We start from the raw sequence: 57,671 nt of genomic DNA, 5'->3' as shown, positions 1-57,671 counted from the left end.
TCCATTGCAGCAATGGCGCATTCTTGGCAATGGCTTGAGAACGAATGGTTTGGCTGTTGGAATACCAAAGGTTCAGTGCGAAGAAGATATTCCAAGTACCCAGTGTTGCGATGAATGGAGGCAGCTTAAAGCGCGAGACCAGTAAACCATTAATCATGCCCGCCAACGTACCCACCAGCATGCCAATACCAAACGCGAAAACGGGGGGTAAACCAAAATCCATCGCCATGCGCCCCATAACTACGGAACACAAGACCATAATAGCGCCCACCGACAAATCGATTCCGGCGGTTAAAATGATGAGCGTTTGTGCAATACCAAGTACGCCAATAATCGTCACTTGCTGCAGGATCAGTGACATGTTGAACGGGTGTAAAAACCGGTCACCAATCAAAAAACTAAAAATGGCTACCGCCAAGACAAGGACTAAAAATGGTGCTGCGGTTGGCTGATTGTGCAAAAACCGCTGCACGTTTAGGCCAATCGAACTCGGCTCTTTAAATTCAGCAAAGCTTTTGTCCGTGTTTTGCTCCGCTGCTTTTTCAAAATTGGGCTCTGATGACGAAGGGTGTGTCATAGCGTTTTCCTTAACTTTATACATCTGACCTGATAGCACTCGACGCTGTGCTCAGGTTTGTTCCTCATTCACCTTAATTGAATTCAGGTGAATGAGGATTACGCTTTCATTAGTGCACTCTGAACATTACCCCCAACACTTGCCTAACCCTTGTGCTGATGTTGAAGATGCAACGCCATCAACGGGTTCATCTGTAATCAGCTCCACACCTGTATCAAAGAAGCCCTTACCAGGCGTCGCTCCGGGTTTAACACCTGACTTCGCGTATTCCGCAATCGCCTCTACGCCCAAAGAAGCCATTTTCAATGGGAACTGCATCGAGGTTGCGCCGATCACTTTGTCTTTAATGTTTTCTACACCCGGACAACCACCATCAACCGATACAAGGAGCACGTCTTTCTCTTTTCCAACCGCTTTTAGTGCCTCATATGCGCCCGCTGCTGCTGGCTCATTGATGGTGTACACCACATTGATGCTCGGATCTTTTTGAAGAAGGTTTTCCATCGCACGGCGACCACCCTCTTCAGAACCTTGGGTCACGTCATTGCCGACAATTCGAGAATCATCTTCATCACGCATTTTATTCGCGTCTTTTACGTCAACACCAAAACCTTTCAAAAAGCCTTGGTTACGAGCGACATCGACAGTAATACCAGCAGTGCTTAAGTCTAATAGCGCAATTTTGGCGTCTTTCGCTTTTGCACCCAGTTTAGCTTTCGCCCATTGACCAATCAGTTCACCTGCAAGGAAGTTGTCGGTCGCAAACGTTGCATCGGCAACATTGGCTGGAGAAAATGGCGTGTCCAGAGCAATCACAACTATGCCGGCTTTACGAGCACGCTCGATAGAAGGTGTTAATGCGACAGGGTCACTTGCGACAATCAAAATGCCCTTCGCGCCCGATGAAATAAGATTTTCTACCGCTTGAATCTGTGAATCGTTATCTCCATCGTATCGCCCAGCGAAAGAACGCAATTCCATTCCCAATTCATTCGCTTTGGCTTCCGCCCCCTCTTTCATCTTGACGAAAAAAGGATTGGTGTTGGTTTTGGTGATTAAACCCACAATGGTTTTGTCCGCAGAAAATGCATGAGGTGCGCTGAACATGGCAGCCGTTAATGCGGCAATAGTGACTAGCTTTTTCATGGTTTACTCCCTTACAAGTTATAGATCCAAGGTCAGTTCCTTCCTTGGTTTTACAAAAGTGACAGGGAAAAACTAATGAATGATTTCAAAGCGAGAAAAACTCGTTAACAATTGAAATAAAGCTTCTAGTATTTTGATTTAATAGAATTATTTACGTACAACAATTACGCTATATTTATCATTGCTTTTAATTGTTCATACTGAAAAGGTTTGGCAATAAAGCGCCATTCAGGATTCAAATGATGGTGTTCGATTAGAGATTCGATCGGTAGCCCCGAAGTGAGTATAACGGGCAAGTTAGGACTTTCAGAAGCCAAAATCTGGCGTAGCTGCACACCGTCTTCAGTTGAGCCCAAATTCACATCGGAGATAACAAGGTCGCACGTATTTACCGCCAAATGCTCCAGTGCATGTTGCACTGAATGAACCACACTCACTTCAAAATCCATTAGTGCAAGCTGCTCTCGAATAACACCGGAAACTTCGGCGTCATCTTCGACCAATAAAACTGATGCATTAGGCTTAACAGTGATAGCGTGGTTACTGAATTTTTGTTGTCCATGTTCTAATTTAGGCTGCTGACCAATTGGAAGAATGAGCTTAACGCTTGTACCTTGTGATAAAGTCGATTGCATGTCGAGTTCTCCTCCACTTTGTGTCACAAACCCATAAACCATACTGAGCCCTAAACCGCTCCCCTCGCCAGTTGGCTTGGTCGTAAAAAACGGCTCTAAAGCGCGCTGCATGGTTTCTTCACTCATTCCATCACCGGTATCGATGACTTCTAGAATAATGTGTTCACTTTGAGGTGATTTGTACGTCGATAAAGTGAGCTCTCCACCTTTGGGCATAGCCGAAGAACTGTTTAAAATTAAGTTTAAGAGCGCATTCTCCAACTGAGAAGGGTCAACATAGATACACTGTTCCCCCAGCGCCAAATCCGTATTGACTGTGATATTCGGTGTTACGCAATAGGCCGATATATCAAGAACACTCGCAATCAAATCATCCACTAACACCCATTCTGGATACAGTTGCTGCTTGCGGCTAAATGCCAATAGCCGCTCCACCAACTGGCTGCCTTTTTCGGTCACTAATAGCGCTCTGGAAAGATATTTTTCTTGGCTTTCACTGAGGTTTGGCAACATTTCGAGCAGCTGTAGATTCCCCATGAGTGAGGCCAGTAAGTTGTTAAAGTCGTGCGCGACTCCGCCCGTAAGTTGCCCCAACATTTCCATTTTTTGGGCTTGTTGCAGTTGCTGCTCTATCGCCTTTCTTTCTGAGAGATCACTGTAAAGTGTTACAAAGCCACCCTCTGGCATAGGCTGACTCCGAAATTCAATGATCCTGCCATCATCGAAATAGCGCTCAAATACTGCCGAACGCCCTTTCCTTTCTTCATTTAACTCTTGTAGCTCTAACGTTTCTTGCATTAAGTTTCGCGTGCGAAAAGGCGTTCTTGCCATGAGTGTTTGTAAATCATTTAACGGCATGCCAACCGTCACTTCATTTGGTTGGAGCTTGAATAACGTCAGGTAACGTCTATTCCACGCAACTAAGTTATCTTGATCATCAAACACACTGAGCCCATCTTGAATATTGTTGAAGATGGCTTCGAGCAAATTCTTTTGAACTCGCAAATCTTCTGTCACTCGGACTTTTTCGATGGCTTCTGTTTGGAATGCTTCGAAGGTTCGAGCCAGTTCCCCTATTTCATCATTACGCTGAATATTCGCCACGGCGATATTGGTCTTACCTTGCGCTAAGCTCGACATTTCTTCGGTCACCGTTTTGAGATCTCTTGTCAACACTGAGTTGAACCGGTGGAGATAAATACCACTCAGCAGCAACAGTAATATGATGATAGAAATGAATACAGTTGCCCGATCTATCGCCCTTTCCGATTGCTTTTGTTGAAACCTCAAATGTTGCTGCAAGGCAATCACAAACTCATGTACAGATGCGGTCATTTGATCCGATTGCGCCCGAATGGAAGAAAGAACATACGCATTGTTACGGCGAACCTCAGACACATTTTTCTGCTGGGCTTTGAGCTCCGATAAAATATTTGAGATTCCAGAAAGTGCTTGTTGATTCGCATATATCTCCATTTGTTCAATAAGAACATGAGGCACGGCCATTGGATTTCGAGTAAAGGCGTTAATGAATACCTCTCCTTGACTGTGAGCCATTAGAGGATGCAAGTCGAATTGAAGTGAAAGAAGATCTTCACGAGTGAAAAGTTCTTTCGTTACGTTGGCTAGCAAGGCTTGAATGGATGTATCCAGCGTTTCTACTTTTTTCAATAAGGTATCTTTTGCTTCTGGATTGTTTAGGTGGTCCGCTACGGACTTAAGATCCTTGATTTTTTCTTGCAGCCTTTGGCTCTCATTTTGAACATGAAATGGTCGAGCAAAATCCGCAGCATAAGGCGCCATTGCCGCGACTTGAGCAACGCTTTCTGAAAGGCTTAGCGCGGTATTGATATCTTCGAGGGTTTCGGAGGCAATATCCTCAATAAGAGCTTGGTTCTGCTGAGTGGTATAGACAAAAACACTGGCAAGAGAAAGGGTAAGCAGCAAAGTACCCACAACTGAAAATAGGAGCTTAGTGCGGATACTTTGCAACCGGATCATAGGTTAACCAACCCGATTTACGTTGCTGATAAACACGTAACCTACACCTCGTTCCGTTTGAATGAACTCGGGTAATCGTGGGTTGTTTTCAATCTTCCTTCGTAATCGGAGAATGAGAACATCGACTGTTCTGTCACTCGAATCTGAGGCGAGACCATGGGTTTTATCCATCAACTGATCCCGTGATAAAACGCAGTTTGGTGAGGTGATTAACGCTTGAAGCAATGCAAATTCTCCATACGTTAAACTGACCTCTCTACCCGATTCGTGAAGAAGCTGTCTTGTCGACATATTCAGGCTCCAAGGTCCAAAGCAATATTGTACGTGTTCTAGTTGAATTGGCTTTGTTTGCGTTATGTCTGAGCGGCGAAGCAATGCATTGACACGAGCAATCAGTTCCCGAAGGTTAAACGGCTTCATCATGTAATCATCGGCGGCGATTTCTAACCCGATGATGCGGTCGGTTTCATCACCTTTACCTGTAAGCATCATGATTGGAACGGTGCTTTGTTCTCGAATTGCCTTTGCTAGCTGCAAGCCATCTTCTTGTTTCAATCGCAAATCCAACAATATGACATCCGGATTGTCCTGTTTGAACGCAGACATAAGCTGATCGCCATTCTCAGCCAAAATGACGTTATGCCCTTGCTGTGATAAAGCGTCTCCAAGTACATCTCGAATGTCTTGATCGTCATCCACGACAACAACTGTGCGAATGCTCTTTTCCTTGAGTTGCAAACTTCAGCTCCAAATTGCGGGAAATTTTATTGTGATAACACTCATTTAGTCAGTTTGGCGAACAAATGCTCGAAAATTGTGACTTGAGTAAAGTCTATACCTTATAAACGCCTTTTGCTCCGAGCATGTGATACGACCAATAGAACCCAAGAAAATAGAAACAAAAAACCCAGCGCTTGGCTGGGTTCTTGAATTTAAATTGCTATGAATATTTATGCGTATTCGATTTCGAACTGCTTCATAAACTCAACTAAAGCTTGTACGCCTTCAAGCGGCATTGCGTTGTAAATAGAAGCACGCATACCACCTACAGCTCGGTGTCCTTTTAGCGCCTGCAAACCAGCTTCTTGAGCTAACTCCAGAAACTTCCCATCTAATTCAGGTTTCGCTAACTGGAAAGGTACGTTCATGCGCGAGCGGTTGTTTGGGTGGACCTGATTACGATAAAAATCAGAAGCATCAATGTAATTGTACAGTAGATCCGCTTTTTCTTTGTTGACTTGCTCGATTGCTTCTACACCACCTTGCTCTTTCAACCATTCAAACACTAACCCAGATAAATACCATGCATAAGTAGGTGGTGTGTTGAACATGGAATCTTTTTCAGCCAATACCTTATAGTTAAGAATGCTTGGAAGCGCGTCTGATGCCAATTCAAGTAAATCTTCACGAACGATTACGATACAAATACCCGCTGCACCGATGTTTTTCTGAGCACCTGCGTAAATTACACCATATTGAGAGACATCGATTTTACGAGATAGGATAGTGGATGAAAGATCCGCAACAATGGGCTTATCTGTAACAGGCAGTTCTGTAATCTCTACGCCATCGATAGTTTCATTCGGGCAAAAGTGTACATAAGCAGCGTTTTCATCAATTTCCCACTCAAAAGGTGGAATAACCGCAACTTTGCCATCAACTTCTGTTTTCGCGTCGATAACACGAGGTTGGCAATATTTCTTTGCTTCCGTTACTGCACTTTGCGCCCAGTAACCTGCATCAACATAGTCTGCTTTTGTTTTGTCGCCAAGCAGATTCATTGGTACTGCCGCGAACTGAGCGCGAGCACCACCATGGCAAAACAACACTTTATAGTTGTTAGGGATGGACAGGAGATCTCTTAGATCTTGTTCTGCTTTTTCAGCAACAGCAATGAATTCTTTACTGCGATGGCTGATTTCCATTACCGATGTGCCAATACCATTCCAGTTGATGAATTCAGCTTGCGCTTTTTCCATTACCGCTTTAGGTAAACCTGCTGGACCAGCACTGAAATTATAAATCGGTTCCATGATGAAGAATGCTCCTGCGTTAAAATACAAATCGAGATTTACATCAGTAATACCACTTTTTGAGATCGGGAAAAAGAAAAAAACGGAGAAAACACAAAAAAAGAAGTCTTATGACTTCTTTTTATATTCAATTCGCTATTTTCGGTAAAGAACTCTACTTACCACCAGCCATCAAAGGCATGAATAGTGCAAGAAGTGGTATTTGCTTCCCGCTAGAGAAGGTTACCTGACCGTTAATCAGCTTTGCATTCAAACCAACACCATTGTTATCTTCGTTAGCAAACTCCATAATCAATAGCTCATCTATATTTTCTCGCACAAATGGATAGGATTGAAGTAGCTCGTTGGAAATGAAAGCATCCAGATTTCCTTCAACAACATTCAACAATACTGATGCATTTTGAGAAACATTTTTTTGCCCAGAAGGAACAGTTAGCTGCCACGCTGACTGGAAATCCCCTCCATCTAAATTGAGGGCAAACTTGTTAAGCTGAACGCCAAAGCCTGTTTCGATCAATTGATCCAGCAACGGCATACTTTCGTTCATTCCCTCTTCCGTCAGGTTTCCACCCGCACGATAAATTGAAATAAGTTGCTCCAATGCTTGGCTGTTAATGCCGTTAAAGGCAAAATCTAGCTCCAAATCTCTGGCATGATTCTCGCCAGTCGATGCACTTTTAATGGAGAGTGTTTGCACGCTATCAAATTTTTCACCTGATTCGTCTTTGTTGGTTTTCAGCACATACAGCAAATCTTCAAGTTGAAAATCGCTTTCCCCAGAAGCAGATGAAAGTTGAAAACCTTTGACGCCAATGTTTTGCTCGCCAACCCACAGACCACCTTCACGTTGCCCTGCCCCTTCACCAGTAAAGTTGTCCAAAACCAAATTGTCGCCATTAGCAAAGTTAACCGACGCTTGTGGTACCGCAACCGTCGCTTCTAGCGCACCAGCGACAGAGGCAACGCCTTGTGCTGTATATTGACCGATAATGAGTTCGGCACCTTTGGAATCGGTAAAATTGAATTTTCGTCCCACCAATTCAAAGTGTGTGTCTCCGTTCAATTTTGTCTGAGTCGCCAACTCAAATTGAATAAGCAATGAGTCTTTTACATAAGAATGCGCATCGATCCCAACCAAGCCGTGACTAATGTCGTGAACGACTTCGATTGAAGCAGGTAGACCGTCAGCTTCAAGGCTTTTGACTAGCTGTGGGTCGGTGATTGTGTAGCGGGTAATTGCAGTTGCAGAAAAGTAACCTCTGTCGTATTCGGCTATCTCTGCCTTAACAGAACTGCTATTTAAATTTTGTACACCATCTTCGATAACTTTTTGCGCTATCTGACCGACTGCAAGTGGCCAACATGCCACCAGAAGAATAGCACCGCCGATAGCGCCCATTTTTTTAAGAGAATGCATGCTGTCTTTAATATAAAGTTAAAAAACGCAGTCTACATCAATTTACGCAAGAAGTGGAAAGCGCAATACATATCTAAATACGCGCAATTTAAAGAGTGCGCTACTCTAGCTAACAGTGCATAAACACATCGAAGATGATGATGAAGGAGCGATTTCAACCAATATGGTTAGAAAACCTCCACAAAAATGGAATTTCTTTTAAATTTTTGATGAATCCTCGGTTGGATGCATTATCATATTCCCTAGTAATTCAAAGAACTTAAAGGCTTTGCTTTTCAAGCATTGCCCGTACCAACTACATAAGGTTTGTCTAAATTATGCGTAAGACACTGTTAGCCATTGGTTTGATGGCAGTATCTGCTTCTTCATTTGCTGCTGACAAAGACGAAGTTACGTCTATGAGCAACTTTAACTACGACTATGCTGAAGCTCGAATTGGCGCAAGCCCAATGACGTTTGGTGGTGGTTTTAGCAAATCAGTTCACCCAAATGCACATATGGTTGCCACCATTGATTCTAAATTTAAAGGTGACTTTAACCTAGCTGCAGGTTTTGGTTTTCATGCTCCAGTAAACAACTGGGCTGACCTTACAGGTGAAATGCTATTCCGCGCGGTTGATAACGATAACCAAGATATCGATACCGGGATGCAAATCAACCTTGGCGTACGCCAGTGGCTTGGTCCACAATTTGAGGTGGGCGGTAAAGTGGGTTATGTATCCATTAAACAAAAAGACGAATGGACAGGTTCTGTATACGGCCGCTTCCATTCAACCGAACTATTCTCAATTGGTCTAGAAGGTCTACTAAATGACTTCTACGGCGACCAATTTATGATGACAGCAAGATTTAAGTTTTAATCTTATTTCCTAGTTAAATTTGGAAAGCCAGAGATTTTAGTCTCTGGCTTTTTTATGTTTGGTATTCGCTAGTTGTCAGCTCAATTTAATGTTGATGTAAAAAAACCCCAACTTAGTGTTGGGGCTTTGAAGTTATAAACTATAAGCTATTATTCCTCGGTTTAAATTCCGCTCTTAACTTTTCAAGCCTATGGTAGTTATGGCCATCAGAGGTCATCCATTGCATTCTATTAAAGTCTACAAAATCAATATAATCGGGCTTATGCTTAACATGAATATCGAAAAAATCTCCTAGAATATAGTCAGAATTTAGTTTGGTTAAGTCATAACTAATTCTGCATTTCCCATTAGAATCGAAGGCATTTACTGGTGGAATCACGTCACCTGTAGATGAATATGCATATGACATACTAAGTTTTGGAGAATTACCACCAATATAGTTGTTTGTGATATCAAGAAGCTCACAGTTTTTTCCATACTCAAGATATAAAGCAGGTTCTGAAGAACTAGTTCCTTCTTCATACACTGCTCTTATAGATACACTGGAAGGGATTTGGAGCGGACTGAGATTTTTTTTCACAGTAAATAATTTCCTTCCTTCATTATATGTCAAATATAAAGGATTGGATTCTGCATTTTTCTGATGCTCTGTGATATCCAGAAATACTAAGTCTTGAAAGATCTTTTCTTCAATAACATGTGAATAATCTTGAGTTGACTCATTTACGTCTTCAGTCAGAGGATCATCCGAGACCGGGGTATTAAAATAGCCAACCGATTTAGAACGTACACCATGGATATCAGTAAGTTCAATCTGAATTTGCCCCAAAGCTTCTACTTCTGTATTCACGACTGAAAAGTTCAACAGTGAAGCAGCTTGATCACGGGTTACTTCAATTCCATATTCACCTACTGCGTAATTCCCAACCTTTATGTATGCCTCAGCGCTATTGCATCTCGGCAATACATTATTAGGAAGAGCAGTAATCAGTAATTCACCGTTTTCAAACTTTAGCTTGCGACAGTACGTCAAATTTGAATCACTGACATCTATAGGATTGGATTTAAAATAGTATTCTTGACTCTCCAATAAACTTAACTGATCTACATAAGTTTGCTGAATCACATTGATATCGGTAATTTTCTCAAGGCTTGTAGAAACAACAGCTATAGCACTGCCATCATCACCTATTACTTCGTGTTGGAATCTGATGCTTATAGGATATTGACCATTTGCATTATCAGATATGTTACCTAACAGAACCCATGCTGATGGGTTATCAAGTAACTCTAACTGTTCCTGACTCAACTCAAAACTAGTGTGTAGTTGAGTCAGAAATTCGCTAGGAATGTCTTTTACTTCTATTAATAGGAAGCTACCCAAGTCGCTAGAAGCCTCTATTTGATATCCCTTTTCGCCTATAGCTCGTTCTTGCTCCATCACTTGGAACATTCTTTCTGGTTCTATTCCAACCAAAATTAATGATCCAGGAATAAACTGAGCGTCAAGCCTTTCCGACAAACTATCAATTGCATTAGCCCCAAATTCGGTTAGGACTGGTAGAGCGTACTTTGGCTTTACCGGGACTTCAAAATCTAGATATGCGACTCTACCTTTTCCAGAAGAAACGCTCTCAGTAACTTTTAAAACAAACTTTGTTTCTAGTGGTTCATTAGGGAACCCATGGATAGTCAATTTAGCAGGTTCGTACGCTTGTTGTACAGCGTCACCTTCCCCTAAAACTTCATCAACTGCAGCAATAGTTGTAATGCTTATTCCATTAATTACATCTACAGTATTTCCCGAAGTGTTAACGATTTCAAAAGTTACTTCATCCGAAAACAAATTATCCAACTCAAAAGTTTGCTCAGGAATTACATCACCAACTGTAACTCCTGCCTTTGAGATATTTTCGTATAAGCGACTAAATTCCTCTTTAATTGGAGTAAGTCTTACAACTGTATCAACATTTTCTACATAACCAAGCCCGTCACCTAAATCAATATAATCAGCGGTGAAGAACAGCTTTTCATTACCCAACTGCGACGGTGTTAAAGCACTAGCTTCATCAACGAAATATGGTAGTAGTTCTATAAGAAACTGATTGTTACCATTCTTTTCCGCCTCAACAAGAGACTGAGCTACTTTATGCAGCTTTTGAGCGACATCAGAATTTTTACCATTCTTTTCCGCTATAAAATCAAAATGTCTTAGATCTATGTCCTTTCCATTTAGTATGGGAGACAGCTCGTTTAGTACACTTTGTGTAGCTTGCTCGACATATGCTTCTATGCTTTCAGTACTGCCAGCCTTTAGCTTTAGAGCCTCTTCATAAATTAATTCAGAAAGTGGAGATACTATAGTTGTTCCTTTTAAAGCAAACAATTTAAAGCCAGTCATATCGATATGCGCTGGATTATCAAGATCTTTTGTTTGGCCAGGGACTGATGTTGCTACAATAGGACCTGTAATATCAGAGCTTTTTAGCTTAAACTCACCTTTTTCATTGGTATTACCAACGAACTCATCTGAATTAATCGCACCATCATTATTCTTATCAAGATATATATTTGCGTTAGCTAAGTAGCCATCAACGACTTTAATATTCGTAAAGCTAGAAGCAGCACTGTTAGGTTTATTATTTTCAGAAGTTTCTGTGTTATCTGACTCGCTAGATTTATTACAAGCAGTCAAAAGTAAGGCAGGTAGAATACTAGCTAGTATTGTACGTTTCATATTTCACTCCATGAATAAGGCTGGGTATTACTACCCAGCCCATTTTAATTAGAACTGAGTAACGTCTTCGTTCTCTTCAATAATATTTAAGCTTCTCAAACCAACTGAATCAATTAGATCAATGAACTCTGATGTAGATGCAGGCTCATTGATTGCAGACTCAATAGCTGCTGTAGTAGCTGAATAAAGAGGGCTCAATGTTTCCAAACCAGTGTAATAAACTCTTAAGTACGCAAGGGCTGATGTGTAGCTTTGTTCATTTATTACTTTAGCTATTTGAGAAGCACTATTAACTGAAGTATTGAATAGACCACCTTCAATTCGTTGATCAGTTCCGAACATACAACCAACTCGACCTAATACCCAACAACCACGGTCTTCGTTCCAAACCAGCTCCTTAGAATTGATTAAAGTCTCACGCGCATCCCAAATAACTTCGTAACTTAAGAAAGTAGAGCCTCGCTTATCAAACTCTGCATTTACACTAGCAACCCAAGGTAATATTTCTTGACCATATGTAGCCAATGCGCTGACATCCGCTGAACCAATAAGGTAATCTTTAACGCTTACATCACTGGTTACAGCATTTGCCGAAGATTCTTTTAGCTGACCCAATATGTTGTCGCGAGTCAGTAAATGAGAAGCGATCTCACTCCGGCCGTATTGAGTAGAAATAAACTCTTTCGAGTTTTGCACTTGAGTAATAAGCTCTGAAGCTATCGAGTTATCTTTACCTGCAACATATTCACTACCCAAAATATCGATGTATTTTGGCTCATGAGAAACATAACCGCCAACTTCACGAATACTTGTTTTTTCTAGTAGATCGAACGCTTCCGGTTTGAAGAGATCCGTTCTAGAGCTATCGTTTTTGGATATCGTGTATAGCATCGCTTTAGCAATAGGTGTAGACCCACTTCTATTCGTACCATACCAGTAGTTTAATCTCCAAGATAAGCTATTTGGAGTTGAGCGGATAGATGTTCCAACCCAATTCGGAACGTACGCGACAGTATCTATTTCTCGCCCTTGCGAATCAACAAACGCATACGGATCGTGTAGGCTCGAGAAACTTTTTGCAATAGGTGAAGCTTCTGGCAGCTTAGCATTTTTAGTCCAGTGCTCTACCAAATTGTTGAGTTCTTCTCTTACCCCTGGTAAATCCACTAAAGCAAAATCAACACCTTTTAGACCTGATGGCTCTAATAAGTACCCCATTGCTAGTAGTTTATCCATCCAAGTACCTAGATGCTCAACTTCATAACCAATATATGAAGCCCACTCAGAACTTGCACGATTATTGAAGGTAACTTTGTTTAAGTAACTTCCATGCTTTGTCTCGCCAATAACAGTATATTGAAGAGCATAGCTAACTCCGTTGGACACAATTTCCCTAGGGTTAGAATCTATCCGCGTTTTCATATCACTATCAAAGCAAGACACTGGCATTTTATTACGCCAGTCGTATGAGTCAGATACAAGACCTGCTAGATAATTTGCATTAGCTAAAGACCAAACATGACGTTGCTTTAATGTGCCATCTGGAAGTGCTGGATCGAAATCAACTTCTAGCAAGCATTGCTTTTCAGGCGTTTTTAAAAGATCCAAATAGAAATATGCTTGTTTATAAGCTGCTTTTGTGATGTCACAACGCTCTTCAAGGCTACCTGTGGAAACGTCACTACACGCTTGTTCTGGTGTTTTATAGTCACCTCTCCAATACGTTCTGTAATAGTCGTCAACAATCATATTTGAGCGTTGAAAATCACGATGTAGTGAGAAGTATTTACTTCTTGCGCGATCATTTTCATTGAATTCGACACGATCTTTTCTTGAATTACGTGATTCAAACGTTCTATGGTATCGGGCGATTAAACTGTCGGTGATTTCTTCAAAACTCGACCCTTCATCAAAGACCAAACAACCAGACTCACTCGTTGCTCGACCTCTACCATCTGTACAAAATTTATACTCTTTTAATTCCTTGCCGCTTTGGGTTAGATCTGAGTTATAGATAAGCTCGGATAATGCAGAACGTTCACTCAGGTCTTTACGTTTTTGGTCATCGTATGATGCTAAATCTAGCAGTTCGTACTTCGCTGTACTTTTTGCATAGTTAACTTCAGAGCGGGTTAGAATATTCTCATCTATTTCCGGGTGCACCTCTACTTTCCGTTGGTATGCGAATCGAAGAGCTGCTCGGTCATAAAGACCAAATGCAGGGTGTACGTTAATCTCAGAAGGGGTGTAGTCCATGATTGAAGACGTAGCTGAGATTCCTTTCAAATTAAGAGCACTAGCTTGATTCTTCGTGTAGAAATTATGGTGGTCAAACGAACCAGAGAAGTTATGCCTTAAACCAATATTGTGACCAATCTCGTGTACAAGAGTAGTCAAGTATTGATGAACCGTGAAGGAGTGAGTAACAGCATCGCGTTGAACTGGGGATAAATCAGACCACGACTTCAAAGTTCTAAACTGTGCATCCGCTTGAGGATTCGTAAAAAATCCATCTTCAAAGAAATCAAGTTCAGTTATATCAGTCTTATTTGCCACGATCTTAGAAGAAATGGATGAAAGCTCAGCCGGATACATGTTGTTTTCCATCATATATTGGAGGCGCTTGTTTTCTTTTTCCAGCTCAGCATCTAGATCTACTTGCTCATACTCAGGAAGATCTTCACTAGGCAGAACATCAACTGGAGCAGGAGATTGTCTAGCCAAAGATCTTACCGCTGTAACATCTTCACTCTCTACAGTAGCCAAATGAGAACCAATATAGCTTGCATTGGATGCAACAGCACCAGCACTCATACCTTCACTTTCGTAAGGTTGTGCTAGCTGATTTTTGTTATATAGTCTTGCTAATTCATCCCAACCACTGCTAACTCCCATCTTAGATACGCCCGGATACATGATCGTATAAGCACTTACAATCTCTCCAGTTAGTGGGTTAGCTGTACTTGGTCCAAACCCAAGCAGCCCAGCTTGACTTGCTTCGGGTACAATATGAATTACGTTGGTTCGGATATCGCCTACTTTAGCTCCAACAGCTTCATTTTGGTTTGTAATAACAAGTTCAGGAACTAATCTACCGTTAGCAGAAAAATTATCTTTTAGACTGTTATTTATATAATCAAAACCTTTGATCGTAGCGTCTAGCCATGCTTTATTTACAAGGTTTCCATTGGCATCTTTGCGGAAGAATTCATCACTTAATTGATACTCGATACGATCTTTTCGAGGATCAAAGCGATTTATAAAGTACCCCTCATGACCATTTTGGTTTGGAATGTAATTACCATCTAGCTTTTCATATGAAGTTTTGAATAGACCAAACTTACTGTGCTCTTCCAAGTCATAATGAACAGCTTGATATCCCGGAGTGGCTAACTTATCCAGGCGAACTAATGAATAAAAAACATCTGCTTTTTCTGGGTTGCCAGCTTTAGAGACGATATTGTGTTCATGCTCAATGTTGATTACACCTGCGTTCTTGGGATCGAACTCAAGGTGAGTCAAAGATTTACTTTGTTTATCACCTAGCCACTTCTCGAAGAAATATTGCTCATCGTGCATGTCCAGACTAACAAAATCAGGTGTGAAGTGAGTTTTTTGCCACCACCTTACATTAGGGTCAGATATTTTCTCTTCTGCATTGGTACAGTCACCATATGAATCTTCTTTACATTGATAACCTTCATAAGTACCAGTGATGGTGAACAAGCGTGGTTCATTATGTTCTTGTGGGAATCGGGTTGTTTCCCCATCAAAAGTAATGTCACCTTCAACTAACTCGGCAACAAGACCATCTTGAGTGAACTTAAGCTTTACAAGTCTTTCGCCGTTAATATAGTCGTATGCATATGGGGTATTTTGAGATGTTCTAGAGAGATCGCCCATAGACTGTTGGAATAACCACAAACCATCTACTGGAATTTCGTAGCAGTCTACACAATTCTCATCGCTTACTTTACGAGGAGTTCCTGCAGTAAGACTAGATAGAGCATATTCATATACATCTCTATCTACATATTCGTATGCCTGATCATCAGCACCACAGCCTACTAGTGCCGCACCTACTGCTGTGACCAAACTCAGTTTCTTAAAATTCATAAGTAACTACCTGTTGTTGTTTTTATTTCCTAAAAAGAAATCTTTGCTGTCGCGGCATAAACCGCTTTTTCACTGTCAAAGAGTTCGATATTTCCTAGAGTGCCTCGCTCGGCATCTGCGTATACGCCACTGGATGAAGCGCTTAAAGAAAGACTTATGTTATCTGTCGCTTTATAGCTGCCGGATAAGCTTCCTTGATAGCTAAAACTGGATCTTCTGGTACCTTGATAGCTGATCGTATTACCGCCGAGAACGGAAGCAGATAGTGAAAACTTACCAATTGAATAGCTACTTCCAGCTGATATCGAATATGTCCATTCGGCTAAAGATTTACCTGCAATGGTTTTATATTTATGGAAGCTCTTTCTTACTCGAGGTGATAATGAAAAGCTAACATCCGAGATCTTATAACTCACCGGTAATGCAAGGCGGAATGCTGTATTCAATTGGTCTTTTCGTGAGGCTTCAGACGTAGGAATAGTAAATTGTCCGCTGATAGAAACATTCCCACTATCACCAAACTTGGTAAGGCTAGAGTGTGATAACCCAATTACTGAATCAGTAAAGAAATCACCTGTTTTATCTTCCAATGCCCTCCTCGCCCCTGTGGATACAAATGCGCTATAGTCACCTTCAGTAGCCGAAAAACTAGCGCTCCATGTTAGGGTACGCGAAGAACGATAGTCATCTGGATGATAAATATTGGTTTGATAGCCGAGCGATAAGCTACCACCGTATTTCGCTTCAACTACTTCTTCCTGAACGGCACTGTTCGTTACTTCTTCCTGTTTAACTTCCTTTTGCTCATCTGCCAACGCATTACACGAGGCTAAAACACCAGTCATTAAAACAAGTTTTGGCAACGCAATTTTATTTGTGTGCTGCATAAACGTTTCCGTTTTTCCTGTTTAGTTTTCCTAAATTTGAAGTGCACGCGACCTTCCCTAAAAAAAGAAAGGGATAAAAAGGTTTACTGAAATTAATTCAGTCGCTACTCTTCAAAATATTAACAGTAATTAAAAGACATAAGAATATTGCGCTCGCCAAAACGGAACGTGTTATATTATAACAATATTAATTACTGAGGTTTTATTCAGATATATAAAACAAATAGTAAGAGTAACTATGAAATGTTCCATAGCTATTATTTATTAAGTATAACTAAATAATTCTATAATTAGATTTGATGTTTATTCATATACTGTCTGTCCTGTAATTCCTTTTACGATATAAAATGAGCATTAAATACTCAATCAAGCCCAGCCAAGACTTTGTTATAATAGGTGTGCTATATAGTTTGATTATTATCCGTATGAGCAAACTATATTTAGTTTGATAGGTTTTAAACCTAATATTAACTATCTCTTAATTTTAGATAAAGTTCATCTTGTATAGTGTATCTAATTATTAATATTCGACTTACTTCATCTTTTAAATGTAAATACATTTAACCATCTATTAATAATCTTTCATTTTCGTCTTTAGGGAGTGGTTTTGTATTTTTATGCTCACGATATTTAGGGTGTGTAATCGGTATCGCTGATAAAAGTGTTTTGGTGTAATCTGCTTGGGGATGGTCATATATCTCTTTGACGTTACCTAGCTCAACAATCTTACCAAAGTACATTACCGCAACTCTGTCTGATACATGACGAACTACAGATAAATCGTGTGAGATAAAAATCATCGCAAGGTTCATTTCTTTCTGTAATCTAAGTAACAAGTTAAGAATCTGAGCTTGTACCGAAACATCCAATGCAGATACAGATTCATCACATATAAGAAGCTTAGGCTTTAGCGCTATCGCTCTAGCGATGCCTATACGCTGACGTTGCCCACCAGAGAATTCATGCGGATAACGTTCAACTGAATTAGCAGGCAATCCCACTTTTTCTAGTAATTCCAATACCCATTTCTTACGTTCTTCATTAGTTCCCACACCATGAATTACGTAGGGTTCCTCTAATATCATTCCGATCGTATGGCGCTGGTTGAGAGATTCCATTGGGTCTTGAAAGACAATCTGCATGTCTTTACGTAGGGGGCGCATTTGTCGTGGGCTTAGTTTGGTTATATCTTCACCTTCGAAAAATATTCTGCCTTCTGTTGGTTCAAATAGCTTTAATATTGTGCGCCCAAGCGTGCTTTTCCCACACCCCGATTCGCCAACCAACCCCAGTGTTTCACCACGAGCAACAGAAAACGAAACACCGTCTACTGCTTTTACGGTGTAGCCCTTCTTTAAAATCCCTTTGCCAGACACAAAATGCTGTTTAAGGTCAACAATTCTTAGTACTTCATCCATAACAGCCATTAACCTCTAAACTCGGGAAATGCATTAACATCTATTGGTTTAATTTCAATGGGTTGCTTTGGTTCATCATCCAAGCTTGGCATAAGACCCATCAACCTTTCTGTGTAAGGATGTTGAGGGTTGTCGAATAAATCGAATACATCAGCATATTCGACAACTTTACCACCATACATTACTGCTACGTCATCGCATATTTCCGCAACGACACCAAGATCATGAGTAATGAATATCATCGCCATTCCCGTCTCTTCTTGAAGCTCACGCATAAGCTCAAGAATTGAAGCTTGAACCGTCACATCAAGTGCAGTGGTTGGCTCATCGCAGATCAAAATATCAGGCTTACACGCCAGTGCCATTGCAATCATGACACGTTGCCTCATTCCACCAGATAGATTATGCGGGTATTCGTTTAACCTTTTTTCAGGCATTGGAATACGTACTTTTTCAAGCATTTCAAGCGAGTATGCATTCCTTTCCGCTCTAGAGAGTTCTGGACGATGCAACTCCAGAACTTCGTTCAACTGCCTACCTATCGTATGTACAGGGTTTAGCGCGGTCATTGGATCTTGAAAAATGATCGAAATATTATCACCGCGCATTTTGTACATTTCTTCAGGTGGAAGAGTGACAAGATCGGTTCCGCGGTACAATATTTCACCTTTAGTAACCCGACCATAAGGCTTTGGAAGAAGCCCCATGATGGACATGGACGTGACGCTCTTTCCACACCCTGATTCGCCAACGATACCTAAGGTTCTACCAGCTTTTACATCAAAGTTGACCCCATGAAGAATTTTCACAACGCCATCGTCGGTTGTAAATTCTGTTTCTAGGTCTCTGACACTTAATATTGTTTCCGCAGACATACCACTACTCCTGACTGACTAAAGCTTGTAACGCGTATCCATAACCGTTACTGGTTCGAATGTTTTTCCGCTTTTTACCGCTTTCTTCGTTGCTTTCTTTTCTTCTTCATCGATCCAGAAAGTGTGGAAACCTACAACACGATCTATTGGGAATATGCTATCCGTAAAACGATTCATTGCTTGCTGTGGGTATTTCAGGTAACGCCAGTGGGCTTCACGAGTATAAGGCACCATGTACCCAGGGACGATTACATGGGCTTCCGTAATTTTCTGTTGAATTTGATGAGAGAGCTTATGCTTTTTCTCTACATTAAATTCTTGTCTGTACTGCATGATCAGTGCATCTAGCTCTGGTGAGCTAAAGTTTGTATGGTTATTGGTTTGAGCTTTGTTAGCATTAGCAGAATGGAAGTATTCCCAATACGCTGGTACTTCACGTCCGCCCATATTAAGGAAAGCGAGTTCATGCTTTTTCTCTAAAATGAACTTGAACGCGGAAGAACCATCAACCAGATTCAATGAAAAATCAATTCCAGCTTTCTTTCCTTGTTCTCTGAGAAATGCAATTCGAGGGGTCCAAGAGTTGTAGCCATAAGTAATAGCAAAACTCAGCCGCTCTCCTTTTGCGTTAACTCGAATACCATCAGCCCCCACTTTGTCGAATCCGGCTTTAGCAAAAAACTCTCCTGCTAACTCAGGATCAAACTTAGGTGGAACAGGGGTTGGCATATCGTATTTGCCATGACCAAAGCCCATGGCGTGTGGCTTACGAGAATAATCACCACGAGTAATTTTTTCGATCATTCCATCGTAATCAGTCGCATACATGATGCCCTGACGAAGATTGATATCGTTCAAATGAGCCTTAGAGGAGTTAATCCATACCCCCCCTGCACCTTGAGGTCGTTCATTAAAGCCCCAGAAGCGGTGTATATAACCTTTTTGGTAAGGTTCTGTATTGGTTTTTTCGTGCCAAATTCCTGGAAGAATGACACTAAATGCGTCCAAATTGCCTTTTTCAAAATGTTTGCGGGCAATATCGTTATCGCGAATCACTTTGAAGCGGATTTTTTCTACATTAAAACGATTTTTGTAATACTGATTGCTGTATCCCCACCAATCGTCGCCGACATGTTTAAAGGTTAGGCTTTTACCTTTTTTCACTTTGTCTAGATAATAAGCGTAAGTCGTTGGTTCACTTTTAAAGTTGTATTTACGTACAAAGTTATCATCAATACCATCGCCGTTTTCATCTTTGGAAGGCTTATAAAAGTGCTCAGGTCTAGGTCGAAGGCTACCAAGCATACGCAGTAGTTCGTCTGGATTTTTTTCTATGGCAGATACCGCAGCGATTGTGTGTTCGTCAATCTTAACGACATCAGCAATTTGCTCTGTGTAGTAAGTGTTGTACCAAGGAGCAACAATATCTTTTGAACGGAAGAACTTTAAGATAAAAACAAAATCGTCTGCTGTTACCTTTTCACCATCAGACCACTCAGCTTCTGGATTCAATTTGAAATAAACCGTTTTATTATCACCAGCAAATGCCCACTCATTTGCTAAGTCCGGAATCCACTCTAACGTGTCGGGATGCTGCCCAACTAGTGATGGAACGCTGTCTAGAAAGTATGAACGTAGTCCTGAATTCGAGTCGGGGCCTACACTACGCAAGGTTTGTGGGAAGCTGAGGAGGTGCGTTCTGTAGGTTCCACCGCGCTTTGCTTCTTCTGAACCAATCAAAGGTTCATCCCAGTTTGTCTCCCAGTTCAACCCTTCCGGTAAGGAAGCTGCTTGAGCTGCAAATCCTGTTGCAGAAAGCAACGCAGCTATGACTATCTTTTTCATAAACATTCCCTATTTAATTATTCTAGTTATACGTAACGAGTAAATTTCTTTGGATCAAAGGCTGCACGTATCGCTTCGCCAATGAACGTAACCATAATAAGTACAGATACAATTGCAGCAACTACCGAAGACACAATCCATGGTGAGTCCAAATTAGATTTGCCTTGTTGTAACAACTCGCCCCAGCTTGGTGTTGGAGGACGTAGACCCAAACCTAAATAATCCAACGCCGTAAGTGCGGTAATGTTGGCTGCAATGGTAAACGGAGCAAGAGTGACGATCATTACCATAGTATTAGGTAAGATATGCTTAAATAGAATTCTTGAAGTGCTCGCACCTAGTGCTCTTGCAGCCATAACGTATTCGCGCGCCGACTCTTTGTAAGTCATGGTTCGCATATACCAAGTCAAACCCATCCAACTAAAGAGAACATTTATGGCGACAAACAGTGTGAAAGTGGGCTGAGTGATCGATACCAAAATCATAATGACATAAAGGAACGGAACCATTGACCAAACTTCGATAAGGCGCTGAACAAAAAGATCAAACTTTCCTCCAAAGAAGCCCATCGCACAGCCAACAGCGGTACCAATCGCATACGAAATTGCCATGGTGAGTAACGCAAAGCCCATGGCAATTCTAAAACCATAAACAAGTCGAGCGAGAATATCGCGTCCGATAACATCTGTTCCTAAGTAATGCTGAGTTTCGGCATTAGGAGACGTTGGAGGGAAATCGCCACTAAAGTCTTGTTCATACGGGTTCCAAGGAACAATTGGCATCAAAACGAAATCATCACTATCGGACGTTGCAAAAGACTTAGCCAACTCACGGTAATTAGCTTCACCTGAATGTGTCTGCCCGAACGTTTCTGCAAGGTGAACATCACTCACTACAGGGAAAAACCATTCACCCTGATACTTAACGACTAACGCTTTGCTGTTTACAAAAACTTCTGCAAATAGAGACGCAACAAGCAGCACAGATAAGATTAGGAAAGACCAATAGCCACGTTTAATCTCTTTAAAACGTTTGATTTTCTTTCTTGTTAAAGGCGTTAAATTCAACATCATCACGCTCCAAACTTCACACGTGGATCGACCAACGCAACACAGATATCAGATACAATATTACCGACCAAAAGCATTATGGCGTTAATGGCGACTATCCCCATGACTACTGGGTAATCACGTTCCATAATGGACTCATACCCAAGCAAACCAATGCCATCAATATTGAAAATTACTTCTATTAAGAAAGACCCAGACATAAAGAACAATAAAGAGTTACCAAAGTGACTGGCAATTGGAATCAAGCTATTGCGTAACGCGTGCTTCCTTACTGCTTTTTGAAACGGTAATCCTTTAGCGATAGCTGTTCGAATGTAATCCGAGGAAAGGTTTTCCATGAGGTTATTCTTCATGGTCATAGTGAGCGTTGCAAAATCACCAATTAGATAACAAATCAAAGGTAAAATGGCGTGCCACATAATGTCTTTGACGCGCTCGTAAACCGTTTCATAGTCGTCAAAATCATCTCCGACAAAGCCTCCCATCGGGAACCACTCTAAGTTATAGCTAAACCACGTAATCAGCAGTACACCCACTACGTATCCTGGTAAGGCATACCCAAGAAAAATAAGAATTGAAGAAGATGAGTCAAACACGCTGCCGTGCTTGAGGGCTTTGTAATAGCCTAAAGGAATCGATATAAAATAACTGATAAAGAAGGTCATACCGCCGTAAAACAGAGAGACGGGTAATCTCTCGGCGATCATATCGGTTACCGGTTCGTAGTAACGAGTTGACTCTCCAAAATCTAGAACAACAAGTTTACTGAGCCAGTCAACGTAGGCCTCTAGTACAGGTTTGTCTAATCCATAGAATGCGTTCAATTCTGCCATCTGGTCTTCTGACAATGCAGAACTATCACCAGCTACCGATGTTGACGCGCTGTCTCCTTGTGGTTGCATGTTCGCGAGCATTCGCTCAACAGGACCACCAGGAACAAACCGTGTAATGGCGAAAATTAGAATGGTTATTCCCAAAAATGTTGGAATAACAAGCCCTAAGCGGCGTAAAAAATAAGATAACACGTACCGACCTTCTCCGAGTCTTTTACTTCTCCGTCACAAAAATGTCATTCACTCACTATAGTATTCATAATACCGTGAAATTCGACGGAGCTGGATTGAACATCAATGTCCCAGTACAGCTTCAATTTTAGCTAGACTGAACTATCTTAAACGGTTCTTGTCAGACTGGATCTGAAACTACCTTATTCCATTATATTTATGTGTTTCTTATATGATACGCGGTATCAAATTTCTGGTTACAGCAAACGTTTCCCTAAACCAAATACAAACTATAGATAAACAACCTAAAAATACGAATTAATTAAGATTTAAATATTGTACATATTGTTAGCCTCAAATTTTAACACCGCATTAACACAAAAAAACAGTTAACAACTTCAAGAGCCGTATTATTTCCTAATCATGTCTTTTTATTTGTAAGTATGTCCATTTGTAAATATGAAGAATTAAAATCCAACAAGAGTCTCAAAAATGACACTTTCATCTAAAAAATATTTAGTATCGAGAAGCTGGCATTAATCCTTAAAATCCGGCTCACTTATTAAGACCCTATTGACAAAACAAACATAAATAAGTATAGGTATTGTTGCTTGAATAATATTCAACAATATAATGAGGCAGATGGGCATATATGGTTAATTGATTCGATAACACTATTAACAGTTTGTCCGATTACTACTATTTCTTAGCTTACTATTTCTAATACCCTCACATTTTTTATATACATAACTGCCAATTACACTAATGACAGTTATGTAGATATTAAAAAAGGCTCGCGAATGCGAGCCTTTTTGCTAATTCAAATTTTATATTTCCTGACACAATGCAAGCAATTCATCCCTTTGCTGCTCTTGAATCAGTTTCCAGTGACAACCTTTCACTGCACCAGCAAATTTCCATAACAAGCGAATATCCACTTCGCCGCCATACGTTTGCTTAACACGTCTAAATACATCAACAGGTCCTAACCGCATAAAAGTACTGACATCTTCTACACCGGATTTTTTCACCATTCTTTCTAGGGTTAATTGCATGTTTGGGAGATCACGCAATCTTCTACTGTCTTTAGACTTTTGAAAAGCTCTTTGCTGTTTAGAGAAATTTATAGATGCTCGAACGATGCTTTCTAGCTCCTCGTGCATGGCGTCAAACAAGTCAGTAATGTCATAATAGTTAACAATTGCTGTCGTTTGCTTTTTAACATGCTTATATTTTTCACATCCAAGCTCTGTCAATTTCTTATCTAGGTTTCCACCGCCTCGAATAAAAATTGTTTCATTAGTAATTAGTGCGTACATCGCTCCTTCGTTGAATAAGCCAATTCCACCGAACATTGATCGTTTCTGATAACTACCAAATTGATCAACAAAATCATAGAACATTGATTCCTTCATGTTCTGTAACCTCCAAACTTATGTGTTAACCCCCCGATCAATACACAAGCGCCGAATATTAAATAAATATCGACTTTAGAGATGCAACCAAATATACGGTTACAAAAAACACTTCAAAATTAGAAATGTGACTCGAAGTTTATGATGAAATTTACCTTTATGAAACCGCATACTTAACTGAATGAAATAAGTTAAGATATTGCTCACAGTAACTCTGTATCAATAAGCAAAAAAGTGAATATACATCACATCTTTATGTAACAGAGGTAATCAACCACAGTTAAAATGTCGGAAACGCTCGGTTTATTGAGCCTTTATGTACTGAAATACTGGACTTTTTTTCTTGTGCGTTTTGTTGCGCGACCTATAGATAGCGCGCTAAAATGAAGCCCATATTAGACTGTTCTAAGTACCCAAATGAATCATTTATCATTTTACTGGTTACCCCATAACAACCAGTTACTGCTCCAAGGGCTTGAGTCCGAATTTGCTCAATTAGTGGAGCAATCCATAAATACAGGCAAGATCAGTCTTCCGCCAATTCCAGATGCTGTCTTGAAGATCCAGCAACTTTGTACAATGGATACTACTGGCATCCCAGATATTGCAGAGTGCCTTATGGAAGATCCGAGCCTCACCGCCGTAGTTATCCGTGTTGCTAATTCTGTCGTTTTTAATCGCAGAAATATTACCTGTACCGATTTGCAAACAGCGGTATCACGATTAGGTATCCTTCGCGTTCGAGATATAGTCACAGCGCAAGCCATCGAACAGCTAAAGAATTCGGTCAACCTCAATAAAGAATGCAACCATGTTTTAACGAATAGCGCGTCCGTATCTCGGAGGTTGGCGGCAACGATGGTTCTTGTTGCTCGTTCATTCCAAGCAACAGAAGAAGGTGATAAATACGAATACTTGGAAGTAGAGAAAGCGCTTCTCAGTGGTCTTCTTGCCGATATTGGTGTTTTCTGCCTTGTTAATGAATACCACCTGTATCTCGATCGCGGCAATTACCTTGATTACGACATAGCGCTTCAAATATTCCAATCGCGCTGCGCCGTCACCAGCCAACTTGTACTAAAAAGCTGGGGGTTTGATCGAGACTTTATTGAAGTCGCGACGAATAAATCAGTAGAAGAACAAGCTCATCCAGTCACTTACTTGGATGTTGCTCGAATAGCAAACCATCTTCTAATGTTCCGTGATGAAGATGATGAGATTGACGAGCACGAAGTTGAATTCGATGTAGATGGCGCAGAAGTACTCTACGAGTTAAGCAACCTTTCAGATTCTGACTTCGAAAATGAAATTAAAAAGATAATGAATTCAACTGGATTCTGATCTCTCTGACATTTCGAGGATTTTATGTATTCAGGGATGATTCTGATATTCACGCCTTTGGTGATTGGTTACCTCCTTCCTTTCACCAATAAATCTTACTTAGATTACGTCAACCGAATCACGCATTACTTAATCTATTTTATTCTCTTTTTGATGGGTTTGAGCCTCGCGGCACTGGATAACCTTTCTAGCAACCTCCAGCTTATTCTAAAGATTGCGGCAACTTTTTTCATTACCATTGGGCTCGCAAACCTTTTAGTACTGCCTATTTTAGATAAGTATTTCCCCGTACAAACCGAAAGTACTGCTGCGAAATTACCTTTTCATAAGATGATGATGGAGTCCGTCAAATTGGTACTTGTCGTATCTTCTGGCTTGGCCATTGGCTTGTTATCGCTTTTCTCTCTCCAATGGATTGACCAAACGAGCGAAGCTGTTCTTCTATTTCTTTTACTTTTCATTGGAATCCAACTTAGAAATAGTGGATTAACTCTTAAGCAAATCTTGATTAATAAACACGGTATGCTGATCGCAGTGGCAATAATCTCGACATCTCTATTCGGCGGCTACATTGCATCTCTAATGCTTGAAATCGATCCTTTCCAAGGTATGGCCATGGCTTCAGGGTTTGGCTGGTATTCATTATCAGGTATTTTAATGGGAGACGCATTTGGACCCGTCTATGGTGGTGCTTCATTTATATTGGAGCTTGCACGCGAGCTCGTAGCACTTGCGTTAATACCAATGTTAGTCCAAAGATTTCCGTGTACCTCAATTGGATATGCGGGAGCAACCGCAATGGATTTTACTCTCCCCGTCATACAATCGACTGGTGGAATACGGTGCGTTCCCATTGCGATTGTTAGTGGGTTTATTTTGAGTTTATTGGTTCCGGTCTTAATGTTACTTTTTGTATCTTTAAGCGGAACGTAGACCAACAGTCCCCTCATATCTCAAAGAGTTAGAGATGAAACGTTTACCTCTATCAAATCAACGATTAAAATAAGGTTATTCGGGCATCAATAATTTAACAAACCCAAATAGCCTGAAGTCTGACTCTAAAGGAACTCGCAATGAAACGTTTTGCCTTCGCCCTACTTTTAGCTAGCTCATCAACATTCGTGCATGCGGATCAAGCATTGTGCTTAGAAAAGAAATACGACAATTATGTTGATGCTTCTTTGACTTGGTATGAAGACCTCGTCTCTTTTACCATTCAAGATAACCCAGCACTCACCGATGTTGGTCAATGGTTTTTGAACGGAAGAAAGAATCACTTCGAGCTCAATAGAGAGGCTGTACATTATTATTTGAGCAATGACCCTAGCAAAGTTGCTACTGAGCGACCAGTTGAGGCATGGTTAAAGCTTGAGCAAAAAGAAATTAAAGTACTTGCATCTAGAAGCGATAAACTTGGTCAACTCGCCAAAGCCACCTTCGATGATCGTCAATCTCAACCGCATTCCCAAAACTACGAATTAAGAACCGCCTTTGCTGAACTCCTAAGTCATCCCAAAAAGATCGACAGTGCTTTGAATAAGTACAACCAAAGCATCAGTAAACTAGAACAGGAACGCTGCCAATAACTCACTGGCACGTCAGGTTAAAGTTTCGCCAAACATACAAAATGGTAATAATTAAGACGGGACTTTGCGCCCGTTTTCGTTTAGATTGACCCGCTTGCAAACGTAGAAATATAAGTAAATAAGGTTATGGTATCTGAGAATAAGACAGCAGATGTAAGCTTTGAAAGTTTGCTGAAAATATTTACTGTGCCGGAAGCACCAGACTCAACACTTGGTCACATTGAAAATAAGCTATCGCAAAACTTAAATCAGTTTCTGCGAGAACATATCGTTGCTGAAGAAAAGCCTTTAGCCGATATTGAAAAGCAATTTTCTAACCCCTATTTGCCTGAACAACCTCAGTTTGTCTCTGAACACACACAAAGCTTACTGGACAATTTAGTTTCTCAATCTGTTCATACCTCGGCACCAAGTTTTATTGGGCACATGACCTCGGCACTCCCCTACTTCCTGATGCCGCTCTCTAAAATCATGATTGCGTTAAATCAGAACTTGGTAAAAATTGAAACATCGAAAGCATTTACCCCTCTTGAACGCCAAGTACTCGGAATGCTTCACGGGTTAATTTACCAAGAAACACCCGACTTCTATCAGAAATGGATGCACAGCGCGAACCATTCGCTTGGTGCTTTTTGTTCTGGTGGAACCATCGCAAATATCACAGCGCTATGGGTTGCAAGAAACAACGCTTTAAGACCAGACGGCGAGTTTACCGGTGTGGAAAAAGAGGGGATTTTCAAAGCCATGAAGCATTATGGCTATGAAGGTTTGGCTATTTTGGTATCCGAACGTGGTCATTACTCTTTAAATAAAGCCGCAGATGTCCTTGGCTTGGGAAGAGATTGTTTGGTTTCGGTTAAAACCGACAATCAAAACAAACTATGTCCGAACGATCTCGAACAAAAAATTTCCGACCTGAAGCAACGTAACATTAAGCCATTTGCTATTGTTGGGGTTGCTGGGACTACGGAAACAGGCAACATCGATCCATTGGAAGATATTGCTCGGATCAGCCAGGCTCACAATTGTCACTTCCATGTGGATGCAGCTTGGGGTGGTGCGACATTAATGTCTAATAACCACCGTCATTTGCTTAAAGGCATCGAGCTAGCGGATTCCGTGACAATTGACGCCCACAAACAGCTTTACATCCCTATGGGTGCGGGAATGGTGCTTTTCAAAGATCCAAGTGCCATGACCGCCATTGAACATCATGCCCAATATATATTGCGTAAGGGATCGAAGGATTTAGGCAGCCATACATTAGAAGGATCGCGTTCAGGAATGGCAATGCTGGTTTATTCAAGCATGCATATTATCAGCCGACCTGGTTACGAATTGCTTATCGATCAGAGTATCGATAAAGCAAAATATTTTGCTTCCCTAGTTTCCAAACAATCCGACTTTGAGCTGGTGACTGAACCAGAACTATGCTTACTCACGTACCGATATGTTCCAGAAGTGACAAGGCAAGCCCTTGAAGTTGCGAGCGATGAACAATTAGACGAATTACATGAAGCATTAAATGCGTTAACGAAGCAGATTCAGAAAAAACAACGGGAGACAGGTAAAACATTTGTTTCTCGAACTCGATTAAACCCTGAAAAATGGGGATTTAGGCATACCATCGTATTTCGTGTAGTACTCGCCAACCCACTGACTTCTGAAGACATACTCCAATCGGTTCTTCAAGAGCAAAGAGAAATTGCGTCTGAGTTGCCACAATTAATGTCTCAAGTTATTGAGCTTTCTAATAAAATACTAGAAAAATAAATCAATAACGAAAATACGCAACTCTACACACATATTTTTGAAATTTACAGAAATGAAATTTTCTTTCCGTCATTGAAAATTGATCACAATAAAATAGGCGCAAATAGTGCTATTTGAGCGATTTCTCCAACAACAGGATTTCGGAACTGAAATTAAGTTTGAGGCTTGTCATATTATAGACATTTAATTCCCAAATTGCGGGTCTTTTAGTCAACCAACAGACCACCTTAGTTTATACTCGTCTGTATAAGCCATTGACCATCAGCGATCATTCTGACTCGCTCCTTGTGGGTCCCATTTTTCAGAATAAATGGAAAGATCAAGTCAATGAAGATGTTCTCTATACCTTTGTGAACGCGATGAATACATTAGAAAAAATACAGAAAAATTTGGAGAACTTCAGCAAGTCTGAACGTAAAGTTGCCGAAGTGATCATGGCATCTCCTCAAACCGCCATACACTCTAGTATTGCGACGCTTGCAAAAATGGCAGACGTTAGTGAACCTACCGTTAACCGATTCTGTCGTCGTCTGGATACCAAAGGTTTCCCAGATTTTAAACTTCACTTAGCTCAAAGTTTGGCGAATGGTACGCCTTATGTAAACAGGAATGTCGAAGAAGACGACGGTCCCGATGCCTACACGCATAAGATTTTTGAATCGACTATGGCGTGCTTAGATGTTGCCAAAAATAGCATTGACTCAATGCAAGTTAACCGAGCTGTAGACCTTCTTACTCAAGCAAAACGTATCTCGTTTTTCGGTTTAGGCGCTTCATCTGCTGTTGCGAAAGATGCACAAAACAAATTCATTCGTTTTAACATCCCAATCAGTTGTTTTGAAGACATTGTGATGCAACGTATGAGCTGCATCAACTGCACAGATAACGACGTTATTGTTCTGATTTCTCATACTGGTCGAACAAAGAGTTTGGTTGAAATTGCCAACCTCGCCCGAGAAAATGGCGCGACCGTTATAGCGGTTACAGCAAAAGATTCGCCACTTGATCGCGCTTCATCACTGTCTATTTCATTGGACGTGCCAGAAGATACGGATGTTTATATGCCGATGGCGAGCCGTGTTGTCCAAATGACCGTGATCGATGTTCTTGCTACTGGCTTTACCTTGCGCCGCGGATCTGGGTTTAGAGAAAACTTAAAACGTGTCAAAGATGCTTTGAAAGATTCACGTTATGACAAAATAGCGCAATACTGAGTCTTAACTGAATTGCAGAACCAAACGCAGTGACAGTTGTCTTTTTCTAGCAACATCTATCTATTTAAAGCGGAGCCTTATGGCTCCGTTTTTATTCTTCCCTTTCGAATTTATTATCTAAGGTTCGTTGACTAAACGCTTCTATGCTATCTGTTTGTGAAGCACGATCTGTTTGTGAAACCCGATCTGTTTGCGAAACCCGATATTGCTCAGAGGTCCGGGTAATAGGGTGAGGAATCGCTCCCGTACATGGGCATACTTTTGACAATATGTAGATCAGCCGATCGTAATTAAGCGGTATAGGGTTACCTTTGATTGCAACGGTACGCAGCGCATCTTCCGCCACTTGCTCAAATGAGGTGTTACAAACTCCAAAAGTAGAAAGCTTAGGCAGATTGAGTTTGTCGAGCATCGCTCGAACCCAAATCACGCTATCTTCTACATGCGCATCATCTTGTGCGGTTACGATCTGAGCAATTTTTTTGTAGCGGGATAAAATATCTTCTCGCCCAAGCTGTTCTGCTGCATGAATGTTCTCCAGCATAACGTAGGGCGCTAATTGCGCAGTGATTACGCTATGAGGCGCTTTTAGTTTTCCACCTAAAGCAAATGCCAATCCATGGGCGGCACCTAACTTAGCATTGGTGGTTGCCATCCCACCCAACATTGCAGCAAAAGAAATGTCGGAGCGCGCTTCAGGGTGGTCATCTAAACATGCAGGTAAAATTGCACCTGAAAGTCTTCGTAACCCTTCTTCACAAATCATATCCGTAAGCGGATTCGGATCACCACACACGTACGCTTCCATTAAATGGGTAAAGGCATCCATAGCGCCTCTCCCTGAGGTTTGTGCCTCAGTCCCATGCGTTAGTTCAGGATCTACAATAGCAAGATCCGGCAGCATATCAGGGCTTCGTAAACTCACTTTTACTCTATCTTGCCCAGAGCGAAGCACTGCATTTTTGGTCACTTCCGCACCAGTACTGGCAGTGGTTGGGATCGCAATAAAAGGAATGGGTTTCGATTTTAAAGGTACATCTCGACCAACCACTTCAACGTAATCGTAAAGATTACCTTGGTTTGGAATAATGGCTGCTAGCGCTTTCCCAGTATCAATCACGCTGCCGCCACCAATCGCTACCACCATGTCTGGGCGAAACTTCCTTCCTTGCACAGCGATCTCTTCAATCATCGCAATAAAAGGCTCACTTGAAATGGCGACATGATGAAAACGGATAGATTGCGAATTAAAATATTCAATGATAGGTAAAGCACGATTTCGATCTTCACCAGTAACAAGCAGAGCACTGTAGCCGTATTGAGAAATGGCAGATAAAGACGATGCGAGCGCACCTTCACCAAATACGATTTTTGTCGAAGTCATAAATTGAAACATGCAACCACCTTGAAAAATGCATAGTTTGAGCAGAGTGCCCTAGAGCACCGACTTGAACATTGATTTGCTTCAACTCCCCCTCATTAATATTAAGCTTAGACGTTAGGCAATCGATTTTGACATCCCTTCGAATCAATCCATATTAGCTCGATGGCATAAATTGATCTTTGCCGAAAATCACAACTGTACTCCATAAAAAATTGATAGGTAGTACCTATTGAAGTAAATGGTTTTCCAAGCTTTATTTCCCTAGCCTATTCAGGCATAGTGGCACCATTAGAACAAAGGAGAAGAATATGTTTGTAGTGATTTTTGGTCGTCCTGGTTGCCCTTTTTGTGTGCGTGCAAAAGACCTTGCTGATAAATTGAAAGAGGAACGTGACGACTTTAACTACCGTTACGTTGATATCCATGCAGAAGGCATCAGCAAAGCTGACCTAGAAAAAACCGTAGGTAAGCCAGTTGAAACTGTGCCTCAAATTTTCGTCGACCAAGACCACGTAGGTGGGTTCACCGAATTTGAAGCATACGCAAAAGAAAACTTGGGTTTATACGATTAATCCCAAGACTCTGATTTTATTAAAATACAGCTCGCACAAGCGGGCTGTATTTTTTTATCTGAACAACGCGTAAAAATTTAGTCAAAAAAGCGAACAAATCCCTTATTCCCTTTGACACTTTCAGTTACACTTCACATTCCTTTTCCATTCCGTCACAGCGATTCCGAGTTAAAGAGCAGTGAACATCGATATCGTCACGTTATTAGAGCAAAACCCTATTTTGCTTATCTTCGTCGTGCTTGCCATTGGGTTAGGCATCGGCAAAATTCAATTTGGTCGTATGCAATTAGGCAGTGCCATTGGGGTATTGATCAGTGCCATACTCATGGGCAACCTTGGTTTTTCCTTCAATGCCGACGCATTAACTATTGGTTTTATGCTGTTTATATTTTGTGTTGGTATAGAAGCAGGACCGAACTTCTTTGGTATTTTCTTTCGCGACGGCAAGCATTATTTTATTTTGAGCCTTACCGTTCTCAGCTCCGCACTCGCCATAACGTATTTTGTGAGCAGTTATCTTGAGCTTGATTTTGGATTCTCTGCCGGAATGATGGCAGGCTCTTTAACATCTACGCCTATTTTAGTGGGTGCTCAAGATGCATTGAAAACAGGCTTAGCCACTGTACCGTCAGATATCACAATGGATAAAGTGCGTGAAAACCTCTCTGTTGGGTATGCCATTGCCTATCTGGTTGGCTTAACCAGTATGATTTTAATGGCTAAGTTACTCCCCAAATTTCAAAGACAAAACCTTCATGATTCGGCCACGCAAATTGCCCAAGAACGAGGGCTAGATACATCTGCCCAGAGAAAAGTATATTTGCCCATTATTCGAGCCTACCGTGTTGGTACAGAATTGGTGGATTGGACAGATGGGAAAAACCTAAGGGAGTTGGGTATTTATCGCCAAACTGGGTGTTACATTGAGCGTATTCGACGAAATGGAATCCTAGCCCACCCTGATGGTGACGCTATCCTGCAGCAGGGAGACGAAATCGCATTAGTTGGCTACCCCGACAGCCACGCTCGACTGGACCCAAGCTTTAGAAACGGTAAAGAAGTGTTTGACCGTAATCTATTGGATTTGCGTATTGTTGAAGAAGAAATCGTCGTTAAAAGCGACAGCATCGCCGGTAAGAAGCTATCCGATTTAAATCTTTCCGAATATGGGTGTTTCTTAAACCGAGTGGTACGCGCACAAATTGAAATGCCAATGGATTTAAATATCGTACTTGCGAAAGGAGATATTCTGCAAGTGAGTGGAGAAAAAAGTCGGGTTATGGGGCTTGCAGAGAGAATCGGTTTCATCTCTATTCACAGCCAGATGGCCGACTTATTGGCATTTTGTAGCTTTTTTATACTTGGTATTTTGTTTGGTTTAATCACCATGACATTTGGGCAGGTGACTTTCGGGCTAGGAAATGCCGTTGGGCTTTTACTCTCTGGGATTACTCTGGGATTCCTACGTGCTAACCACCCTACTTTTGGCTACGTTCCTCAAGGTGCTCTGAACATGGTCAAAGACTTGGGCTTAATGTTCTTTATGGTAGGCATTGGTTTAAGTGCTGGTGACAGTATTGTTTCTTATATGTCGAAAGTGGGGCCGCAGATATTGGGCGTAAGTTTACTAATAAGCGTAATTCCCGTAATGATTGCTTATCTAGTGGGCGCTTATGTGCTGAAAATGAACAGAGCACTATTAATTGGTGCCATTGTTGGCGCAAGGACGTGTGGCCCGGCAATGGATGTCGTCAATGAGCAAGCTAAATCTACGATTCCCGCTCTGGGCTATGCGGGCACTTACGCTATCGCCAATATTTTGATGACTCTGGCTGGCACCTTCTTGATCATCATTACGTAATGGTTCTACATTTTCTGTAAAGACATAAAAAAGGCGCTCACTGAGCGCCTTTTCCATTAATACACTACAACCAGTTAGATGTCTTGAACGTCGAACTCTACCAGTGGGTTAACATCGGCTTCGTAGTCAACACCTTCACAACCAAAACCGAATAACTTCAAGAACTCTTCTTTGTACTCAGCGTAGTCAGTCAGCTCTTTCAGGTTCTCTGATGTGATTTGTGGCCAAAGCTCACGGCAGTGCTTTTGAATATCATCACGAAGTTCCCAGTCATCCAAACGCAAGCGGTTTTTGTCATCCACTTCTGCTGCAGAACCATCTTCTTTGTATAAACGCTCGCTGAACATACGGAAGATTTGTTCCATACAACCTTCATGAACACCTTCTTCACGCATCTTCTTGAACACCATTGCAATGTACAGCGGCATAACAGGAATAGCGGAGCTTGCCTGAGTTACAACTGACTTAAGCACAGCAACATTTGCGCTGCCACCTGTGGTGCCTAGTTTCTCATTTAACGCTGTCGCTGCACGGTCAAGGTCCATTTTCGCTTTACCTAGCGCGCCATCCCAGTAAATAGGCCACGTTAGCTCAGTGCCAATGTAGCTGTATGCTACTGTCTTACAACCTTCAGCCAAAACACCGGCTTCTGATAGTGCTTGGATCCATAATTCCCAATCTTCACCACCCATTACTGTCACGGTATCTTTAATTTCCTGCTCAGTAGCAGGCTCAACACTCGCTTCAATGATTAGGTCTTTATTTGTATCAACCGCCGTAGACGTGTAAGTATCGCCGATAGGCTTTAGAGATGAGCGGATCACTTCACCTGTATCAGGAAGCTTACGTACTGGAGAAGCCAGTGAGTAAACCACCATATCGATCTGACCTAAGTCTTCCTTGATCAGATCAATTGTCTTTTGTTTTGCTTCATTTGAGAATGCGTCGCCATTTAAGCTTTTTGAGTACAAGCCTTCTTCTTTCGCTAGCTTGTCGAACGCAGCAGAATTATACCAACCGGCTGTTCCTGGCTTTTTCTCTGTGCCTGCTTTTTCGAAAAACACACCAATGGTTGATGCACCACCACCGAAAGCAGCGGCAATGCGTGAAGATAGGCCGTAACCGCTTGAAGAACCAACAACGAGCACGCGCTTAGGGGCATTTTTGATAGGACCTTGTGCTTTCGTATATTCGATTTGTTCTTTTACGTTTGCTTCACAGCCAACTGGATGTGTAGTGGTACAAATGAAGCCACGAATTCTTGGTTTGATGATCATATTCATTTCCCTTTAAAAAACGTTGCTAGGATAAAAGTTTACACACCGTTTCGCACCTAATTTCTTACAAAATGCGAAAGTGGTTGGAGCTGTTTGATCAAAAAAAGCGCTGCATTTCTGCAGCGCTTTTCTAATACGAGATAATTCTACGCTTACGCGACGCTATTTAGCGAAACCTCATTCGTTTTGTGAGTACGCGTTTCGACCAAATCATGGCTAAAGTGATCTACTTGGATTGCCATGTAGCGAAGTTTGTCTGCGCTTAAGATTTCGTCCACTTCGACTTTGTTCAAAATCTTATGCTCGAGTGCTTGCTCCAGTCGAACATTGAGTGGGGCTTTCTTGTCGATTTTGCCTTCTCTTATGCCTTGGATGACCTTGCGCTCATGACCTCTTACTTTGTACATAGCCATGAATGCATTTTCCATTAAACCAACAGGATCGTCGTTTTCTTTACCGACATAACAGAGATGAGTTAGGCGATCTCGATGGGCTCCTGGGGTCATTAGGCTGTTCGCAATCGCAACAGCATTATCATCCGCTGCTTTCTTGAATCGGTTCCCCAGAGGGAAAATCAAGAAGTTAAGGAACTTGCCCGCAACTTTAGACGGGAAGTTTGAATATGCTTCTTGCAACGACTGAGCGGCATGGTGAAGACAATGATTCATGGCGTAATGGACGTAATCCAAATCTGACTGCTGTCTACCGTCATCCTCGTATTTTTTCAGTACTGCTGAACCGATGAATAAATAGCTAAGGCCATCTCCCAAACGGGCGGAGATCATCTCTTTTCTCTTGAGTTCCCCACCCAGTGTCAGCATGGCAACATCAGCACTGATAGCCAAGGCACGGCTTAAGCGAGTCATGTGTTGGTAATACTCTTTTGTTTCGCCGCTCATAGATGCAGAAACAAACTTGGAACCGGTTAGTGCAGCACCAAAAGCGCCAAAGGCATTCTTAGTTGCATGACCTATGTGTTTGAAAAGCAAGTCATCAAACTCTTTCGCTCCTTCATTGGTATCTGGATTCGCTGCTGCTTCCATTTCCTTCAATACATAAGGGTGGCATCGTGTTGCACCTTGACCAAATATCATCAGGTTGCGGGTCAAAATGTTAGCGCCTTCCACTGTAATAGCTACTGGAATACCCGAATAGTGATGCGCTAGGTAGTTCATCGGTCCCGTTTGAATCGCACGACCTGCGTGAATGTCCATGGAATCGTTCAGAATATCCCGCGCAATTTCTGTCATGTGATATTTGGCGATAGCGGTAACAATCCCTGGTTTTTCCTTCATATCCAGTGAGGTTGTCGTTAGTGTGCGGGTGGCTTCAAGAAGGTAAGTAAGCCCCCCAATTCGGCCCATGGCTTCCGCTACACCTTCGAACTTACCAATTGACATACCAAATTGTTTACGGACGTATGCGTATGCACCCGTCGTACGCGCAGATAAGTGCCCTATCGATGTGCCAAGGGCTGGTAATGAAATACCACGCCCCGCAGAAAGGCATTCCACCAGCATCCGCCAGCCCTTTCCGGCATATTCAGAACCACCGATCAACCATTCCATAGGAATAAAAACATCGTTTCCACGAGTCGGTCCATTCATAAACGCGAGACCGAGTGGATCATGGCGCTCACCCAATTCCACGCCTTTATGATCAGCTGGAATTAGCGCACACGTAATGCCCAAATCGGGGTTATCCCCAAGCAGACCATCTGGATCTTTAAGCTTAAATGCTAGACCCAATACCGTCGCGACCGGTGCGAGAGTAATGTAACGCTTGTTCCAGCTAAGTCGAATACCTAGTACTTCTTTACCATCATGTTCGCCCATACAAACTGTTCCCTGATCAGGTATACCACCTGCGTCAGAGCCCGCTTCAGGGCCAGTTAAAGCGAAACAAGGAATATCACGACCATCAGCCAGACGCGGCAACCAGTAGTCTTTTTGTTCCTGTGTTCCGTAGTGCGAAAGCAATTCTCCGGGGCCAAGTGAATTTGGCACCATCACACACACTGCTGCACTGATGCTCTTCGTGGCAATCTTGGTCACAATAGTTGAATTAGCTAACGCTGAGAATTCCCTTCCACCATACTCTTTGGAAATGATCAGCGAGAAGAATCGCTCCTTCTTCAAATACTCCCAAACTTCATCAGGAAGGTCTCGATCGTGCCTGACGATTTGGTCATCATTCAGCATCGAGAGCAACGTTTCTAATTCATTATCAACGAAGCTTTGCTCTTCATCTGTCAGTTCGGGTTTAGGGTATTGATGCAACATATGCCAATTTGGGGAACCGCCAAACAGTTCGCCATCCCACCATACGCTGCCCGCTTCCATTGCCTCTTTTTCGGTGTCAGAGAGTGGTGGAAGCACTTTTTTGAAGAATTTGAACGCAGGGTCACTGACCCATTTTCTTCTTAGTTGTTTTAGAGAGCTCATGTTTCAGTCCTTTTGTTTCTTTATATAACTGATATTTATTTTTATTGGTTAGGTTCTGGTGACCTTTTTAGTTTACGGCAACGCCTGCCGCTAAATAGGGTATGAGTTGATCAATGATGGCTTCTGAGTCCACCTGTTTGTCAAAATCATTAAAAGCAATTTCGGCTAAAGCTTGGCTTGAAGCCATAGTGAATACACACGTTCCTAGAGTGAAGTGTAGCCGCCAGAAAAGTGTTTCAGGAGTCAGAGAAGGGTTCGCTTTACTAACCGAAGAGGTAAATTGAGTTAATACTTCGTCATAACGCGTGGTAATGAACCAACGTAAGTGCCCCTGTACATCAGTATACCCACGCCCAATCAATGACATGAAACGGCTCGCACCGTTCGGACGAAGTGTGTTTAATGAAAGAAGCGGTTGTTTTAATGTTTGGAAGACCTCTTCCATTGAATAGTCAGTAGCTTGATTTAACTCAGATAAGGCCTTACCCAAGGCAGGCATAAAAGCCTCTAGATATCTGTTGAGCACTGCTCGTACTAAGGTTTTTTTGTCTCCAAAATGATAATTAACAGAAGCTAAGTTCACGTTCGCTTTACTTGTTATGGTTCTTAACGAAGTATCATTAAAGCCATGTTCAGCAAAGAGCGCTTCTGCAACATCTAAGATTTTGTCTTTGGTTTTATTCTTTGCACTCATTTCAATCACTCGTATTAAACGCTTGTTTGAAAATATACTCCTCTACAACTTATTTAACAAGGCGATAACATCACAAATCCATCACCTCATCAGTAACCACTTTTAGAAACTAGAAAAAATTTTAAAAATAATTTGAACTAAACGAATTTTGGTTAGTCCTAATTAATGTAACAAGCAGAGCATTTTGAGTTTAGGGCCGTATTAGACTGATTTAATCACTGTAACTTGTTACAAACGCTGCTTTTTTCTTATTAACTCCTATTTGTATCCGCCCAAATCCTTGTGGTTTGGGCTTTTTTTATCACTAAAACCCACTAGTACCTCACACACCAATTCATTTAATAATTAGCTCAATCTTTTCTCCCGAACACGATCCAATAATCACACCAAGACTAGCTTATAAGCCACAACACTTTGTTTATTCGATAAAAATAAATAACATTATTTTTTGTAATGATTTCTTGTGACAGTCTTCTATATTTTATTTTGAGGCTTACATTAGGGAGACATTACATGAACAAAGTCATCGTTGGCGGCTTACTTACCTTAGTTATGGTTTTAGGACTAAGTGGCTGTGACAGTAGTAGTTCTGCTGCTCAATCCCAAGCAACACCAACTTCTCAGTTGGTTCTTCCAGAACAGTTGGAGGTTGTGACTAATGAAAACGATTAAGATATTACTCGCCAGTAGCGTTCTTTTCTCTGGAGCAGGATTGGCGGCTTTCGACGATACAGGAACTGATTACTCAAATGCTAACCAGCGGTCACATGTGTGGATTGAGGCGTTAGAGCCTATTGAGCTCGTAAACAGCATTTTGTGTTTTACTGCCCAGTTCAAAGCGACCAATTTTGCTAATCAAGGTCCCTATCTTGTTTTAGCTGATGAAACTGCATGTTTTGATAACGAAGACGACGGCTCAACAGGACAATCTTCCGGCGCCGCCAATTCCCCCGCTTATCTAAAAGCGGTGGCAAACGTTACCCGTGCGTCAGACAGTGACCCGCTTGTGATTAATGTCTGGATTCCAGAGATGTCTGGAGGTGATGGCGACCAAGCCATCAAATTTAAGGCTGAAGTGACATCTGGCGCGAGCGAAAGCAATCCATTTGGTGCCTTTACATTTAATTTCGAGCTTTTCGACCAATTGGAAGGCACACAAAATGGTGCCGGTGAAATTGTGGCCTCGGACTCCGTCGAAAACTCCATTGGGTTTACTTTGTATGAATCCAGTACCCGGGGAGCTGACACATATGTCCAAAGCGCAAGTGTGGTAATGAGCGCCGACCGCTCCACGGGTAGCGCTATTACTTCAGCCGATCGTGGCAGTAATACTGGCAGTGCTTATGCTTTAGCGTTCAATTCCAACAATGTATTAATCCAAAATGCCACAGATATAGACAGCCTCCCCTTTAAAACTGGGAGCAATTCTGGGCAATGTTTGGATAGAACCCAGTTCAATGATTCCGTACATAGATACGATTTGTTTAACGCATCGACAGGAGCCAGTATTTCGCTAAACAGTGGATTCTCTTTCCGCTATGACAGCAACAATGATTCACAAGTGGATGCCTACGGACATGTTGGGTACTGGGGAGTATGGACAGAAGGTGATACTACACTACCAAACGGGACAACTTTAGTAGCCGAAGATGAAAGTACAGGGACAAGTCAAAACTACACGTTGGTTACAGCACCAGGACGCTTAATTAAAAATGAAGTGAAAACGCTTGCTTTAAGTAATGCTCGTGGCGTTATTTTTTCATATTGGGATTCAAGCGTTTATAGCGCTGGTTACAATCAATGGGTTGTGAAATATCTCACGGTCAATGACGACTCTGTTGGTACTGATGGTTTCTATATTACCGACGGACTTAACTGGGGGGATAACGGGCAACAAATCACAGATGTGACCGACCAGCTGATATCGATATCCGCAGGTGAGTCTATCTACATGTGGTCTGAGCAACTTGGGGGAGAAGTAAAATACTTATATGGCAGTACAAGCTTAACTTTCTACGAACAAACCTTCATTAATGGCAGCGAAGTGGGGGTAGGAGATTTACTGGAATCAGGTTCTGTTGCCCTCAAGTGTTTTGACCGATGCCCTGTCGGTACGCTTGATTTGAGCGATTTAGCGAGCTTTGATGGTTCAGGTAGCCCTTATTCTGCACAAGTCGCCAACGTTGCTTCCGCTATTGATTTCTCATTCTCTGACTCAGGCAGTAACACACTAACATTGATGCGAACAAGTAATAGCGAGGCGGTTCAATACAACTCATCCATTACCAAGCAACAGTTAAATAACTCGCCTTACAACTGGGGTGTGAGATCAGGGCCAATGGTAACAAGTGACGTAGCAGCAACCATGACTAACATTTGGGATATTTATGACCCTAGCGTTGTGACCACCTATTATGTGTGGGAAACAGGGATCAGCCAATGGAACCAGCTCTCCACTGTTCGTAATAGCCAAAACAATATTGTCACCTTTGATAAACCAATTCAGTTCAGTTATACGCACAGTAATGCTAATGACCGCTCCGGTAGCGCAGGAAGCTATGCTGGGCAAACGTTCATGCTGAACTATGGCGGTAATGGCGACTTGTGGGGAATTCCTTATGAAAAGCAAGGTAATCAATATCGACCTAAGTTCTCATTGGCGGATGGTACACTTGTTGGTCCAAGCGACATCTACGTGGTGAAGGCAATAGAAATCGAGCAGCAAATGCAAGACGCTACTGGGCAATGTACTGCACTAACCCTCGAGGAGCCCGCTGTGTCTGTACCCGCCTCCATCTCTGGTAACGCCAATATTGGGGTAATGCCAACGGTATCGGGCGAGCCATCTGTCATTGCAGGAGAGATCGTCGAATAAACAAATATGCCCAAACTCAAAAAGCTCAATGCGTCGGTTTTCATCCTCTGCATTGAGCTTTTTTCATTCTTCTATTTTATACCCAGAGACTTTTGGTTCGATAAGGCGAGTTAGGAAAGCGGGCGTAAGTACGCCAGAAATTTTTTCTCTGCAACTTTAAAGCAACCCAAAATAATAAAGGTAAGACCCATATAGAACAGCCCAGCCGTTAAAAATGATTCGAAGGGAGCGTAGTAGCGAGAATTCACCAATCTGGCTGCACCTGTCAAATCCATGATAGTAACGATACCTGCTACAGCCGAACCATGAAGCATAAATATCACTTCATTACTGTATGCTGGCAGTGCTCTTCTTAATGCACTTGGTAAAATGATTCTCCGATATGTCTTCCAAGTACTCATTCCGTATGCTTTTGCCGCTTCGACTTCCCCTTTAGGGAGCCCATTTATCGCACCACGTATAATTTCAGCAGTATAAGCCGAAGTGTTCAAAACAAACGCAACAAGCGCACAGAACCAAGCGTGTTCCCACAGCGTATCTTTCACCGGAAAGAACTGATCCATCCCATAATAAATCAGATAGAGCTGAACCAAGAGCGGAGTTCCACGAAAGAAATAAATGAACCCCCAAGAAGGCGTACTGATCAGATAATTCGCACTATTGCGCGCTACCGCCAAAGGTATCGCAACCATCAACCCAATGATCAGTGCCAAACCGACTAACCATACCGTGGTCCACAAACCTTCTAAGTAAACCGGGAAACTTTCTATTATCAATGAAAAGTCCATGGGATTACCTCGCGTGAATACTGAACTTACGCTCTACAAGCTTTAGGAAGCCAGTAGAAACGCTAGTAAAAATGAGGAAGATAACGGCAACAGTCATGTAAAAAGTGAAAGGCATTTTAGTTGAGCCCGCAGCCAAAGAGCTAACACGAACCATATCTTCTAAACCGATAATGGATACCAGAGCCGTCGTTTTGAGCAATACCAGCCAGTTATTACCGAAACCAGGCAATGCATGACGAATCATTTGAGGCAACAATATACGTCGAAAGGCGAGAACACTACTCATGCCATACGCTTTACCGGCTTCGAGCTCACCTTTGTCCACGGCCATGATGGCGCCACGGAATGTTTCAGCCATGTAGGCCCCAAATATAAACCCTATCGTCAACACGCCTGCAACAAACGGGCTCACATCAATGTAATCTGGTAGGTACGACACCCATTCATGGTCAGGGTTGCTCGACGTCATCCACTCGTTCAACCATTCGTTGATCGAATACAAACTATTGTTAAGAAGAATCTGACCACCAAAGAAAATCAACATCATCAGAACAAGATCAGGTATGCCTCGAATGACGGTTGTGTATAACGTAGCGATGGCGCGTGCCCAGCGATAAGGTGCGAGTTTGGCAAGCGCGCCTAGCATTCCTAATGCCATCGCAAGAATCAGTGACAGGATCGCGACTTCAATTGTAAGTAACGCGCCCTTTAATATCGAGACTTCGTATCCTTGAAGATCCAGCATATTTACATCCAGTAATACAACGAGCTGAGAAGAAAAAATAAGACCGTATTTTTTTGAAGTAGCAGAGGCTAAAAAGCCCCTGCTTTTGTCGTCTAATCTTCTTTATTGAAGAGAAAAGCGGAAATTAGTCGCCGTATACGTCGTAATTGAAGTATTTAGCAGCAATATCTTGATAAATGCCTTTCTCGCGTAGAGACTTGATTGCTTTATCAAGTTTGGCGGTAAGATCTTTATCTTGTTTACGGACCGCAATACCAAAGCCATCACCAAACCATTTAGGATCGGTTAGCGAAGGACCCACAAACTCGTAAGCATCACCACCGTCTTTGTTAAGCACGCCTTCTTCAAGTGCAGATGCATCACCCAAAACCGATGCGATTCGACCATTAGCTAAATCTAAGTAGGCCTCATCAAAAGAACCGTAACGTACAATCTCAACTGCCTTGTAGTTATCTGTTAGGTATTTGTCGTGCGTTGTAGCACGCTGAACACCAATCTTCACACCATCAAGGTTGTCAAAATTAATGTTTGCACCTTTTTTAGCAATGAATTTGTTTGGAATCAGTGCGTATTTACCAGTGAAATCGATTTTCTTTTTACGTTCTTCAGTGATAGACATTGCCGCAATGATCGCATCGTATTTGCGAGCGAGAAGCGAAGGGATAATACCATCCCAGTCTTGTGGAACGATTTTACATTTCACAGCCATCTCTTTACACAGAGCATTGGCCATATCAACATCGAAGCCCTTCAAAGAGCCATCAGCTTCCGTCCAACTAAACGGAGGATAAGCTCCTTCAATTCCAAAACGTACTGTCTTCCAATCCTTTGCTTGAACAGTACCAGCAATAGCCGTAGCTGCTAAAGTTGCAGCGAGTAACCATTTTTTCATTTCCATACTCCTGTGAATGGTTTCAAATATTGTGTTTACTTACTTTGGTGCTTAGTGACCAATTATTCTTAAATCAATACTTAAGCAAACAATGCTTAATAAATTGAAGATATAAACTGCTGAAGCCTTTCGGATTCAGGGTTTGTAAATAGTTTAGATGGATCTCCCTGTTCTTCCACCAAGCCTTGATGCAAAAACATGACATGATTAGAAACATCGCGAGCAAAAGCCATTTCATGTGTTACGACCAACATGGTTCTGCCTTCTTCTGCGAGATCACGCATAACCCCCAGCACTTCACCGACAAGTTCGGGATCAAGTGCCGAAGTCGGCTCATCAAATAACATGACTTCTGGATCCACAGCGAGTGCTCTTGCAATTGCCGCACGCTGTTGTTGCCCACCAGAGAGGTGACCAGGGTAATAATCTTTGCGCTCGTAGAGACCCACTTTCTTCAGCAGTTCTTCTGCCTTTTCTTTCGCTTCCGCTTTTGGCACACCCAAAACATGAACAGGTGCTTCCATGACGTTCTCTAAAACTGTCATGTGCGACCATAAGTTAAACCCTTGAAAAACCATTGCTAAACGAGAACGGATTCGTTGCACTTGCTTTTCATTTGCGGGTAGAGACTCGCCACGACGATTTTGCTTCATTTGGATCAACTCGCCGTTAACCCATATTTCGCCAGCAGTAGGCGTCTCAAGCAGATTGATACATCTAAGGAAGGTACTCTTTCCTGAACCGGAAGAGCCGATAATTGAAATTACGTCCCCTTTATGGGCTTCTAGTGAAATGCCTTTTAAAACTTCGTTCTGTCCGAATGTTTTGTGCAGTTCTTTTATATCCAGCGCGATTACATCCTTCATGCGCTTTTACTCCCTGTATTTTTCCGACTGCAAGGTACTCCGACCTCTAATTGTGTTACAAGCTAGCATCCAAGAAACCTTCTTGCAACATATTATTAACTTTGAAATTTTCATTATTCAGACAATATAACTGAATAAGTATTCATCGACCAGACTTTATCATCGAAAAATCTGGATAATGATGTAAAAAGAGCCTCTTTAATGAGGCTCTTAAAGGTTAATTTTTGTGAAGTTAAAAATGCGTTAGTTCACGCTATTCGATATGGTAATACTTGTTTTACCCATCAAGGAAATATAACGCGACCTTTCTGAAGCTGGCTGAATAACCGGACCATTCACGTCAAAGTTATTTACTGCAGAGCCTGAAACCAAATGTTGAACGTCAATGAAGTTAGACATGAAATTTTGAGTCATTGCCGCGCTTGTCTCGCTTAACGATCCAAGTCCAATTTCTATTCGATCAGAAGAAGATGGAGACAATGCCGAAATCGAGCTTTCCATTAATACCTGAGGGCTACGAGGCATTGAGATAATTGTTTGATAATAGTTACTTCCATCTGAAGTATTTGAACGAACGTGTATACGCTGAACGTTGTAATTTGAAGCGGTATACCCTTGGCTTTCCACACAAAAAGCACCACTGCAACTCGAAGATGTTACGGATGCAGAAAAGTTAGTCAGCGTTTGAGGAGTAACGTTTTTAGCTGTGGTATTAACAGGGAGTACTGCCTTATAAGACCATGCGCCGTTAACTGTATTCCCGTTTAACTTCATAGCCCAACCACTGAATGGACCATTACTATCCACATACGAAAAATTCGTACTGGACTGATAAATTGGTTGCCATTGATATAAATGACCGTTGTAAGACACTTCTACTTCGTTGCCGCCATTCAGATTGAGATCAGTGAAAGTCAGACCCGGTTTCACCAAATCGGCATCAGAAAGTATCACTGTTTTACTATCAGGGTGGGTGGATTGATTGTGAACAAAACTCCCATCAACAAACGCGTAGTTATCTAGGTCCAAAGCAATGGAGCTATTGTAAGAATCAAACTGTGTCAGAAGAATCTTTTCGCCTGCAGGTACTGGCGCTTGGACAGGAATCTTGTTTGGAAATGTTGCCACTGCACCGGAAACGCGTTTATCAATGTAGCTCGATTGCACGTATTTAGATGCAGGAGCAATAACCGTAGTACCCGCGTTTGTATCTGGAGTGACCGAAGAGGGAAGCGCTTCTCCGGTTGAATAACAAGAATATACCCCAAGTTTACGTAAATTGAAGACCATATTATTTATAAACGGTTTTTCAACAGAATAAGAATAAATCTCCTGTTTACCACTAATTAAGCCTTCATATTCTAGTACAGTCACATATCCGTTTGTTGGAATATCATCATAGTTGATACTTACCACACCTTGGGTATTTGGTTTTAATTCCTTAACCAACTTACCAATGGAATTATGAATCGAGACAACTACATTCTGGGTAGCTCGATACGCATAGATAAGATTAGCAGTATTTATGGTATCTGCTCCATATACTGCGCATTTAGAATTAGAGGCGTTTGGTGTTTCTGAGCGAAGGTTAACAAGCTGCCAGTTGTAAATTGTTGGTGTTGGTGGCGGAGTAGGCTCAGGTGCTGGAGGTGTCGGTGGCTTACTATTACTACCCGTACTGCTTTTGCTCTCTGAGCCGCAGCCAGACAATGCCACCAATGAGGCGACAACAATGGCGCTATACTTTATTTTGTTCATTCTTTGTCCCCAAAAGTGGCAACCTATTGCCACCGCAAGTTCATTTCTCTGTATAGGGACATAAAAGCAAAAACCAAGCCATTTTTACTAACTGTTTAGGTTTAATACAAATAACGTAAAAATAGGCTTCCACAAACACTTTTATCATACTGAGAACGGTCAATTTATCCGATCACTAATGTCCTTATTGATAAAAATCATTTTTTTACAAGTCAGTCTGATAAGTGCTTCGCAAATCTTGTATCTTTCCAAAAATAAACGTAACCAACTTACACATTCTGTCCTGCTTCTCAAACTTACGCCGCTGAATTGTAATTTTATTTCATCTTTAGCCTTAAAGTGATCAAGATCAATCATTCAAAAGTGGCTATTGATAAACTCGCATTAGACGAAAAAACAAGAAATTAGTCCGAAATTTAGTTTCATATTATGCCAAACTAGCTCAATTATTTCGTGCTACTAATTAGACTGATGAATGGAGGTATCTTTACTCCAATTCATCGCTTTGAAGAATTACTAACTTTAAGAAAACGAGGATTCTATGTCCGACGCCGTCCATAAAGACAACTCAGACGCGATAGATGAAAAAAGCTATAGCGAACTGCATAGACCAGCTTCAGAATTCGACAGTCGTTCCGATTACCTAGATCACGAGCTTCAAATAATGAAGCCTCGCCGCTACGGTTTGAACCTACCTGGTCGTGACTTCCGCTTTGAACTTGAGGATCTAGTCCCTGCATTAGCGGGCACCATTGGCATTATCGCAATGTACTCCGCCGTAATGATGTCGTGGGCAGATGGTCTTACTGCTGCTTGGGACCATGTGAATCTCGGTAAAGAGTTTGCCATTGAAGTCGCACGAGTAGAAATGCTCATTCCCGCTCTTCTTTTTTGTATTCTGGCTTCTGGATTTATAAACCCTAGAGCAAACTTAGCCGGTAACCACGGTCCAATGATTCCGCTAATCGGTACGATTGCTCTTGCCGGTGCTCACCCTCTTGCTCTCGCAATTCTTCTTGGTGTCTTTGGTCTCCTTCTCAGCTATTTCAAGGGAGGTTCAAAACTGGTTAACCTCACCTCAGAAGGCACCGCCGGGGGCTTACTCATATTCCTCGGCTTTACTGGAACCATGAGCCAAATCGGTTCTATCCAAAGCTGGGCGACAGGCCTGCAATCGGCAGATGTTGCGGCTGGTAGCATGGGTTACGTTGGTTTAGTTGTGCTGGCGGTAACCATCGTTATTTATGCGTTTCTTGCGAAAATCAACATGCGCTGGTTAGCCATACCTGTGTGTGCTGCCGTCGGTTTGGTGATTGCACTAGCACTGGGAGCAAGTTTCGACCTTAAATTTGAAACAGAAATGGGCTTACCTAACCTAAACCCTGTTTATTGGTGGGGAAGCACAGAAACAGGTTGGCAATTAGGTTTACCTACCATGCAGCATTTCATTGCTTCATTGCCTTTCGCCATTCTAGCTGTTGCGATGTGGTCACCAGATTTCCTTGGGCACCGAATTTTCCAAGAATTAAACTACCCAAAACGTACAAACAGAGTACTGATGGATGTAGATGACACTATGACAATGTGCTCTGTTCGCCAAATGGTTGGAACAGCCGTCGGTGGCGGTAACATCACGTCATCTTGGGGGACATACATGATCCCAGCAGCCATTGCTAAACGTCCAATTCCTGCGGGTGCTATATTGCTTGGTTCACTGTGTATCATTGTAGCCATTCTTGGTTTCCCAATGGATGTAGCGGTTTGGCCGCCAGTTATGCGAGTAGCACTGTTAGTTGGTGTATTCCTTCCGCTTCTTGAAGCAGGTATGCAAATGGTTAAGGACACCAAAGACTCACAAGCTGCTGGTATCTGTATTTTTGGCAGCGCAGTTGTTAACCCTGTACTTGCTTGGGCAATCACGATGTTGCTAGACAACAACGGTCTTATTGGTGACAAAGAACGTTCAAAGAAACTTTCTTTTATAGATAGAGTTGTGATCCCTGGTGGTGTACTCGTTATCTGCCTAGTTGCTATGCTGGCAGTTGGTATGCTAGAAAGCCAATACGGACTTACATCTTGGTTATAAATTAAAATATTTTGTGGGTGACAAGCTTTGTCACCCACTTTTTATCAACTTTTTTTGATATTTATTGATTTAGTTTAAGGTTTGCAAAAATATTTTAGCCTATTCTAAGAAACGAAGAAGAGAGAAAGTACTTTTCAACTTGTAGATAAAAATGAATAACCAGTAACAACATGCATGGTTTCATAAAGAAAAATCGAGACTATTCATATTGTTATTAATTAGAGTGTACTGCTCCTTAAGAAAAGGATAGCTGGCTCAACGGCGAAGACAGTACGGTTTTTTACTACTAAAAAGGTAGGTATGTCATGGCAGAGCAATTTGCTAAAGCTTGGGAAGGTTTTGCTGAAGGTGACTGGCAAAACGAAGTTAACGTTCGTGATTTCATTCAAAAGAACTATACGCCATATGAAGGCGACGAATCTTTCCTAGTATCTGAAGGCACTGAAGCAACCAATACGCTTTGGGCTAAAGTAATGGAAGGCATTAAGCTAGAAAACAGCACTCACGCTCCTGTTGATTTCGATACTTCTGTTATCTCTACCATCACTTCACACGATGCTGGTTACATCAATAAAGATCTTGAGACTATCGTAGGCCTTCAAACAGAAGCTCCGCTTAAGCGTGCAATCATGCCTAATGGCGGCGTACGTATGATCGAAGGTTCTTGTAAAGCATATGGTCGCACTCTTGACCCGCAAGTTTCTAAAATCTACTCGGAATACCGTAAAACACATAACCAAGGTGTTTTTGATGTCTACTCTCCAGACATCCTAAAATGTCGTAAGTCTGGTGTTCTAACGGGTCTTCCAGATGCATACGGTCGTGGTCGAATCATCGGTGATTACCGTCGCGTTGCACTGTACGGTGTAGATTTCCTAATCAAAGACAAAGTTGCTCAATTCCACTCTACTCAAGATCAACTTGAGTCTGGTGAAGATTTGCAAATGACAATGCAACTTCGTGAAGAGATTCAAGAACAACATCGTGCACTAGGTCAGCTAAAAGAAATGGCCGCTTCATATGGCTATGACATTTCGGCTCCTGCGACTACTGCTCAAGAAGCGATTCAGTGGACTTACTTTGGTTACCTAGCTGCAGTTAAATCTCAGAACGGTGCGGCAATGTCTCTAGGACGTACTTCTACGTTCCTTGATGTTTACGTAGAGCGTGATATCGCAGCGGGCATCATCACAGAAGAACAAGCTCAGGAAATGATCGACCACTTCGTAATGAAGCTGCGTATGGTTCGCTTCCTACGTACTCCTGAGTACGATGAGTTATTCTCTGGCGACCCTATCTGGGCAACAGAATCTATGGGTGGTATGGGTGTTGATGGTCGTACATTAGTTACACGTACTAACTTCCGTTTCCTAAATACGCTATACACTATGGGACCTTCTCCAGAGCCAAACATCACTGTACTTTGGTCTGAGGAATTACCTGAAGGCTTTAAGAAGTTCTGTGCGAAGGTATCTATCGATACTTCTTCTATCCAGTACGAAAATGATGATCTAATGCGTCCAGACTTCGATAACGATGATTACGCTATCGCATGTTGTGTATCTCCAATGATCATCGGTAAGCACATGCAGTTCTTTGGTGCTCGTGCAAACCTTGCGAAAACACTTCTTTACGTTATCAACGGTGGTGTTGATGAGAAACTGAAGATGCAGGTTGGCCCGAAGAGCGAACCAATGACTGAAGAGTACCTAGACTTCGATAAAGTTTGGGCAGGTCTAGACAACCTAATGGATTGGTTAGCAAAACAGTATGTAACAGCTCTGAATGCTATCCACTACTCTCACGATAAGTACAGCTATGAAGCTGCTCTGATGGCACTTCACGATCGTGATGTTCGACGCACCATGGCTTGCGGTATCGCTGGTCTATCTGTTGCTGCCGATTCTTTGTCTGCGATTAAGCACACTAAAGTTAAACCAATCCGTGATGAAGACGGCATTGCTATCGATTTCGAAATCGAAGGCGATTACCCGAAATTTGGTAACAATGATTCACGTGTTGATGACATGGCATGTGAACTTGTTTCTAACTTCATGGCGAAAATCCGTAAGCTTAAGACTTACCGCGATGCAGTACCAACTCAATCTATCCTAACTATCACTTCTAACGTGGTATACGGTAAGAAGACAGGTACTACACCAGATGGTCGTAAAGCTGGTGCTCCGTTTGCTCCAGGTGCTAACCCAATGCACGGTCGTGACGAGAAAGGTGCAGTCGCCTCTCTAACATCAGTAGGTAAACTTCCGTTTGCTGATGCGAAAGATGGTATCTCTTACACATTCTCAATCGTACCAAACGCACTTGGTAAAGAAGAAGATTCACAACGTGCTAACCTTGCCGGCCTTATGGATGGTTACTTCCACCATGAAACAGGCATTGAAGGTGGACAGCACTTGAACGTGAATGTTCTTAACCGTGAAACGCTAGAAGATGCTGTTAAGCACCCAGAGAACTACCCTCAGCTAACAATCCGTGTATCGGGCTACGCTGTTCGTTTCAATTCTCTGACCACTGAACAGCAGAAAGACGTTATTGCTCGTACTTTCACTGAATCTCTATAATCACTGAGCTCTAAAATACAAGCCCCCGAAAATTCGGGGGCTTTTTTTGCGTTTCTAATAGACATATACCCAAGTGACTAAACTGCAAATTGGTTGCATTCTTTAATTAATACACCAGATCGTTCATCTACTCGACTACTCGCCTCTCTAAGCTGGGTATTATTTTCTTCAATTGTGCTCATTGAGGAAGAAATTTGAGACATACTATCCGCCATGGATTGACTTGTGGTTGCCAACTCTTTAATTGATGATGAAATTCGCTCGGTTTGTTCCGTAGCCTCGCTGACTTGCTCGGTAATCAACTTCAATGCTTCCATCGCTTCATGGCCTTTTTCTCGACCCTGCTGCATGGACGATTCGGACTGCCCAATGTATTGAATCACTTCAGCACTCTCTTTTTTCATGGTTTCAATCGTGCCTGATATTTCGGCGACAGCATCAACAGTTCTCACGGCTAAGCTTCGAACTTCATCTGCTACAACAGCGAAACCTCTGCCTTGCTCACCCGCTCGTGCAGCTTCGATCGCGGCATTCAGCGCAAGCAAATTGGTTTGTTCAGCGATACCATTAATAATATCCATAACGGAATCCACTTTTGAAGAAGCATCCTCAAGAGCATTGATGTGAGTCGCTGCACTTCCAAGTATTTTCCCAATATCCTCTAACGAATCTATTGCGCTGGTTATGATCGTTGCCCCCTCTTGAGCTGAGTCACTGGACTTTTCACTCACTTGCACCACTAAATCCAGACTGCTTGATACTTCTTGAGTAGTAACGCTTACTTCCTCCGTTGCCGAAGCCAATACTTGAGTTTGACCCACAACATAGTGCTGACTTGCCACTAAATCATCCAGCCCAGAATTTAATTCATTTGCATTAGATGCTAGAGCATTACTACTGTGCTGCACGCCTTTGACCAACTTACCCAAATTTTCACAGGCTTGATTGATGTTGAGTGCCAAACGATTGAATTCATCATTTTTGTTGTTCGAAACGGGCATTCTCTGAGATAAATCCCCGTTGGAAACAAGCTCGAGAATCTGCGTTACCTTTTTCAACGCTCGTGATATGGAGATGTTCTGCGATACAAAAATAAACAAAGTAAACAAAGCTAAAACGAAGCAAGCAATCAGTGTAGAAAGTTGCACTGTAGAAGACGTTTGCTGTGCGGCCTGCCCAAACTCCGCGCTGATCACATTCATTTTATCACCTAACTGACTAACGACAGTTTGCACATCTTTTTGTCTTTGAAAGAGTGATTCTTCGACGGACTCTAGTTCAACGGATAATTCGCTAACACGAGCAGAATGCGCTTTAAATAGCTCCACTTCCTTTTCATATAAGTCGAGCATTGCGTATGAATTTGACATATTGATAAACAATGCCAACGCACGGTTGAAGTACTTTAGATTTTCTTCATTGGGTTGCAAAAGATAAGTTTGCTGAGTCTTCACCATGTTCTGAAAATCGGAGTTGATGCTCACCATTCCTGTTTCAGCAATCTTTGCTTCTATGGTATTGGCTAACTGTTTTAGTTCACCCAATTTTCCGTCATCAACATTGAACCCCATCTCTTGCCTTATCGCTAACCATGGCGTTAATGCTTGTTGATACGCCGAAATAGTCTGAACAAAGCTTTCCGCTCCATCGTGCAGCCCAACCTCAGCTAGCATCGTTTTTTTCCCCAATGCCTTTTGAGAAATATCTTCAAGCATGGCGTTAATTTCTTCGACCTGCTCTCCAGTCATATTGTTTAAGCGCGCCGCCAAATCCAATAAACTAACTTGCGTTTGACCGATTTCGGCAACGCCTTCGTGAATATGCCCCTGATTTTGATACTGATTAGTTACCGAGCTGATTTTTATTGAAATAAACACCGATAACCCAGCAAAACCTACCATCAGTGCTGCTAGGTATATCCATACTTTTTGCTTCTGTGAGAGCGCAAAACTTGTCATCACTCCCTCCTCTACTTTGGAATTCAGACTAATAAGCCAATGTGGGAACATTCAATGTTCGAAAGTACTATTAAGTATACGACGACACTTTAGTTTAATTTACAATTTTCTAACATTTGATTATTGACAAATGCATCATTAATTATTTCAAAATTCTACACATGTCTCTTTTTGCAAAAAGTTATTCACTTCCACTTACTTGATTTATTGCATAAAAGTTGAAAAAGTTTCACATTGCCTGTATTGAGTTCACCCACTAAGGAGTCGACATTGATATGAAGACTGTCTGGATTCCCATTATTTTACTGTCGCTGTCATCTTTGACTGCGCAAGCCAAATCGCACTTATCTCTCACGATGGACAATGACTCTCTAGTAAGGAGCGATGAGGATTACAGTAGTGGTATTCAGCTGGGTATTCTGTCTGAATTGGCTCCAATCGACTTCAATAAACAAAGCCATAACTTAAACATAATAGGTTTTGGGGATAGCGACGCTCGCTACTTTTGGAATCTAAACATTGGCCAAAAACTATGGACTCCCACTGATATTGAATCCACCACACCAAAGATGAATGAACGCCCATACTCTGGAATCAGTTTTATCAGTGGCTCACTGATCGCAAGAACAACCGAAAAACATCAATCCCTACACGCTATGCTCGGAACCATGGGAAAAAATGCTCAAGCCGATTCTGCGCAAGTTTTTGTTCACGATCTAATAGGCTCTGCTCGCCCTCAAGGTTGGGCATACCAAATTGAAGAACCTTGGGTTTACCAATTGGGGTACACGCAACAAAACTTACTTCATAGAAACACTGGATATTTTGAAAATCACGAATCTGAAGTCAATTGGATAAACCGCATAGCGCTAGGAAACTTTCGAACCGAAATAGGCAGCGGAGTGATGTGGCGAATGGGCGCAGATCTCGCCAATACTTTTGGTTCTGCTGAAGTTAAATACGATAACCCAGCACATCGACTTCATTTAGATTATGGTCGCACTGGGTGGTTTGTTTTTACTGGGTTAGAAGCTCGATATCGCTTTAACGACATCACGATTACAGGAAAGCGCCCACCTCTAGTTCCACATGTTTCTGTAACTCACTTACAGTCTACTGCCGTTTTAGGCGCTCTAGCGCACTACAAAGAAATTGGTGCATCACTCACTTATTCCCTAAAAACGCCAGATTTCAAGGAGGACCAAGCACGTTTTCATGCTAACGGGTCCGTTTCTCTCTTCTGGGTATTCTAATGTTTTTTATACCTTTATCATTGAAACCCATTGTTAATAGGAATCATTTCCACCTTAGATGTTCGTCATTTATATTGACTATATTTCGCTAAAAAAAATTTTCCGTCTTAAGACCAAATAACCTCAGTTTTTCCTAGGGTACGCTGCTATTTTGTAATAAAATGACAATAAATAATTCCTAAGAGATTAGCTCATGTCTACTACTGGTCGTATTCATTCTTTCGAATCTTGTGGCACGGTGGATGGTCCGGGAATCCGCTTTATTGTGTTTCTCCAAGGCTGTTTAATGCGCTGTAAGTATTGCCATAACCGAGACACGTGGGACACTCACGATGGCAAAGTTGTCAGCGTAGAGGAAATCATTAGCGAAGCAAAATCCTATAAGCACTTCATGAGAGCTTCTGGTGGTGGGGTCACCTGCTCAGGGGGCGAAGCCATGCTTCAACCTGAATTTGTACGCGACTTTTTCCGAGCTGCTCAAGCAGAAGGGATGCATACCTGTTTGGATACTAACGGGTATATTCGGAAACATACTGATGTTGTTGATGAAGTACTTGAAGCCTCAGATCTTGTCATGCTCGATATCAAGCATATGAAAGATGCGATTCATCAGGATTTTATTGGTGTTTCAAACAAACGCACATTAGATTTCGCACGTTATCTTCATAAAATTGGGCAGAAAACTTGGCTTCGATACGTCGTTGTCCCTGGTTACACAGACGACGAAGAGGCTGCACATATGCTCGGTGAGTTTATTCAAGATATGGATAACATCGAAAAAGTGGAGTTATTGCCATACCACAAATTGGGCGCTCATAAATGGGAAGCGTTAGGGCACGACTACCCACTCGAAGGTGTCAATCCTCCACCTAAAGAGACAATGGATACGATCAAAGGAATACTTGAGCAATATAACGACAATGTGAAATACTAGTTTTCACATAAGCCTTATGTGCTATACCCAAGTAATCTTTCATAAACAAAGCCGGCATAATGCTGGCTTTATTGTATTGATACTCAAGTTACCTCAAGTATAGAGCTAATGGCACTCAACTCACGATTTTGAGACGTTTAGGGACATATCCACCCATATTCGTGCCCTTAGGAATTACAATATGTCGATACTTCAGTTTCTTTGTCTCACCGTTACTGCCTTTGTCGTACAACAAAGTTGGGCGGATACAAAGCATGTCTTTATTCCTAAGTTTCTAAGTGAAAAATCTTTTCAGAACCTCACTATCATTACCTTGGCAATACTCTTTTTCCTCTGGCAAACCAAGGCTGGTGTCAAAAGCGGTTTAGACATTCACTTCCTTGGTGTAACCGCTTTCACTATGATGTTTGGTTGGAGAGTCGCTTGCATTCTTAGTCTGCCTATCTTTGGGGCGCTCGCCATTTTCAACCAGTGGCCGTTAATAGATATACCTGTACAAGTGATGACCTCAGGCTTCATCCCTATTTTCTTAAGCTATTTCATATTCACCCTTAGCTATCACTATCTACCCAAAAATGTCTTCGTTTTCATTTTTGTCGCTGGCTTTTTCAATGCCATGTTTGTTGGCAGCACACACCTTATTTTGAAAGGAAGTTACTATCTTTGGCTGGGTTTGTATGATTTCACCACGGTAATGGATAACTTCTTCATGCTGATTCCCTTAATGGCATTTCCCGAAGGTCTACTTAACGGAATGACATTAGCGGTGCTTTGCGTATATCGACCAGAATGGTTGCGCGTATTCTCAGACAGGCATTACCTTTTCCCCACCAAGTAGGAGTCTCTGATTAGCAGTAGCGAAGTAGCACGAAAATATCCGCTCAATCTCCAACCAAACCTTATTAAACATGTGTTGAGATCATGTTTCGGTACGGATATTTGCTGTTACTCTGGTTCGTAGATTAAGTAATAAAATTTAAGAGACCATGCTATGGAAATGACGAACGCTCAACGACTAATTCTGTCTAACCAATACTACCTAATGTCGCAGATGGATCCGCAGAATGCCGAAACGTATCAACGTCTTCAAACGATTGTAGAGCGTGGATATGAGCTACAGATGTTAGAGCTAAATAAGGACTATGGCTGTTTGGATGAAACGCAGTGTCGAGAGATTATCGACATAATGGAAATGTACCATGCGATGCAAGAATCGAACAAAATGCTCAACCACGATGAAAGAGAAAACGTTGATCAGCGTAGACTCAACTTTTTAGGGTTCGATATCGCAAGTGAATCACAGCTTGTTCACTATGTGCGTTTTCTCGTCGACTCTGAAGGGTTGTACACTCAATTCGACAAGGGTGAGCATCACTTCAATGCACAAATGCCAATGCTTGAAAAATACCAAAGAATGTTGGCATCTTGGAAGCGCTGTCCACGTCAATATCACCTCTCAGCGGCGGAGTTTAATCAAATCTTCAACGCTTAGTCCTATTTTTTGACCTAAGTCTCTCACATCGTTTGATATTTTTATCAAAGCACCACTGTTATGTGGTGCTTTCCTATTGCAGCCATAGCTTGCGCAACACTCCAGCCTGTTTGAATCACTTCTAGTACACACATACAAACCCGTACTTGCTTCATACTTTTTTCTTAAAAAATCGAAATAAATATCGAATTAATAAGCAGAATTCAAAATCTGGGTCTAACCTTATTTAGTGAAGGACGTGACATTTTCGCTGTTAATTAGTCGATTTGACAGGTTTAGAGGGGTATTCGCTATGAGCATTTTTGACCACTACCAGGCTCGCTATGAAGCAGCCAAGGATGAAGAACTATCGCTGCAAGACTTTTTATCGCTATGTCGTGAAGACAAAAGCGCCTATGCCAATGCAGCTGAGCGCCTATTAATGGCGATTGGAGAACCTGAAGTCATCGACACCGCATTAGACCCGAGACTCAGCCGTATTTTCTCTAATCGCGTGATATCCAGATACAAAACCTTTGAAGATTTCTACGGTATGGAAGACGCGATAGAACAAATCGTTTCTTACCTAAAACATGCCGCTCAAGGGTTAGAAGAACGAAAACAAATTCTATACCTTTTGGGTCCAGTTGGTGGTGGTAAGTCGTCACTCGCTGAGAAACTGAAAGCCCTAATGGAAAAAATGCCAATCTATGTTCTTTCCGCTAATGGAGAACGTAGCCCAGTCAATGACCATCCATTCTGTTTGTTCAATGTTAACGAAGATGGAGATTTGCTAAAAGGCGATTATGGCATTGAAAAACGTTACTTACGCTCCATCATGTCGCCTTGGGCAGCAAAACGTCTGACTGAGTTCGGCGGTGATATTTCCAAATTTAAAGTCGTGAAAGTAAGACCATCTATCCTTGGTCAAACTGCGATTGCAAAAACGGAACCAGGTGACGAAAACAACCAAGACATTTCATCACTGGTCGGTAAAGTCGATATCCGTCAACTTGAGCACTTCTCACAAGACGACCCTGATGCGTACAGCTACTCAGGTGCATTATGTCGAGCTAACCAAGGCTTGATGGAATTTGTAGAGATGTTCAAAGCGCCAATTAAAGTTCTGCACCCATTACTTACTGCTACTCAGGAAGGTAACTATAACGGTACAGAAGGGCTTTCGGCCTTGCCATTTGATGGCATGATTTTGGCGCACTCGAACGAATCAGAATGGCAGACCTTCCGCAACAATAAGAACAATGAAGCCTTCCTCGATAG

Annotated in this window: 42 protein-coding genes (2 of these 42 cut by a window edge); 17 read left to right on the top strand and 25 right to left on the bottom strand. The window is 41.9% G+C overall.

What is annotated here, in order from left to right:
* The 6 genes from VPNCDNU1_RS13370 to VPNCDNU1_RS13345 all read right to left on the bottom strand — a co-directional run.
* Nucleotides 1–577: the 5' portion of an ABC transporter permease gene (locus VPNCDNU1_RS13370; protein WP_104400770.1), read on the bottom strand. Its footprint begins 497 nt before the window's first position; only the first 577 of its 1,074 coding nucleotides appear in the window; its start codon is at nucleotides 575–577; its stop codon lies off the left edge, out of view.
* Nucleotides 578–703: 126 nt separating this feature from the next.
* Entirely contained in the window at nucleotides 704–1,723 is a 1,020-nt protein-coding gene (locus VPNCDNU1_RS13365; protein WP_104400769.1) for a sugar ABC transporter substrate-binding protein, read from the bottom strand.
* A 164-nt stretch (nucleotides 1,724–1,887) separates the two neighbouring features.
* Nucleotides 1,888–4,359, bottom strand: a complete 2,472-nt coding sequence (locus tag VPNCDNU1_RS13360; RefSeq protein WP_104400768.1) for a hybrid sensor histidine kinase/response regulator — start codon at nucleotides 4,357–4,359, stop codon at nucleotides 1,888–1,890.
* Between the two features lie 3 nt (nucleotides 4,360–4,362).
* Entirely contained in the window at nucleotides 4,363–5,097 is a 735-nt protein-coding gene (locus VPNCDNU1_RS13355) for a response regulator (protein ID WP_174715142.1), read from the bottom strand.
* Between the two features lie 212 nt (nucleotides 5,098–5,309).
* Entirely contained in the window at nucleotides 5,310–6,392 is a 1,083-nt protein-coding gene (serC, locus tag VPNCDNU1_RS13350; RefSeq protein ID WP_104400767.1) for a 3-phosphoserine/phosphohydroxythreonine transaminase, read from the bottom strand.
* Between the two features lie 154 nt (nucleotides 6,393–6,546).
* Entirely contained in the window at nucleotides 6,547–7,809 is a 1,263-nt protein-coding gene (locus VPNCDNU1_RS13345; RefSeq protein WP_104400766.1) for a DUF945 family protein, read from the bottom strand.
* Nucleotides 7,810–8,126: 317 nt separating this feature from the next.
* On the opposite strand from VPNCDNU1_RS13345, the gene VPNCDNU1_RS13340 reads away from it, so the two are divergent.
* On the top strand, nucleotides 8,127–8,669 hold the full coding sequence (locus VPNCDNU1_RS13340; RefSeq protein WP_104400765.1) for a hypothetical protein: 543 nt from the start codon (nucleotides 8,127–8,129) through the stop codon (nucleotides 8,667–8,669).
* A gap of 139 nt (nucleotides 8,670–8,808) precedes the next feature.
* Here VPNCDNU1_RS13340 and VPNCDNU1_RS13335 read toward each other — a convergent pair whose 3' ends face one another.
* The 9 genes from VPNCDNU1_RS13335 to VPNCDNU1_RS13295 form a co-directional block, all read right to left on the bottom strand.
* Nucleotides 8,809–11,406, bottom strand: a complete 2,598-nt coding sequence (locus VPNCDNU1_RS13335) for a hypothetical protein (RefSeq protein WP_104400764.1) — start codon at nucleotides 11,404–11,406, stop codon at nucleotides 8,809–8,811.
* Between the two features lie 48 nt (nucleotides 11,407–11,454).
* Complete coding sequence (locus VPNCDNU1_RS13330) at nucleotides 11,455–15,522, bottom strand: zinc-dependent metalloprotease (RefSeq protein WP_104400763.1); 4,068 nt, start codon at nucleotides 15,520–15,522, stop codon at nucleotides 11,455–11,457.
* 29 nt (nucleotides 15,523–15,551) lie between these two features.
* Nucleotides 15,552–16,409: a hypothetical protein gene (locus VPNCDNU1_RS13325; protein WP_104400762.1), complete on the bottom strand. Its 858-nt coding sequence runs from the start codon at nucleotides 16,407–16,409 to the stop codon at nucleotides 15,552–15,554.
* A gap of 560 nt (nucleotides 16,410–16,969) precedes the next feature.
* Nucleotides 16,970–17,827 (bottom strand): ABC transporter ATP-binding protein, encoded by an 858-nt coding sequence (locus VPNCDNU1_RS13320; protein WP_104400779.1) that lies wholly within the window; start codon nucleotides 17,825–17,827, stop codon nucleotides 16,970–16,972.
* Between the two features lie 8 nt (nucleotides 17,828–17,835).
* Nucleotides 17,836–18,702 carry an ABC transporter ATP-binding protein gene (locus VPNCDNU1_RS13315; protein ID WP_104400761.1) on the bottom strand — a complete coding sequence of 289 codons (867 nt, stop codon included), beginning with the start codon at nucleotides 18,700–18,702 and terminating at the stop codon, nucleotides 17,836–17,838.
* 18 nt (nucleotides 18,703–18,720) lie between these two features.
* Nucleotides 18,721–20,547, bottom strand: coding sequence for an extracellular solute-binding protein (locus tag VPNCDNU1_RS13310; protein ID WP_104400760.1), 1,827 nt, complete (start codon nucleotides 20,545–20,547; stop codon nucleotides 18,721–18,723).
* Nucleotides 20,548–20,573: 26 nt separating this feature from the next.
* Nucleotides 20,574–21,617 (bottom strand): ABC transporter permease, encoded by a 1,044-nt coding sequence (locus VPNCDNU1_RS13305; RefSeq protein ID WP_104400759.1) that lies wholly within the window; start codon nucleotides 21,615–21,617, stop codon nucleotides 20,574–20,576.
* A gap of 2 nt (nucleotides 21,618–21,619) precedes the next feature.
* Entirely contained in the window at nucleotides 21,620–22,642 is a 1,023-nt protein-coding gene (locus VPNCDNU1_RS13300; protein ID WP_104400758.1) for an ABC transporter permease subunit, read from the bottom strand.
* An 806-nt stretch (nucleotides 22,643–23,448) separates the two neighbouring features.
* On the bottom strand, nucleotides 23,449–24,036 hold the full coding sequence (locus tag VPNCDNU1_RS13295; protein WP_104400757.1) for a TfoX/Sxy family DNA transformation protein: 588 nt from the start codon (nucleotides 24,034–24,036) through the stop codon (nucleotides 23,449–23,451).
* Between the two features lie 417 nt (nucleotides 24,037–24,453).
* Between VPNCDNU1_RS13295 and VPNCDNU1_RS13290 the strand changes: the two genes are divergently transcribed.
* The 5 genes from VPNCDNU1_RS13290 to VPNCDNU1_RS13270 all read left to right on the top strand — a co-directional run bounded on the left by VPNCDNU1_RS13290 (nucleotide 24,454) and on the right by VPNCDNU1_RS13270 (nucleotide 29,950).
* Complete coding sequence (locus VPNCDNU1_RS13290) at nucleotides 24,454–25,377, top strand: HDOD domain-containing protein (RefSeq protein WP_104400756.1); 924 nt, start codon at nucleotides 24,454–24,456, stop codon at nucleotides 25,375–25,377.
* Nucleotides 25,378–25,401: 24 nt separating this feature from the next.
* On the top strand, nucleotides 25,402–26,310 hold the full coding sequence (locus VPNCDNU1_RS13285) for a lysine exporter LysO family protein (protein ID WP_104400755.1): 909 nt from the start codon (nucleotides 25,402–25,404) through the stop codon (nucleotides 26,308–26,310).
* A 140-nt stretch (nucleotides 26,311–26,450) separates the two neighbouring features.
* Nucleotides 26,451–26,963: a hypothetical protein gene (locus VPNCDNU1_RS13280; RefSeq protein WP_104400754.1), complete on the top strand. Its 513-nt coding sequence runs from the start codon at nucleotides 26,451–26,453 to the stop codon at nucleotides 26,961–26,963.
* 126 nt (nucleotides 26,964–27,089) lie between these two features.
* The gene (gene panP / locus VPNCDNU1_RS13275) at nucleotides 27,090–28,736 is read left to right on the top strand and encodes a pyridoxal-dependent aspartate 1-decarboxylase PanP (RefSeq protein ID WP_104400753.1); all 1,647 of its coding nucleotides are present in this window, start codon (nucleotides 27,090–27,092) and stop codon (nucleotides 28,734–28,736) included.
* A gap of 359 nt (nucleotides 28,737–29,095) precedes the next feature.
* Nucleotides 29,096–29,950 (top strand): MurR/RpiR family transcriptional regulator, encoded by an 855-nt coding sequence (locus tag VPNCDNU1_RS13270; RefSeq protein ID WP_101114979.1) that lies wholly within the window; start codon nucleotides 29,096–29,098, stop codon nucleotides 29,948–29,950.
* Between the two features lie 91 nt (nucleotides 29,951–30,041).
* Here VPNCDNU1_RS13270 and VPNCDNU1_RS13265 read toward each other — a convergent pair whose 3' ends face one another.
* Entirely contained in the window at nucleotides 30,042–31,346 is a 1,305-nt protein-coding gene (locus VPNCDNU1_RS13265) for an iron-containing alcohol dehydrogenase (RefSeq protein WP_104400752.1), read from the bottom strand.
* Between the two features lie 296 nt (nucleotides 31,347–31,642).
* Between VPNCDNU1_RS13265 and VPNCDNU1_RS13260 the strand changes: the two genes are divergently transcribed.
* Both VPNCDNU1_RS13260 and VPNCDNU1_RS13255 read left to right on the top strand, forming a co-directional pair.
* A complete protein-coding gene (locus VPNCDNU1_RS13260) occupies nucleotides 31,643–31,906 on the top strand; it encodes a GrxA family glutaredoxin (protein WP_101114977.1) in 264 nt (87 codons plus the stop codon).
* Between the two features lie 178 nt (nucleotides 31,907–32,084).
* Nucleotides 32,085–33,767: an aspartate:alanine antiporter gene (locus VPNCDNU1_RS13255; protein ID WP_104400751.1), complete on the top strand. Its 1,683-nt coding sequence runs from the start codon at nucleotides 32,085–32,087 to the stop codon at nucleotides 33,765–33,767.
* Nucleotides 33,768–33,841: 74 nt separating this feature from the next.
* Here the strand turns inward: VPNCDNU1_RS13255 and fabV are convergent, their stop codons facing one another.
* From fabV to VPNCDNU1_RS13240, 3 genes are all read right to left on the bottom strand, one after another.
* Nucleotides 33,842–35,044, bottom strand: a complete 1,203-nt coding sequence (fabV, locus tag VPNCDNU1_RS13250) for an enoyl-ACP reductase FabV (RefSeq protein ID WP_104400750.1) — start codon at nucleotides 35,042–35,044, stop codon at nucleotides 33,842–33,844.
* A 152-nt stretch (nucleotides 35,045–35,196) separates the two neighbouring features.
* Nucleotides 35,197–37,488 carry an acyl-CoA dehydrogenase gene (locus VPNCDNU1_RS13245; protein WP_104400749.1) on the bottom strand — a complete coding sequence of 764 codons (2,292 nt, stop codon included), beginning with the start codon at nucleotides 37,486–37,488 and terminating at the stop codon, nucleotides 35,197–35,199.
* Nucleotides 37,489–37,555: 67 nt separating this feature from the next.
* Complete coding sequence (locus VPNCDNU1_RS13240) at nucleotides 37,556–38,182, bottom strand: TetR/AcrR family transcriptional regulator (protein WP_104400778.1); 627 nt, start codon at nucleotides 38,180–38,182, stop codon at nucleotides 37,556–37,558.
* A 513-nt stretch (nucleotides 38,183–38,695) separates the two neighbouring features.
* Here VPNCDNU1_RS13240 and VPNCDNU1_RS28820 point away from each other — a divergent pair.
* Together VPNCDNU1_RS28820 and VPNCDNU1_RS13235 are read left to right on the top strand one after the other, a co-directional pair.
* Nucleotides 38,696–38,854, top strand: coding sequence for a hypothetical protein (locus VPNCDNU1_RS28820; protein ID WP_167404789.1), 159 nt, complete (start codon nucleotides 38,696–38,698; stop codon nucleotides 38,852–38,854).
* Entirely contained in the window at nucleotides 38,841–41,057 is a 2,217-nt protein-coding gene (locus tag VPNCDNU1_RS13235; protein WP_104400748.1) for a hypothetical protein, read from the top strand. Before VPNCDNU1_RS28820 ends, VPNCDNU1_RS13235 begins: the two co-directional genes overlap by 14 nt.
* 110 nt (nucleotides 41,058–41,167) lie before the next feature.
* On the opposite strand, the gene VPNCDNU1_RS13230 is transcribed toward VPNCDNU1_RS13235, so the two are convergent.
* From VPNCDNU1_RS13230 to VPNCDNU1_RS13210, 5 genes are all read right to left on the bottom strand, one after another.
* Complete coding sequence (locus VPNCDNU1_RS13230) at nucleotides 41,168–41,845, bottom strand: ABC transporter permease (RefSeq protein WP_104400747.1); 678 nt, start codon at nucleotides 41,843–41,845, stop codon at nucleotides 41,168–41,170.
* Nucleotides 41,846–41,849: 4 nt separating this feature from the next.
* Nucleotides 41,850–42,590, bottom strand: a complete 741-nt coding sequence (locus VPNCDNU1_RS13225; RefSeq protein ID WP_101114971.1) for an ABC transporter permease — start codon at nucleotides 42,588–42,590, stop codon at nucleotides 41,850–41,852.
* Nucleotides 42,591–42,714: 124 nt separating this feature from the next.
* The gene (locus VPNCDNU1_RS13220) at nucleotides 42,715–43,482 is read right to left on the bottom strand and encodes an ABC transporter substrate-binding protein (RefSeq protein ID WP_305848802.1); all 768 of its coding nucleotides are present in this window, start codon (nucleotides 43,480–43,482) and stop codon (nucleotides 42,715–42,717) included.
* Between the two features lie 95 nt (nucleotides 43,483–43,577).
* Nucleotides 43,578–44,348, bottom strand: coding sequence for an ABC transporter ATP-binding protein (locus tag VPNCDNU1_RS13215; RefSeq protein ID WP_104400745.1), 771 nt, complete (start codon nucleotides 44,346–44,348; stop codon nucleotides 43,578–43,580).
* A 243-nt stretch (nucleotides 44,349–44,591) separates the two neighbouring features.
* On the bottom strand, nucleotides 44,592–46,106 hold the full coding sequence (locus VPNCDNU1_RS13210) for a hypothetical protein (protein WP_104400744.1): 1,515 nt from the start codon (nucleotides 46,104–46,106) through the stop codon (nucleotides 44,592–44,594).
* A 541-nt stretch (nucleotides 46,107–46,647) separates the two neighbouring features.
* Here VPNCDNU1_RS13210 and VPNCDNU1_RS13205 point away from each other — a divergent pair.
* On the top strand, nucleotides 46,648–48,192 hold the full coding sequence (locus VPNCDNU1_RS13205) for a DUF3360 family protein (protein ID WP_104400743.1): 1,545 nt from the start codon (nucleotides 46,648–46,650) through the stop codon (nucleotides 48,190–48,192).
* A 305-nt stretch (nucleotides 48,193–48,497) separates the two neighbouring features.
* Complete coding sequence (gene pflB, locus VPNCDNU1_RS13200; RefSeq protein ID WP_104400742.1) at nucleotides 48,498–50,774, top strand: formate C-acetyltransferase; 2,277 nt, start codon at nucleotides 48,498–48,500, stop codon at nucleotides 50,772–50,774.
* Between the two features lie 77 nt (nucleotides 50,775–50,851).
* On the opposite strand, the gene VPNCDNU1_RS13195 is transcribed toward pflB, so the two are convergent.
* Nucleotides 50,852–52,732 carry a methyl-accepting chemotaxis protein gene (locus VPNCDNU1_RS13195; RefSeq protein ID WP_104400741.1) on the bottom strand — a complete coding sequence of 627 codons (1,881 nt, stop codon included), beginning with the start codon at nucleotides 52,730–52,732 and terminating at the stop codon, nucleotides 50,852–50,854.
* A 275-nt stretch (nucleotides 52,733–53,007) separates the two neighbouring features.
* On the opposite strand from VPNCDNU1_RS13195, the gene VPNCDNU1_RS13190 reads away from it, so the two are divergent.
* The 5 genes from VPNCDNU1_RS13190 to VPNCDNU1_RS13170 all read left to right on the top strand — a co-directional run.
* Entirely contained in the window at nucleotides 53,008–53,985 is a 978-nt protein-coding gene (locus VPNCDNU1_RS13190; RefSeq protein ID WP_104400740.1) for a lipid A deacylase LpxR family protein, read from the top strand.
* 193 nt (nucleotides 53,986–54,178) lie between these two features.
* Nucleotides 54,179–54,919 (top strand): pyruvate formate lyase 1-activating protein, encoded by a 741-nt coding sequence (gene pflA / locus VPNCDNU1_RS13185; RefSeq protein WP_104400739.1) that lies wholly within the window; start codon nucleotides 54,179–54,181, stop codon nucleotides 54,917–54,919.
* Nucleotides 54,920–55,100: 181 nt separating this feature from the next.
* Entirely contained in the window at nucleotides 55,101–55,757 is a 657-nt protein-coding gene (locus VPNCDNU1_RS13180; protein ID WP_104400738.1) for an energy-coupling factor ABC transporter permease, read from the top strand.
* Nucleotides 55,758–55,910: 153 nt separating this feature from the next.
* Complete coding sequence (locus tag VPNCDNU1_RS13175) at nucleotides 55,911–56,411, top strand: YfbU family protein (RefSeq protein ID WP_104400737.1); 501 nt, start codon at nucleotides 55,911–55,913, stop codon at nucleotides 56,409–56,411.
* Between the two features lie 292 nt (nucleotides 56,412–56,703).
* A protein-coding gene (locus VPNCDNU1_RS13170) for a PrkA family serine protein kinase (RefSeq protein WP_101114959.1) crosses the window boundary here: on the top strand, nucleotides 56,704–57,671 show its 5' portion. The gene runs 967 nt beyond the window's last position; the window shows 968 of its 1,935 coding nt (coding positions 1–968); the start codon lies at nucleotides 56,704–56,706; the stop codon falls past the right edge of the window.

It is taken from the genome of Vibrio penaeicida (assembly GCF_002933855.1).
GTDB classification, from domain to species: domain Bacteria; phylum Pseudomonadota; class Gammaproteobacteria; order Enterobacterales; family Vibrionaceae; genus Vibrio; species Vibrio penaeicida_A.
Note: the sequence above shows the minus strand (reverse complement) of the source record. Positions and strands in the feature narration are given on the sequence as shown.

What these genes read in the sequence shown, in the direction of transcription:
- VPNCDNU1_RS13315 (WP_104400761.1), bottom strand. Translation starts at nt 18,702, where the DNA reads ATGTCTGCGGAAACAATATTAAGTGTCAGAGACCTAGAAACAGAATTT.
- VPNCDNU1_RS13205 (WP_104400743.1), top strand. Translation starts at nt 46,648, where the DNA reads ATGTCCGACGCCGTCCATAAAGACAACTCAGACGCGATAGATGAAAAA.
- VPNCDNU1_RS13285 (WP_104400755.1), top strand. Translation starts at nt 25,402, where the DNA reads ATGTATTCAGGGATGATTCTGATATTCACGCCTTTGGTGATTGGTTAC.
- VPNCDNU1_RS13225 (WP_101114971.1), bottom strand. Translation starts at nt 42,590, where the DNA reads ATGCTGGATCTTCAAGGATACGAAGTCTCGATATTAAAGGGCGCGTTA.
- VPNCDNU1_RS13335 (WP_104400764.1), bottom strand. Translation starts at nt 11,406, where the DNA reads ATGAAACGTACAATACTAGCTAGTATTCTACCTGCCTTACTTTTGACT.
- VPNCDNU1_RS13195 (WP_104400741.1), bottom strand. Translation starts at nt 52,732, where the DNA reads ATGACAAGTTTTGCGCTCTCACAGAAGCAAAAAGTATGGATATACCTA.
- VPNCDNU1_RS13210 (WP_104400744.1), bottom strand. Translation starts at nt 46,106, where the DNA reads ATGAACAAAATAAAGTATAGCGCCATTGTTGTCGCCTCATTGGTGGCA.
- fabV (WP_104400750.1), bottom strand. Translation starts at nt 35,044, where the DNA reads ATGATCATCAAACCAAGAATTCGTGGCTTCATTTGTACCACTACACAT.
- VPNCDNU1_RS13320 (WP_104400779.1), bottom strand. Translation starts at nt 17,827, where the DNA reads ATGGATGAAGTACTAAGAATTGTTGACCTTAAACAGCATTTTGTGTCT.
- VPNCDNU1_RS13230 (WP_104400747.1), bottom strand. Translation starts at nt 41,845, where the DNA reads ATGGACTTTTCATTGATAATAGAAAGTTTCCCGGTTTACTTAGAAGGT.
- VPNCDNU1_RS13325 (WP_104400762.1), bottom strand. Translation starts at nt 16,409, where the DNA reads ATGCAGCACACAAATAAAATTGCGTTGCCAAAACTTGTTTTAATGACT.
- VPNCDNU1_RS13365 (WP_104400769.1), bottom strand. Translation starts at nt 1,723, where the DNA reads ATGAAAAAGCTAGTCACTATTGCCGCATTAACGGCTGCCATGTTCAGC.
- VPNCDNU1_RS13265 (WP_104400752.1), bottom strand. Translation starts at nt 31,346, where the DNA reads ATGTTTCAATTTATGACTTCGACAAAAATCGTATTTGGTGAAGGTGCG.
- VPNCDNU1_RS13235 (WP_104400748.1), top strand. Translation starts at nt 38,841, where the DNA reads ATGAAAACGATTAAGATATTACTCGCCAGTAGCGTTCTTTTCTCTGGA.
- VPNCDNU1_RS13220 (WP_305848802.1), bottom strand. Translation starts at nt 43,482, where the DNA reads ATGAAAAAATGGTTACTCGCTGCAACTTTAGCAGCTACGGCTATTGCT.
- VPNCDNU1_RS13280 (WP_104400754.1), top strand. Translation starts at nt 26,451, where the DNA reads ATGAAACGTTTTGCCTTCGCCCTACTTTTAGCTAGCTCATCAACATTC.
- VPNCDNU1_RS28820 (WP_167404789.1), top strand. Translation starts at nt 38,696, where the DNA reads ATGAACAAAGTCATCGTTGGCGGCTTACTTACCTTAGTTATGGTTTTA.
- VPNCDNU1_RS13240 (WP_104400778.1), bottom strand. Translation starts at nt 38,182, where the DNA reads ATGAGTGCAAAGAATAAAACCAAAGACAAAATCTTAGATGTTGCAGAA.
- VPNCDNU1_RS13330 (WP_104400763.1), bottom strand. Translation starts at nt 15,522, where the DNA reads ATGAATTTTAAGAAACTGAGTTTGGTCACAGCAGTAGGTGCGGCACTA.
- VPNCDNU1_RS13245 (WP_104400749.1), bottom strand. Translation starts at nt 37,488, where the DNA reads ATGAGCTCTCTAAAACAACTAAGAAGAAAATGGGTCAGTGACCCTGCG.
- VPNCDNU1_RS13305 (WP_104400759.1), bottom strand. Translation starts at nt 21,617, where the DNA reads ATGTTGAATTTAACGCCTTTAACAAGAAAGAAAATCAAACGTTTTAAA.
- VPNCDNU1_RS13290 (WP_104400756.1), top strand. Translation starts at nt 24,454, where the DNA reads ATGAATCATTTATCATTTTACTGGTTACCCCATAACAACCAGTTACTG.
- VPNCDNU1_RS13215 (WP_104400745.1), bottom strand. Translation starts at nt 44,348, where the DNA reads ATGAAGGATGTAATCGCGCTGGATATAAAAGAACTGCACAAAACATTC.
- VPNCDNU1_RS13295 (WP_104400757.1), bottom strand. Translation starts at nt 24,036, where the DNA reads ATGAAGGAATCAATGTTCTATGATTTTGTTGATCAATTTGGTAGTTAT.
- pflA (WP_104400739.1), top strand. Translation starts at nt 54,179, where the DNA reads ATGTCTACTACTGGTCGTATTCATTCTTTCGAATCTTGTGGCACGGTG.
- panP (WP_104400753.1), top strand. Translation starts at nt 27,090, where the DNA reads ATGGTATCTGAGAATAAGACAGCAGATGTAAGCTTTGAAAGTTTGCTG.
- VPNCDNU1_RS13180 (WP_104400738.1), top strand. Translation starts at nt 55,101, where the DNA reads ATGTCGATACTTCAGTTTCTTTGTCTCACCGTTACTGCCTTTGTCGTA.
- VPNCDNU1_RS13340 (WP_104400765.1), top strand. Translation starts at nt 8,127, where the DNA reads ATGCGTAAGACACTGTTAGCCATTGGTTTGATGGCAGTATCTGCTTCT.
- VPNCDNU1_RS13260 (WP_101114977.1), top strand. Translation starts at nt 31,643, where the DNA reads ATGTTTGTAGTGATTTTTGGTCGTCCTGGTTGCCCTTTTTGTGTGCGT.
- pflB (WP_104400742.1), top strand. Translation starts at nt 48,498, where the DNA reads ATGGCAGAGCAATTTGCTAAAGCTTGGGAAGGTTTTGCTGAAGGTGAC.
- VPNCDNU1_RS13345 (WP_104400766.1), bottom strand. Translation starts at nt 7,809, where the DNA reads ATGCATTCTCTTAAAAAAATGGGCGCTATCGGCGGTGCTATTCTTCTG.
- VPNCDNU1_RS13310 (WP_104400760.1), bottom strand. Translation starts at nt 20,547, where the DNA reads ATGAAAAAGATAGTCATAGCTGCGTTGCTTTCTGCAACAGGATTTGCA.
- VPNCDNU1_RS13190 (WP_104400740.1), top strand. Translation starts at nt 53,008, where the DNA reads ATGAAGACTGTCTGGATTCCCATTATTTTACTGTCGCTGTCATCTTTG.
- VPNCDNU1_RS13360 (WP_104400768.1), bottom strand. Translation starts at nt 4,359, where the DNA reads ATGATCCGGTTGCAAAGTATCCGCACTAAGCTCCTATTTTCAGTTGTG.
- VPNCDNU1_RS13270 (WP_101114979.1), top strand. Translation starts at nt 29,096, where the DNA reads ATGAATACATTAGAAAAAATACAGAAAAATTTGGAGAACTTCAGCAAG.
- serC (WP_104400767.1), bottom strand. Translation starts at nt 6,392, where the DNA reads ATGGAACCGATTTATAATTTCAGTGCTGGTCCAGCAGGTTTACCTAAA.
- VPNCDNU1_RS13175 (WP_104400737.1), top strand. Translation starts at nt 55,911, where the DNA reads ATGGAAATGACGAACGCTCAACGACTAATTCTGTCTAACCAATACTAC.